The 57,671-nt window shown below is 37.0% G+C and carries 51 protein-coding genes and 1 pseudogene (2 of these 52 cut by a window edge); 16 read left to right on the forward strand and 36 right to left on the reverse strand.

Features of this window, described 5'->3' with window-relative positions; genetic code table 11:
* From NST02_RS19205 to NST02_RS19220, 4 genes and pseudogenes are all read right to left on the reverse strand, one after another.
* Positions 1 to 1,410: pseudogene (locus tag NST02_RS19205) on the reverse strand (beta-glucoside-specific PTS transporter subunit IIABC); its annotated part reaches 198 nt to the left of the window's first position; the annotation flags it as partial.
* A 179-nt stretch (positions 1,411 to 1,589) separates the two neighbouring features.
* Positions 1,590 to 2,504 carry an exonuclease domain-containing protein gene (locus tag NST02_RS19210; protein ID WP_235879512.1) on the reverse strand — a complete coding sequence of 305 codons (915 nt, stop codon included), beginning with the start codon at positions 2,502 to 2,504 and terminating at the stop codon, positions 1,590 to 1,592.
* Between the two features lie 393 nt (positions 2,505 to 2,897).
* The gene (locus tag NST02_RS19215) at positions 2,898 to 3,764 is read right to left on the reverse strand and encodes a DUF3298 domain-containing protein (RefSeq protein ID WP_095309408.1); all 867 of its coding nucleotides are present in this window, start codon (positions 3,762 to 3,764) and stop codon (positions 2,898 to 2,900) included.
* Positions 3,761 to 4,225 (reverse strand): sigma-70 family RNA polymerase sigma factor, encoded by a 465-nt coding sequence (locus NST02_RS19220; protein ID WP_340950030.1) that lies wholly within the window; start codon positions 4,223 to 4,225, stop codon positions 3,761 to 3,763. The genes NST02_RS19215 and NST02_RS19220 overlap by 4 nt, the downstream gene beginning before the upstream one ends.
* Before the next feature lie 452 nt (positions 4,226 to 4,677).
* Here NST02_RS19220 and NST02_RS19225 point away from each other — a divergent pair, with 452 nt between their 5' ends.
* The 3 genes from NST02_RS19225 to NST02_RS19235 all read left to right on the forward strand — a co-directional run bounded on the left by NST02_RS19225 (position 4,678) and on the right by NST02_RS19235 (position 8,007).
* Positions 4,678 to 6,441 (forward strand): methyl-accepting chemotaxis protein, encoded by a 1,764-nt coding sequence (locus NST02_RS19225; protein WP_306428709.1) that lies wholly within the window; start codon positions 4,678 to 4,680, stop codon positions 6,439 to 6,441.
* Between the two features lie 169 nt (positions 6,442 to 6,610).
* A complete protein-coding gene (locus NST02_RS19230; RefSeq protein ID WP_095309404.1) occupies positions 6,611 to 7,240 on the forward strand; it encodes a response regulator transcription factor in 630 nt (209 codons plus the stop codon).
* Between the two features lie 47 nt (positions 7,241 to 7,287).
* On the forward strand, positions 7,288 to 8,007 hold the full coding sequence (locus tag NST02_RS19235) for an EAL domain-containing protein (RefSeq protein WP_212933902.1): 720 nt from the start codon (positions 7,288 to 7,290) through the stop codon (positions 8,005 to 8,007).
* 325 nt (positions 8,008 to 8,332) lie between these two features.
* Here the strand turns inward: NST02_RS19235 and NST02_RS19240 are convergent, their stop codons facing one another.
* Positions 8,333 to 8,983, reverse strand: a complete 651-nt coding sequence (locus NST02_RS19240; RefSeq protein WP_137744159.1) for a YdeI/OmpD-associated family protein — start codon at positions 8,981 to 8,983, stop codon at positions 8,333 to 8,335.
* 319 nt (positions 8,984 to 9,302) lie between these two features.
* Here NST02_RS19240 and NST02_RS19245 point away from each other — a divergent pair, with 319 nt between their 5' ends.
* On the forward strand, positions 9,303 to 9,698 hold the full coding sequence (locus NST02_RS19245; protein ID WP_340949596.1) for a nuclear transport factor 2 family protein: 396 nt from the start codon (positions 9,303 to 9,305) through the stop codon (positions 9,696 to 9,698).
* A gap of 50 nt (positions 9,699 to 9,748) precedes the next feature.
* Here the strand turns inward: NST02_RS19245 and NST02_RS19250 are convergent, their stop codons facing one another.
* From NST02_RS19250 to NST02_RS19285, 8 genes are all read right to left on the reverse strand, one after another.
* Positions 9,749 to 10,603 carry an ABC transporter permease gene (locus NST02_RS19250; protein ID WP_212933900.1) on the reverse strand — a complete coding sequence of 285 codons (855 nt, stop codon included), beginning with the start codon at positions 10,601 to 10,603 and terminating at the stop codon, positions 9,749 to 9,751.
* Positions 10,600 to 11,514 (reverse strand): ABC transporter ATP-binding protein, encoded by a 915-nt coding sequence (locus tag NST02_RS19255; RefSeq protein WP_137744146.1) that lies wholly within the window; start codon positions 11,512 to 11,514, stop codon positions 10,600 to 10,602. The genes NST02_RS19250 and NST02_RS19255 overlap by 4 nt, the downstream gene beginning before the upstream one ends.
* Before the next feature lie 771 nt (positions 11,515 to 12,285).
* Positions 12,286 to 14,358: a cation:proton antiporter gene (locus NST02_RS19260; RefSeq protein WP_340949597.1), complete on the reverse strand. Its 2,073-nt coding sequence runs from the start codon at positions 14,356 to 14,358 to the stop codon at positions 12,286 to 12,288.
* A gap of 420 nt (positions 14,359 to 14,778) precedes the next feature.
* Positions 14,779 to 15,318 carry an RNA polymerase sigma factor gene (locus NST02_RS19265; protein WP_235879511.1) on the reverse strand — a complete coding sequence of 180 codons (540 nt, stop codon included), beginning with the start codon at positions 15,316 to 15,318 and terminating at the stop codon, positions 14,779 to 14,781.
* Positions 15,319 to 15,376: 58 nt separating this feature from the next.
* Positions 15,377 to 17,272, reverse strand: coding sequence for an ABC transporter permease (locus NST02_RS19270; RefSeq protein WP_137744144.1), 1,896 nt, complete (start codon positions 17,270 to 17,272; stop codon positions 15,377 to 15,379).
* Positions 17,247 to 18,011: an ABC transporter ATP-binding protein gene (locus NST02_RS19275; protein ID WP_137744143.1), complete on the reverse strand. Its 765-nt coding sequence runs from the start codon at positions 18,009 to 18,011 to the stop codon at positions 17,247 to 17,249. Before NST02_RS19275 ends, NST02_RS19270 begins: the two co-directional genes overlap by 26 nt.
* An 83-nt stretch (positions 18,012 to 18,094) precedes the next feature.
* Positions 18,095 to 19,096: a sensor histidine kinase gene (locus NST02_RS19280; RefSeq protein WP_137744142.1), complete on the reverse strand. Its 1,002-nt coding sequence runs from the start codon at positions 19,094 to 19,096 to the stop codon at positions 18,095 to 18,097.
* Complete coding sequence (locus NST02_RS19285; protein ID WP_137744141.1) at positions 19,093 to 19,797, reverse strand: response regulator transcription factor; 705 nt, start codon at positions 19,795 to 19,797, stop codon at positions 19,093 to 19,095. Before NST02_RS19285 ends, NST02_RS19280 begins: the two co-directional genes overlap by 4 nt.
* 224 nt (positions 19,798 to 20,021) lie before the next feature.
* On the opposite strand from NST02_RS19285, the gene NST02_RS19290 reads away from it, so the two are divergent.
* The 3 genes from NST02_RS19290 to uvsE (NST02_RS19300) are packed head-to-tail and all read left to right on the forward strand — an operon-like array spanning position 20,022 to position 22,700.
* Positions 20,022 to 20,699 (forward strand): hypothetical protein, encoded by a 678-nt coding sequence (locus NST02_RS19290; protein WP_340949598.1) that lies wholly within the window; start codon positions 20,022 to 20,024, stop codon positions 20,697 to 20,699.
* Between the two features lie 55 nt (positions 20,700 to 20,754).
* Entirely contained in the window at positions 20,755 to 21,705 is a 951-nt protein-coding gene (gene uvsE, locus NST02_RS19295; RefSeq protein ID WP_137744139.1) for a UV DNA damage repair endonuclease UvsE, read from the forward strand.
* A 29-nt stretch (positions 21,706 to 21,734) separates the two neighbouring features.
* Positions 21,735 to 22,700, forward strand: coding sequence for a UV DNA damage repair endonuclease UvsE (gene uvsE / locus NST02_RS19300; protein WP_137744157.1), 966 nt, complete (start codon positions 21,735 to 21,737; stop codon positions 22,698 to 22,700).
* A 76-nt stretch (positions 22,701 to 22,776) separates the two neighbouring features.
* Here uvsE (NST02_RS19300) and NST02_RS19305 read toward each other — a convergent pair whose 3' ends face one another.
* Complete coding sequence (locus NST02_RS19305) at positions 22,777 to 23,136, reverse strand: carboxymuconolactone decarboxylase family protein (protein ID WP_235879510.1); 360 nt, start codon at positions 23,134 to 23,136, stop codon at positions 22,777 to 22,779.
* Positions 23,137 to 23,422: 286 nt separating this feature from the next.
* On the opposite strand from NST02_RS19305, the gene NST02_RS19310 reads away from it, so the two are divergent.
* Together NST02_RS19310 and splB are read left to right on the forward strand one after the other, a co-directional pair.
* Complete coding sequence (locus tag NST02_RS19310) at positions 23,423 to 23,686, forward strand: transcriptional regulator SplA domain-containing protein (RefSeq protein ID WP_095309367.1); 264 nt, start codon at positions 23,423 to 23,425, stop codon at positions 23,684 to 23,686.
* Positions 23,683 to 24,711: a spore photoproduct lyase gene (gene splB, locus NST02_RS19315; protein ID WP_095309365.1), complete on the forward strand. Its 1,029-nt coding sequence runs from the start codon at positions 23,683 to 23,685 to the stop codon at positions 24,709 to 24,711. Before NST02_RS19310 ends, splB begins: the two co-directional genes overlap by 4 nt.
* 84 nt (positions 24,712 to 24,795) lie before the next feature.
* Here the strand turns inward: splB and NST02_RS19320 are convergent, their stop codons facing one another.
* Positions 24,796 to 25,104 (reverse strand): LysR substrate-binding domain-containing protein, encoded by a 309-nt coding sequence (locus NST02_RS19320; protein WP_095309363.1) that lies wholly within the window; start codon positions 25,102 to 25,104, stop codon positions 24,796 to 24,798.
* A 197-nt stretch (positions 25,105 to 25,301) separates the two neighbouring features.
* Here NST02_RS19320 and NST02_RS19325 point away from each other — a divergent pair, with 197 nt between their 5' ends.
* A complete protein-coding gene (locus NST02_RS19325) occupies positions 25,302 to 27,929 on the forward strand; it encodes a cation-translocating P-type ATPase (protein ID WP_137744156.1) in 2,628 nt (875 codons plus the stop codon).
* Positions 27,930 to 28,400: 471 nt separating this feature from the next.
* Here NST02_RS19325 and tnpA read toward each other — a convergent pair whose 3' ends face one another.
* From tnpA to NST02_RS19345, 4 genes are all read right to left on the reverse strand, one after another.
* Entirely contained in the window at positions 28,401 to 28,871 is a 471-nt protein-coding gene (gene tnpA / locus NST02_RS19330) for an IS200/IS605 family transposase (RefSeq protein WP_340948879.1), read from the reverse strand.
* Between the two features lie 392 nt (positions 28,872 to 29,263).
* Entirely contained in the window at positions 29,264 to 30,100 is an 837-nt protein-coding gene (locus NST02_RS19335) for a TPM domain-containing protein (protein ID WP_340949601.1), read from the reverse strand.
* Positions 30,094 to 31,158 (reverse strand): hypothetical protein, encoded by a 1,065-nt coding sequence (locus NST02_RS19340; RefSeq protein ID WP_340949603.1) that lies wholly within the window; start codon positions 31,156 to 31,158, stop codon positions 30,094 to 30,096. Before NST02_RS19340 ends, NST02_RS19335 begins: the two co-directional genes overlap by 7 nt.
* Positions 31,159 to 31,181: 23 nt before the next feature.
* The gene (locus NST02_RS19345; protein ID WP_212933896.1) at positions 31,182 to 32,453 is read right to left on the reverse strand and encodes an SPFH domain-containing protein; all 1,272 of its coding nucleotides are present in this window, start codon (positions 32,451 to 32,453) and stop codon (positions 31,182 to 31,184) included.
* Between the two features lie 383 nt (positions 32,454 to 32,836).
* On the opposite strand from NST02_RS19345, the gene NST02_RS19350 reads away from it, so the two are divergent.
* The 5 genes from NST02_RS19350 to NST02_RS19370 are packed head-to-tail and all read left to right on the forward strand — an operon-like array spanning position 32,837 to position 37,122.
* Positions 32,837 to 33,553, forward strand: a complete 717-nt coding sequence (locus NST02_RS19350) for a lantibiotic protection ABC transporter ATP-binding protein (RefSeq protein ID WP_095309355.1) — start codon at positions 32,837 to 32,839, stop codon at positions 33,551 to 33,553.
* A complete protein-coding gene (locus tag NST02_RS19355; RefSeq protein WP_095309353.1) occupies positions 33,550 to 34,305 on the forward strand; it encodes a lantibiotic immunity ABC transporter MutE/EpiE family permease subunit in 756 nt (251 codons plus the stop codon). The genes NST02_RS19350 and NST02_RS19355 overlap by 4 nt, the downstream gene beginning before the upstream one ends.
* A 1-nt stretch (position 34,306) precedes the next feature.
* Positions 34,307 to 35,077: a lantibiotic immunity ABC transporter MutG family permease subunit gene (locus tag NST02_RS19360; protein WP_095309351.1), complete on the forward strand. Its 771-nt coding sequence runs from the start codon at positions 34,307 to 34,309 to the stop codon at positions 35,075 to 35,077.
* An 18-nt stretch (positions 35,078 to 35,095) separates the two neighbouring features.
* Positions 35,096 to 35,758: a response regulator transcription factor gene (locus NST02_RS19365; protein WP_095309349.1), complete on the forward strand. Its 663-nt coding sequence runs from the start codon at positions 35,096 to 35,098 to the stop codon at positions 35,756 to 35,758.
* Complete coding sequence (locus NST02_RS19370) at positions 35,749 to 37,122, forward strand: HAMP domain-containing histidine kinase (RefSeq protein WP_095309347.1); 1,374 nt, start codon at positions 35,749 to 35,751, stop codon at positions 37,120 to 37,122. The genes NST02_RS19365 and NST02_RS19370 overlap by 10 nt, the downstream gene beginning before the upstream one ends.
* Positions 37,123 to 37,643: 521 nt before the next feature.
* Here NST02_RS19370 and NST02_RS19375 read toward each other — a convergent pair.
* The 17 genes from NST02_RS19375 to NST02_RS19455 form a co-directional block, all read right to left on the reverse strand.
* Positions 37,644 to 38,006 (reverse strand): hypothetical protein, encoded by a 363-nt coding sequence (locus NST02_RS19375; RefSeq protein WP_095309345.1) that lies wholly within the window; start codon positions 38,004 to 38,006, stop codon positions 37,644 to 37,646.
* 520 nt (positions 38,007 to 38,526) lie between these two features.
* Positions 38,527 to 40,689, reverse strand: coding sequence for a YhgE/Pip domain-containing protein (locus tag NST02_RS19380; RefSeq protein WP_340949605.1), 2,163 nt, complete (start codon positions 40,687 to 40,689; stop codon positions 38,527 to 38,529).
* A gap of 343 nt (positions 40,690 to 41,032) precedes the next feature.
* On the reverse strand, positions 41,033 to 41,884 hold the full coding sequence (locus NST02_RS19385) for a polysaccharide deacetylase family protein (RefSeq protein ID WP_340949606.1): 852 nt from the start codon (positions 41,882 to 41,884) through the stop codon (positions 41,033 to 41,035).
* A complete protein-coding gene (locus tag NST02_RS19390; protein ID WP_095309341.1) occupies positions 41,877 to 42,659 on the reverse strand; it encodes an SDR family NAD(P)-dependent oxidoreductase in 783 nt (260 codons plus the stop codon). The genes NST02_RS19385 and NST02_RS19390 overlap by 8 nt, the downstream gene beginning before the upstream one ends.
* Before the next feature lie 67 nt (positions 42,660 to 42,726).
* A complete protein-coding gene (locus tag NST02_RS19395; RefSeq protein ID WP_095309339.1) occupies positions 42,727 to 43,893 on the reverse strand; it encodes a M20 metallopeptidase family protein in 1,167 nt (388 codons plus the stop codon).
* Positions 43,894 to 43,936: 43 nt separating this feature from the next.
* Positions 43,937 to 44,929: an ABC transporter ATP-binding protein gene (locus tag NST02_RS19400; protein WP_095309337.1), complete on the reverse strand. Its 993-nt coding sequence runs from the start codon at positions 44,927 to 44,929 to the stop codon at positions 43,937 to 43,939.
* On the reverse strand, positions 44,901 to 45,917 hold the full coding sequence (locus NST02_RS19405; protein ID WP_095309431.1) for an ABC transporter ATP-binding protein: 1,017 nt from the start codon (positions 45,915 to 45,917) through the stop codon (positions 44,901 to 44,903). The genes NST02_RS19400 and NST02_RS19405 overlap by 29 nt, the downstream gene beginning before the upstream one ends.
* Before the next feature lie 30 nt (positions 45,918 to 45,947).
* Positions 45,948 to 46,844, reverse strand: coding sequence for an ABC transporter permease (locus tag NST02_RS19410; RefSeq protein WP_340949607.1), 897 nt, complete (start codon positions 46,842 to 46,844; stop codon positions 45,948 to 45,950).
* A gap of 18 nt (positions 46,845 to 46,862) precedes the next feature.
* Entirely contained in the window at positions 46,863 to 47,816 is a 954-nt protein-coding gene (locus NST02_RS19415; RefSeq protein ID WP_095309333.1) for an ABC transporter permease, read from the reverse strand.
* Positions 47,817 to 47,904: 88 nt separating this feature from the next.
* The gene (locus NST02_RS19420) at positions 47,905 to 49,479 is read right to left on the reverse strand and encodes an ABC transporter substrate-binding protein (protein ID WP_095309331.1); all 1,575 of its coding nucleotides are present in this window, start codon (positions 49,477 to 49,479) and stop codon (positions 47,905 to 47,907) included.
* Between the two features lie 48 nt (positions 49,480 to 49,527).
* A complete protein-coding gene (locus tag NST02_RS19425) occupies positions 49,528 to 49,911 on the reverse strand; it encodes a RidA family protein (protein ID WP_095309329.1) in 384 nt (127 codons plus the stop codon).
* Positions 49,912 to 50,016: 105 nt separating this feature from the next.
* The gene (locus NST02_RS19430) at positions 50,017 to 50,862 is read right to left on the reverse strand and encodes a MurR/RpiR family transcriptional regulator (RefSeq protein WP_095309327.1); all 846 of its coding nucleotides are present in this window, start codon (positions 50,860 to 50,862) and stop codon (positions 50,017 to 50,019) included.
* A 491-nt stretch (positions 50,863 to 51,353) separates the two neighbouring features.
* Positions 51,354 to 52,001, reverse strand: a complete 648-nt coding sequence (locus tag NST02_RS19435) for an SDR family oxidoreductase (RefSeq protein ID WP_137744135.1) — start codon at positions 51,999 to 52,001, stop codon at positions 51,354 to 51,356.
* Positions 52,002 to 52,362: 361 nt separating this feature from the next.
* Positions 52,363 to 53,208 carry a metal ABC transporter permease gene (locus NST02_RS19440; RefSeq protein WP_095309323.1) on the reverse strand — a complete coding sequence of 282 codons (846 nt, stop codon included), beginning with the start codon at positions 53,206 to 53,208 and terminating at the stop codon, positions 52,363 to 52,365.
* Complete coding sequence (locus NST02_RS19445; RefSeq protein ID WP_373315084.1) at positions 53,154 to 53,864, reverse strand: metal ABC transporter ATP-binding protein; 711 nt, start codon at positions 53,862 to 53,864, stop codon at positions 53,154 to 53,156. Before NST02_RS19445 ends, NST02_RS19440 begins: the two co-directional genes overlap by 55 nt.
* Before the next feature lie 87 nt (positions 53,865 to 53,951).
* Positions 53,952 to 55,607: a metal ABC transporter solute-binding protein, Zn/Mn family gene (locus tag NST02_RS19450; protein ID WP_340949609.1), complete on the reverse strand. Its 1,656-nt coding sequence runs from the start codon at positions 55,605 to 55,607 to the stop codon at positions 53,952 to 53,954.
* Between the two features lie 84 nt (positions 55,608 to 55,691).
* A complete protein-coding gene (locus tag NST02_RS19455) occupies positions 55,692 to 56,681 on the reverse strand; it encodes a metal-binding protein ZinT (RefSeq protein ID WP_137744133.1) in 990 nt (329 codons plus the stop codon).
* 342 nt (positions 56,682 to 57,023) lie between these two features.
* Here NST02_RS19455 and vanR point away from each other — a divergent pair, with 342 nt between their 5' ends.
* Positions 57,024 to 57,671, forward strand: the 5' portion of a protein-coding gene (gene vanR, locus NST02_RS19460) for a VanR-ABDEGLN family response regulator transcription factor (protein WP_137744132.1). 57 nt of this gene lie beyond the right edge of the window; the window shows 648 of its 705 coding nt (coding positions 1-648); the start codon lies at positions 57,024 to 57,026; the stop codon falls past the right edge of the window.

The following is a 57,671-nucleotide window of genomic DNA, read 5'->3' on the forward strand; positions in this document are numbered from 1 at the left end:
CTGTTTAACATGAGAGACAAAATGCTTTCCTTCTAACTGAACCGTATCGATACCAACATGAATTAATATCTCTGCACCACTATCTGAAACGAGGCCGATTGCATGCTTCGTTTTAAAAGCAACAGTTACCGTTCCATTAACTGGAGAAACAACTCTTCCTGATGTTGGCTCAATTGCAACTCCTTTGCCCATTGCCTCTGAAGCAAATGCAGAATCCGGAACATCAGTTAAGTCAACTACCTTACCTTCAAGAGGACTTGCAATCTCCTCATCACTCTTTTCTTTGCTTACATTCGAATCCTCAGACGCCTCAGTTTCTTCAATAGGATCTTCAAAGCCTAAAATATACGTTAAAGTAGCTGACACTAAGAACGCTGCTACGATACCAAGAACAAGCCCTAAAAATCCTTCTCCTCCAGGTCCATAGAATATCGGTAATGTTAAAAGTCCAGGTGCACCAGATGCGAATGCCTGAGTTCCAGCCTGTCCAATAATTGCTCCTCCGACAGCGCCACCAATAATCCCAGCAATAAATGGTTTTTTCAGACGTAACGTTACCCCGTAAATGGCAGGCTCTGTGATTCCAAATAAAGCTGTAACAGTTGCAGAACCTGCTAGTGCTTTCAATTTTTTATTCTTAGTTTTTAGAAAAACACCAAACGTTGCACCTGTCTGGGCAAATACTGAGGCTGCTGATGATGGTTTAATTCCATCTCTACCGTATACGGCAACATTATTAATGAAGACAGGAACGAGTCCCCAGTGAACACCAAAAATAACCAACAACTGCCAACTTGCACCTAAAATAGCACCTGCTAATAATGGGCTGAATGAAAATACAGCTAATAGTCCATCTGCAATTGCATTACCGACATTTACACCAATTGGACCAAATACAATTAACGTTAACGGAACCATTACCACAAGAGAAAGTAGCGGGGTAATAAAGTTCTTGACGCTTTCATGGATAAAACGATTACATAGTTTTTCAAACTTACTCATCACAAAGACTGCGAGGATAATTGGAATAACTGTAGATGAATAACTCATCATTGTTACCGGAATTCCGAAAAATGTAGTCGCCACTTCTTCTGCATTTAGCGCAATTACTGAAGGGTAAAGCAATGCTCCCGCAATTGTAACGGCAGTGAAGATATTTCCTTCAAACTTTCTTGCGGTCGTTACTGCGAGTAAAACAGGCAAGAAATAGAACAGACTATCTGCTGTAGCTGCTAGAATGATATATGTCGTATCTGTTGCTTCTAACCAACCAAAGTTTGAAGCGATTAATAATAATCCTTTTAAAATCCCCGCACCTGCCATTACGCCCAGTAAAGGAGCAAAAATACTTGAGATTATATCCACTGCTCGGCCAAAAATATTCCCCTTGCTCTCACCACTTGAATCTTCTGCATTTAAGTCGATTACTACCGAGGCAAAATAAAAACCTGAACCAATTTGAACACACTTGTAGTGTAAGCAAATTAGATCAGGTTATGCCCATACGGTAACATTCCATAACTATTCATCTTGATATTTTTAGTTTAGCAGTGCTTAATTGTGAAGTCAATTTCTCATCTATTAAGAAATTACAGCATTCTCATAAAATCCTCTTCACTAATAATTTTCAAATTTTTGCCCTCTCGAATCATTGATTCTGCTCTTTTTAACTTTGAAGACTTGTTTCCCTTTATCATAGCTTCTTTAAAGTCGCCAAGTAGGATGTAATTTGTTGTTGAAGTGATATTATTTTGTGGGATCCCACCACGTGCAGCTAGTAGTTCTGCTGCCTTCTTTCTCGATAGGAATTTAAGTTTACCTGTAAACACCATATTTTTCCCGAAGAAAGGATGATTAGGATCAGTGTCTGTTGCTATCTTAATTTTTTTAAAATCCACTCGTTCAGGATATTTATCAACAAAAGAAGAACGATAGTTACTTTGCACGATTTCCCCTGGCCTTATTTTAGTCTTTCCATATAACTCTTCTAAATTAGTAATTTGAAAGTCGGTAGTTAATTTCAACATTACGTAAGCACATGCTTTAGCATCATCTAATGCGTGATGATGATTGGTTAATTCAATTCCTAAGCGATTGCATAATGAGTTTAATTGATATGATGGTAAACCGGGAATTATCCTTCTTGAGAGCTGATATGTACATAGAAACTGATGATAAGCGGACTTTATCTCATATCTAATTAAATTGTCACGCAATGCATATCCGTCAAATGAAAGATTATGAGCAACCATCATTTTATTTTCGATTCTATTTTTAATAGAATTGTAAAAATAGTCAAATGTGGGAGCTTCTTTAACATCTTCTTTATTGATCCCATGGATAGAAATGTTGAAATCATCGAATTCTTCCTCTGGATTGATGAGCTGATACAGCGAATCTTCTATTTTCCCATTTTTCACGAAAACCATACCTACAGAACAGATACTATGTCGATTTCTGTTGGCAGTCTCAAAATCAAAAGCCACAAAATCACGAATGATCATGCACCACCTATTTAAGCAAAAGCTTCATTTTCTAAAAACTACGTTCAAAATTACTCTTGTATCCTGCCTTTTATTTTAATTTCCATTATTCGAACGCATTTCTACCTTTTTAGTATAAAACAAATTGAGAATAGAATTCTAATATTTTATCGTTTGCGGATATTTTATTGCTTTTTTCTTAAAAGCTATCTGTTGCGCATTTTGTGTGAAATCAAGGTTTCACCCGCCTTCTTTGTTATCCTAAAAAGGGACTCTAACTCTACGAAGCGATGCGAAAAAACAAGTTTGCTCTATCGTTCGATTGACAAAAATGCTCACGAACATATACCCCTTCTTAAAAACAATTGGGAAAGTCCTTTGCACATAAATAATTACGGACTTTCCCAATAAATTCTATTTTAAATATTCATTACTTACCAAGACGGATTGAATTTGCTTGGTTGGAACGATAAATTCCACCGGGCCCATATACCCTGGTGCCACTTCATATTCATTAAAGGCAATGACAAGCTGATGGTCTTTATTAATGTAAAAATTTTGCTCTTTGTTTATATTGGTGAACGCACCAGCTTCACTTGAGTCCACCCAATATATTTTCGTTGAATCTTTTTTCATCTGTTCGTGCATTTGCTGTTTAATATATTCACTAATTATGTGTATATAGCTATCATCCTTAAATAGACTCGGCAAGGTAATTAGCAATTGTTTTTCTTTATCAATCGTATCATAGCTTTTCGTTACCATAGAGGAACCTCTTGTTTCCTCAACATAGCGACCTATTGATAAAAGTTGCTTTGTCTCCATTATTATCTCAAATCCACTCTCTATTTGAAGATGACCTTCCCTATCGAATACTTTTTCAGTTTCAAGTTCAGCCATAAAATTTTCATAAAGCTCACGACTTTCTCCGATATACTTATCATTTAACCCTTTTTCCAACTGTTTATTTTCCATTTCCACTTCCGGTATATCAATTGTCACTTGATAATTTCCTTCATCTACTTTATATTCCGTTACAGTTAACACCTTGACAATATTTCCAAGGACAGGGATTTCCTCTAACGATTTTGCAATAGCTGGATTAATGTTTACGGTTGTTGTAAAAATCATTAACACAGCAGCCACTGCCATCGCCAACCGTAAAGAAGTTTTTCTAGCCTGTCTTTTCTTCAGCACACGTTGAATAGATATATCTAACTCTTCCGGAATAGGAATATGATCATATTGCTCTTTCAAACGTTCCAATTTATGACGACTCATTCTACTCTCTCCCCTTGATTTTCTACTTCCAATTGGATCTTTAAAATTTTTAATGCTTTGTATAAGCGAGTTTTGACTGTATTCACGTTAAGTCCTAACACATCAGCCACCTCTTCAATCTTTAAATCTTCAAAATAACGAAGGACAACAACACTTCGATAATCTGGTGACAATTCATTCAACGCATGTTGTAGGTCAATATCCTCATAGTGATCCATATGGCTTCCGAGGTTCTGTTGCATCGTGAATTCATCAACAACAGTCATTTTTTGACGGCGCCTGAGAAAATCTAACGATGTATTGACGACAATTTTATAAAACCAACTTTTTATCGCGGTCTCATCTTTTAAAGTTTTAGCTCGAATCGCTTTTTGAACAGAATCCTGTACAATATCTAGTGCATCATCCTGATTATGGACATAGCTATACGCGAGGCGATAAAATTGTTCCTTATGTTTCATTACGTAGTCAGCAATGACTTTTTCCTGCCTAGGCGTCCTCCTTAACACATAACACATCTCCTTGTTTCTTCTCGTTAGCTAACGGTGTTTTCATTTAATAGACGCATTCCCTATAAGAAAAAGTTTTAGCAAATTGGGGCATTTATAAATCTTCTTTCTTATACCATGACAAAAACCAACATTTTTCTCGCAATTCCCATTCAATTTAATAGTCTAAAAGAACTATTTAAATTATAGTATTATATACCCATTAATCGTCTAATTATTTAAAAACAAGGACAAAACACTTACAAATATCCTCATATTTGGGCATTAATGCTTATTAAAAATTCACATTTAATATAGAGAGAAAGCATTGGAAATTGTCGAAACATGCTATATCATTTTTAACTAGATTGAATATTGTCAATAAACCCTAGGACCATACACTCATAAAAAGGAAAGTGATGTTAATGAAGATGAACTTTGTTACAGATTTCTTCACTAAAACGATTAAAAGGAAGTTAATAACCGTTTCCATTCTTTTATTATCGATCCCCTTGATCGTATTAGGCATTATTAGCTATCAAAAAAGTAGCAGCAGTTTAGATGAAATCGGAAAAACAAATTTAAGAAATAGTGTTGAACAAACACTCGAATTAATCGATGCTCTAAATGACCAAGTGAAAAATGGAAGCCTTCCATTAGAGGATGCCCAAGAACGGGTAAAAATAGCGATTTTAGGTGAAAAGCAAGCTGATGGAACGCGTCCAATTAACGATAGTATCTATTTAGGTGAAAATGGCTATTTATTTATTGCTGACAGCAAAGGCACTGTCGTCGCCCATCCCTCTGTCGAAGGAAACAATTCTTGGGATAGTGAAGATATACATGGCAATAAATATGCCCAAGAATATATTGAAAAAGGGTTAAATGGTGGAGGATTTACTTATTACTTTTACCCGCTCCCACAAAATGAAGATGCAATCGAAGAAAAAGTAACATACTCAGAGGCCTATCCGGAATGGGATTGGATTGTCGTTTCCAGTACATATTTATCTGACTTTAACGAACCTGCAGATGAAATATTAACATTAAATATGATTGTTATTGGAGTGTCTCTCATTATCGGAATCTTAATCATTTGGCTCTTTACGAATCAATTAACAAACCCGATCAGGAAAGTAACAGACCATATGCTCCATATTGGGGATGGCGATTTAACGCTCGAACAATTGCATATTACTGCAAATGACGAAACAGGAAAGCTTGCCAATGGTATAAATGAGTTACAAAGAAAATTAAAAGAGATTATCCAAAATATCTCTATCGCCTCCCAATCGTTGTCAGGTCACAGCGAAGAGCTGACACAGTCTGCCAATGAGGTGCAAGTGGGTACTGACCAAATCGCAAAAGCGATGGAAGAAATTGCCGCTGGAACCGAATCACAAGCACATCATGCAAGCTCACTTTCCAATACGATGGGAACCTATGTGGAAAGTATCGATGAAGCTAATGAAAATGGGTTGAAAATTTACCAATCCTCAAATGAAGTCTTAAAATTAACCGATGATGGCTCCCAATTGATGTCCCAATCTGTTAAGCAGATGAGTAATATCGATCAGCTCGTGCAAGACTCCGTATCAAAGGTACAGCAATTAGCAACTCAATCGAATGAAATTTCAAAACTAGTAACAGTCATCAGCGATGTCGCAGAGCAAACCAATTTATTAGCACTCAACGCGGCAATTGAAGCGGCTCGGGCTGGGGAACAAGGAAAAGGATTTGCAGTCGTGGCCGATGAAGTAAGAAAACTAGCTGAACAAGCAGCAAATTCGGTCAGTGAAATTACAGAAATCGTGGATAACATTCAAACCGACACCTCTGAAGTTGTCCACTCTTTACAAAGTGGGTATATAGAAGTAGAAAAAGGTACGAAACAAATTACGACAACTGGAGAAACATTTGAAAAAATCAATGATGCGGTTAAAACGGTAGTTACAAATGCTCAAACCGTCCGTGACAATTTAACCATGATCAAGTCGACAAGCGTTGAGATGAATACTTCAATAGAAGAGATTGCATCTATTTCTCAAGAGTCAGCAGCAAGTGTAGAACAAACTTCAGCTTCTGCGCAGCAAACAAGCAGTTCAATGGAAGAAGTTGCATCAAGCTCGGATGAACTTTCAAAATTAGCAGAAGAATTGAATGCTTTAATAAGAAGATTTCAAACGTAATTAACTTGAGGGTAGTAAAGAAATATAGTTCTTTACTACCCTTTCCTCGGTAATACGGTAACAGAGTATATGAATCTTAAAATTTATACTACAATAAAATGATGATAAAGGGAGTGTAATTATGAACTATTTTCCTTGATCTCCAATAGCTTATTAGGAGTGTGTGGTCATGACCGTAACAATTGTTAAAAAACCTTCTTTAATTACAGATATACTTATTTACATCATTCAGGATCACTTTCCAAACTTTATTTTAAAAATATATGACCCCCATTTTCTAGAGATGCTAATAAAAAATGAAAATATTACCGATATCATTTTAATTGATGTTGATATAGACAAGGATATAACCTTTCTTATCCAACACTACAAAAATTTGAATCGAAAGGTAATGATATGGACCGGAAGCATCTACAATTATAAATTAATCGATTTTTTTCGTTTAAACCTAGATGCCTATTTATATCACAAAATGGAGGAAGAAGAATTGATTAATGCCATTAAAATGGTATTAAAAGATGAAAAATATGTTCATCCTCAATTAGCATTTATTCTTTTAAATGATTATTATCAATTTGTTAATATTCAATTTAAAAAACCTGCTAAACTATTAACTACTCGGGAATGGGAAATCCTTGAACTATTAACTCAAGGGTATAAAAATGATGAAATTGCACAAAAATTATCCTTATCTGTAAAGACTGTTAAAAACCATGTTAATTCTATTTTAAAAAAACTAGGGGTTAAAGATCGAACAAACGCTGTTATTAAAGCTTTTAGACATAGATGGTTTTATTAGGGTAATTTTTTTTCACGGAATTTATCATAAATGATGAGGTGAAAAAAATGAAAAACAGCAATCAGTTGTCATTACATAATTTGAAAATCAAGCATTACATTCAACCTATTATCGATCTTTCCAATAATCACATAATTGGTTATGAGTTCTTGCTCCGTTCTGAAAACATAAACAACCCAGAATTACTATTTAAAAAAGCTTCTCAAACGAATCAACTATTTGAACTGGATATGAAATCGATCTTCCAAGCCATAGAGACAATAAATTCTCATTTTACATACTTTGAAAACATGCTACTATTTATTAATGTTTTTCCAACGACATTAATGGAAAGCAACTTCCTGCAAGGGTTATTAAACATCATCTCCAAAACGGTTATTAAGGCAAACTCCATCGTTTTGGAGATAAATGAATCCGCAAAAGGGATGAATATCGCGAAATTAAAAGAAACCGTAACCATTTATAAAAAGCACGGTTTTACCATTGCCCTTGATGATGTTGGCAAAGGTGATTCAACTGTGATGGCACTCCTTGAAGTTGAACCAGCAATCGCCAAGATTGATAAATATTTCTCTATTGATTTAGCAACTTCTGTAAAAAAACAAGAGATCATCAAACTTCTGTTACAGTTTCTTAAACGTGATACCACTGTTATTTTAGAAGGAGTTGAAACGATTGAGGATTTGATGATGGCGAAATCTTTGGGAGTTCCCTATGGCCAAGGGTATTATTTAGGCAAACCGCATCCTTTAATAACATCATCCTAAAAAGCGGTCTCATTATACAATACAGCTGCAAATATGAAAGCACAAACATTGTAAATACTAATTGTTTCAATAATTTCCCCTAGGTATTAAACAATCTGGAGCAAAAGGAATGATATTTCCTGTCATTTACCTATTGCTCCTCCTCTTTATAAAAAGAACGCCTTAAAATTTCCGTATAACTATCCCATTCTTTCATTAACATATGAATATCAATCATGTAAAAAGGAGTATACGAAAAATATCCAACTAAAATTATTATCATTTCATTCATGGCATGGAATAAAGAAAAAGATGTATTTTATTACCTTTCTATCAAAACTATAACCTACTTCTTCTTTTGCCGAAATAAATCAAAGGATTTATATCCCTGTGATAATATCTCGACCATTTGCTCCTGGCGTTTTTCCCGCGTCTTCTGTTGTTTGGCAGAGAAAATATAACGAGCCCAATCTCTTTGATAACCAGGTGTTAAACTCCGATAGAAATCCAGTTCAACAGGATGGTCCGTTAATAGCTTCTCAACGTCTTCAATTTTGTCCTCATAAGCGGCAACAGACTGACTCGCAGCCGGAGATTTTTTAGCTTTCTTTTTCTCACGCTTCAATCCAACAACTGTGAATACTTCATCCATACTCACCATCCTTGAAAACTTCATATCACTGTCATTTACATAGCCATCTTCCCCAACTTTCATTGCTGGAAAGATCTCATCTCTGTGGACAAATGTTTCATACTTTTTATTCCCTTTTTTTGGATAGGCAAAAAATAAATATCCTTTTTCTAGCAGCTGCTGCTCATTGATTATTTTCTGCGTATACTCAACCATTTCCTCAAGTGATTCGACAAAAATAAAGATCGCGTCATGCTCTCCAGAAAGCGCCGCCTTATTGTCAGTAAAAATATCATAATCACCTGGTTGATTTAAGACAGCCATATTTTTATATTTACTTAAATTCAATTTATCTTTAATCATCATATCGACTCCTTCTTGTTTTCTCATATATTCATTCACGTAATCATTTTCACAATCTTTAAAAGGTGTCCATCAACATTTTATCAAGTCCTTTTATTAAATCATACGATCCATAATTTCAACAATAGGCAAAATCGAGCATAACCCACTCACCCCTTTAATTCTTCCTTTCGTCAGCCTATCTCTTTCTACATAAATGAAAAGTGCTAGAACACCTGCTTTCAACAGCACGTAACATAAAACTTGCTTTACGAATTGACATTGCTGACCACATACCATAAACTTTCATTAATTTTAGTTATAAAGGAGTGGGAGTGATAAAATGAGTGCAGAACAAAAAAAACTAGAATCCTCTTACAAAGAAATAGCAGTCTCTTTTTTACAATTAGTTGCTGCTGGGAAAGTGCGAACAGCGTACGAGCAGTATATAAGCGCTAATTTCACTCACCACAATCCATATTTTTGCGGTGATGCTCCATCACTTATGCATGCAATGGAAGAAAGTTCAGCATCGGCACCTAACAAAAAATTCGAGATAAAACGGGTGATCGCAGAAGGAGAAATCGTTGCCGTGCATTCTCATGTACAGCAAGATTCAGAGGACATCGGAGGGGCAGTGGTACATATCTTTCGCTTTGACGGCGAGCAAATTGTTGAGTTATGGGATATAGGTCAAGCAATTCCAAAGGATTCACCTAATGAATACGGAATGTTCTAGAAGAACTGGTGGTACTGACTGGATCAAAGGGCAATCAGTACCATCGATAACTATCCTTTTTTCTTAGACATTTTCCATAAAGTTAATACAAAGAACATTAGCCCGATTATCAATAAATATAAAATACTATGCCACCATTGGACGGTAAATCCACCAATTTCAAATACAGAGCCCATCAATAAACGGAATTCCTCCATTGCCGCTGCCGGAGCACCATCAAAGACAAGTTGTTCGGATGGGCCCATCATGGTATCACGAAGCATCATAGCAGCATGGGAAGGTGGAAATATTTTTACAAGCCATTGTACTGCCTCAGGTAAACTACCAATGGGAATATAAATTCCCGTTAAAAAACCGATTAACGTTCCAATAATGGTTGCTGCAGCAGAAAAAGCATTGCTGCTTTTGAAAAAAGAGACAAAATAGTAAAGCATGAAGACAGAGAGGAAATCATATAAAATGATTATAGCCAATACTTTTGCTAAAGCAGACCAAGTAAGGAAATCCCCCCCATTTATGACAATATAAAGCTGTGCAAAAATCAGAGTGATCATTGTCAATAGCAAACTGATCACAAAACAGCTTAAAATATAGCTGCCAGCTAAACTACTTCTTTTAATAGGTGAAGCGAAGAAATCTTTATCAATCTTCAGTTTCCGATCCTCTACCATATTACTCAATGCACTTATTCCAGTCGTAATTGGCGCAATTGCGATGACACCTGCCATCAACCAAGAATCTATTAATGTTCCTGCTCCTTTTACACCACCGAAATTACTTTTCATCACATCTCCCAAAAATAATAAATACAATCCTATTACAATAAGTACACTCAATAGGGAGAAAAACACACCGGCCTTATCGCGAAAAAACATCAACAAATTCCGTTTCACTAAATGTCTCATTCTCTTAATCCTTTTCCTGTAATCGTGATAAACACATCATCCATCGTTCCTTTTACTACTTGAAAACCAATGATGTCTTCTTTGCATTGCTCTAAAATTGGCAAGGCTTCTATCGTCGCATTCAATTTTATCGTTAACGTATCCACTTTTCGTTCATATTCATATCCTTCCTTTTCCATCAAGGTAATTAATTTCTCTATATCAGAGCCATGAATCTCCAAATAGTCCGAACTATATTTTTCCTTCAGTTCTGATGGTGTTCCCTTTGCTACAACCTCACCATTATCAATCACAACAACATAGTCAGCTTGCGCGGCTTCCTCCATATAATGGGTGGTAAGAAAAACCGTCATCCCCGTTTCTCTTTGAATTTGACGAATCGTTTCCCAAACTCTCTGTCTTGTTTGAGGGTCAAGTCCCGTAGTCGGTTCATCTAATATTAGGATTTTCGGTTTGTTAATCAGTGCCCTTGCGATATCTGCCCTTCTTCTTTGTCCGCCAGATAACTTGCCATAGGGCTGATTTAGAAAACCCCGAACCTCTGTATAATCAATGGCATACTCCATTCTTTCTTTCAATTCCTGACCTGACAATCCATATAGACTGCCACGGCATATGAGATTTTCTTTCACTGTTAATAAATCGTCTAAAAGACTTGTTTGAAAGACAATTCCCAATTCAGAACGAATATCGCTATCATTCAAACCAAGCTGATGTTGATTGATGCTGACATGCCCTCCATCCGGCTTTAATAATGTGCTAAGAATATCAATCGTCGTAGATTTCCCAGCTCCATTCGGACCCAAAAAGGCGAATAGCGCCCCTTCTTCCACATAAAAATCAATTCCTTTAACCGCCTCAATCCTTCCATACGATTTCTTTAAGGCAGAAACTTCGATAATTTTCCCCATTGGCAATATGCTCCTCGCTCGTTAAAATAAAGAATTTTGAGGCTTGCTGAGTAAACCCGGATACTTCTTTAATATAGCACAAGATCAGGTCAGCAAATATAAATTTTATATAAATTAAGAATTTTTAGACACAAAGAAAAAAGGTGGGTCAGCCTATAACTACCTGCCTTATCCCGCCTGCTCATATTCAATTATTTGAAACAATTTTGACGCTTGCCACGGATCAACATTTTCTTGTTCTAACTTGCTGTTCACTTGTTCTCCCCATTAATGAAGACCGCTTGCCTTTCCGTTAACCCATGAATAATGCTCCTTGTGATATAACTATTAAATTGCCAACCATTATTCTAATTTCTTTCGTTAAAAAATGAAAACGTTTTATAACCGAATTCAAAATACCTGTAAAAATGGAGACATGCTACAATACCCTTAAATAGATAAAGGAGGAAAGCAAATGACAAAAAAAAATAACCCTGTTACGAATGCATTATTTATTGTGGGGTTATGATAATCCTTTTTAGTGCTGTATCAGGGTTACTACACGGGACAAGTCCCGACAACTATTTCTTTCTAGGAGAGCTGCAAAGTACTGTAGGCTGATCAATATTAGAAAATGGTCAAATCAACTGGATTGAGTTAGGTGGATTTAAACCAATTATTCATTCTGAAAAGAGTGAGCATCTCCTAAGCAGAAAATCATAATAAAAACTAAAAACGCAGGTGATTCATTTCCATGCTCCCTATCCGCTCTTCTTTGTTTGTATCCATTCATTATTCATAATCCTCATAGTCTTTTTTAAATAACATTTCCTTTGGAATTTCAATTCCTCTTGAACCTCTTATATCAACTTCCTTTTCTTCAGCTGGATAATAGACAATAAAACTCTGTTGATTGATTTTTGCCAAGCGTTTCGGCAGCACTTCCAGTTCAGGGTGCCACGCAATTGTTCCTTTTCTGGCACTCATAATGACAATTAGATCGTCCGGTTTAAACATCGAAACATACTCTGTTTGTAAGCTGTGCCAACTATATAATTTTATTAATTCAGTAGGTGGATCTGGCTTCGTCCTCTGTAAATATTTTTCATAGGTTTCGATAGAATCATTGATTACTAGAACGCAAAGGGAAGCACTTAATCGACTGGTCAATAATTTTATCCGAAACAAAGCTTCAATAAATCCAGGCTTATGATCGGCTCCATATGGAATGATTAAGATCATTCGCCTGGTTGTTTGAAGCGGCTGACTTAATTTTGAGACTAATATGGTTTGATTGGTTTGGTCGACAAAACGGTCAATAATACTTCCAAATAATTTATTTGATTTCCTTTCCGCATCCCAGCCAATCACAACCATATTAATTCTTTCTTCTGTAATCGCTCTTATAATCCCATTCGCAACATTATGTTCAACTCTCGTAATAGGACGAACTGGAATTTCAGCACCTGAGGCGTACATGACAGCGTGGTCCAACATCTTTTCTGCATGCGCAACTTCATTCTGTGCTGCCTTTATATCTTTTTGGACAACCGTAAGCGTATATAAAGGTTGGTCTGCTGTATTGGTCTGTTTCAATAAATTTGCCAAATCGATTAAAGACTCCATAGTCTGCGAATTTGCTAATGGAATGAGAATTCGCTCCGGCCCTTCGCTTCTTTCGCTAGGCTGCTGCTCCTCCTTTAATGCCAATTTCCTTCCGTATTTTTCAACTAAGTATGGGCCAACGATACATGTTAAAAGAATCATGATGATGACTGCGTTCACAGTGGCTTGATCAAGCAATCCCACCTCATAGCCAACCAATGTGGATGCAAGTGTTGCAGCAGCTTGCGGTATTGTTAAACCAACCATTACGTTCTGTTCTGTTTTTGAATAATTATAAATTCTCCTGATAATGAAGGGGGCAGATGCTTTCCCTATAATTACTGACACCACAATGGTAATTGTAATGATCCATGACCTCGGATCATGAAAGAGTACGCTTAAATCCATTAGCATCCCAACCGATAACAAAAAGAAGGGAATAAAGAGGGCATTGCCTAAGAAACGAATTCGGTTCATTAATGTTCCATGCTCAAGTACAAAACGATTCAGTGCCAAACCTGCCAAAAACGCTCCGATAATCGGTTGCATCCCAGCAACAATAGCTAAAAAACCTGAAGCAAAAAGTACTACCATTACATACGTAAAATTGGTTACTCCTTCATTATCTGCATTTCGAAAAAACCAGCTTGATAATTTTGGGATTCCCCACAAGATTAATGCCACAAAAACAACGAGAGAGATAATCATTTTTAGCCAAAAAATGAACGATAGCTGGCCTGCGGCTGCACCCGTAACGATTGCTAAAATTAATAAAGCGAACATATCCGTTAGCAGCGTCCCTCCAACCGCCGTTGTGACCGCTTTATTTTTGGCAATCCCGAATCTGCTTGCAATCGGATAAGCTAACAACGTGTGCGAGCCCAGAATAGATCCTAAAAGGATCGACGCTGTTAAACTATAGTCAAAAACAATTCCGACAGCCGTTCCTAAAATAAATGGAATCGTAAAAGAAAGTGTGCCAAAAAGAATACTTCGCCTCCGATATTTTTTAAATCCATCAATATCTAATTCCAGACCTGCAATAAAAATGATAAACAACAGGCCTATCGTCCCTAACAAAACAATTGTTTGATCCCTTTCTAACAAATGGAATCCATGTGGACCAATAATAACACCTGCTAAGATCGGACCAATGATACCTGGTATTTTCATTTTTTTCATCAATATTGGCGTGAAAAAGAAAATAACCATTGCCAAGGCAAATATCACTACAGGCTCATCGATCGGTAAATTAATCACAAAATCCCTCCTAAATTTTTTGGTGAAAGCCTTTAAGGTATTATCATTCATTTAGGTTAAGATTCAGCATATGACATTGTATGTACCTATTTGTTGATTATGATTGGAAATGGTGGGAAACGAAGTTAAGCGTGCAGTTCCATACTCCTCCTGATTTATTAGGCTTCATCGGCTTATGCTAGGTGTATAACCACTTCCAAACAACAGCGAAGTCCATAATTCCCTAAAGCAAAATAAAGGAAGTGGAGAAAACAAACCGTTTTTCTCCACTTCCTTTTGAATTATTCTTTGAGAGTTTGGGGAACTTAAAAATTTTGTTTATATCTGTAAGCTCACAGATCGGTTGAGAAAAACGGGTGAGCGGGAACGAAAAAACACCTTTTTTAATAACCGAAAGTTAGCCCCCTTTTTCAAGCTACGTTAATTAGCTACCATTTCCGTCAATTGTGGCTTTTCTTTTAATTGATTTCTTGCTCTTCTCATCCTTGTTTTCACTGTTGATATCGGTAATTTTTTTGCTGAGCTTATTTCTAATAACGAGTTATTCTTAAAATAATATAAAAGAATGGGCTCCCGATAAATGGTTGGCAACTCGTTTATTGTATCAAGCATTTCCTCCATTGAACATCTAGTTAACACATAATCCTCAGGCTCCGGGATTGAACACTCCATTTCATAATGAAAAACCTTTTCCTCCCAAAACTTTTGCACTGTTTTTTGTTTTCTCCAAAAATCACGGCATTTATTGACCGCAATCCTGTATATCCAGCTCTTGAAATTAGCCCGCGCCTCAAACTGCTCTAAATTTAAATAGGCTGAAATTAATACTTCCTGATATAAATCCTCTGCTAATTCCTTATTTTGTACTTGTTTATATATGAACCGAGATAAGGAGGAACCATTTTCTCTAATCCAGTCTTCAAATTTAAATCGCTTATTTTTTCCATCTACCATTTTCATTTTGGACACCCACTTTATTTCAACGAGCGATTTTATCCTTTCTAAAAATCATTCTCCTTTAAACGATCATTCTTTTTACTTGTCTTACATAAACATAGCGAACAATCAAAAAGTAAATCATTTGAATAAAGGCAAAGCTTCCTAATACGATCGTTGATTCAAGCATTAGATTGTAATTAAACATGCGGGATAATGAAGTAAGGGCAACAGCACCGTGAATTAAAGCGACAACAATCGGTGAGAAAAATAAAAGGGCGACTTGTCTGCTGACAACTTTATTTAACTCGGATTGGGTCAAGCCAATTTTGGATATAGAACTGAATTTACGCTTTTCTTCCTCTAAATCGGTAAATAATCGGAAATAAAGAAAGCTTCCAGCAGAAACGAAGAATACGAGGCCAATAAACAAGCCGATAAATAATATAGGGCCATATGCCTTATTAATTTCATAAAGAGTATAATCGATAGAAAATGCTTTATTCTCTAATTGTTCTACTATTTTTTTTCCTGCTTCAGTTATGTGTTCCATATCTGGTTCCTTAGCTTCCCATACAACAGTTAATGCATTTCTTACTGGAGATCCTAGCTTCTCATAAACCTTGTCGTTCACAACATAATAGCCACTTAGCTCTCGAATTACTTCCGTTTCGACAACACGAATCGGTTTAATTTCTTGTCCGTTATCAAGTTGAATATTTGTTCCCATTAATGTTTTGCTTGCTTTTTGCCCCTCCAGTAGCATAACATCACTTTGTTCAACTACAATGGCCTCATTTTCCTTTGGCTGAAGCTCTTCTTCCCCTAATAAGGCGGCAAAACGATTATAATCAGAAGCCTTGGCAATTAATACTCCATTATTTCGTAAGGAAGTCTCAAAATAGTTTAACTCCAGAGCCTCCATCTTCGCATCAACACGTTCTTCCTCCAAGATAGCGTTGATTTTTTGAATATCACTTTCAATGATTTCTTTACTATCATTATGATTTGGGCTATAAGTGATCGTATATGGATTAGCTTCTTTTACCCCTTTTGTGAGGTACGATTGAAATCCATATAATGTTCCAATTGCGCTAAAAGCAACCGTTGATATGATGGACACCATAAAAAATGTCCTTGCATTATCTTTCATTCGAAAGGATAAGTCAGAAAACAACAACATATTTGTTTTTCGCCAAAAGATCGATCGGTTATTTTTTAACTTCCTAATAACAAATACACTCAATTGGGTAAAAAGGAGATAGGTTCCCAATATGACTACGATAATAACCGGAATCATCGCAAAGACCACTTGAATTCCCTTAACGTATAGAGCAATTCCATATCCAGCAATGAGAAGCAATGCAGCAAATATTGACAGAATAATGGATGCTTTTGGCTCTCCTTTCGACTGTTTATCACCTTTTATTAAATCAATTAATTTCTTTGTACGAAGAACAAATGAAACAAAAATAGATATACAGAAAAAGAGAATAACAAAGCTAACAAAAGTTACAACAATAGCTAGAGTTGGAAAATAAAAATCTAATGATTCATTTACAATTAACACATTTTCAGCAATTAAGAGAATTGCTTTTGCAAATACAAGGCCTGCGAGGATTCCTCCGACCGTTGCTGCGAAGCCAATTAAGATATTTTCCAAAAATACCATCAAGCGAATTTGTCTATTTGATGCTCCTAACATCATTAACAATCCAAATTCCTTCTTCCTTGACTGTAAGAAAGAGCTCATTGAATATAGGACAAAAAAGAAGGAGAAAACATAGATGATTCCACCTGCAACTCCCATTCCAAAAAGTGCGTTTACATTTACGGTTCCACCTGAAAAAGCGGGATGAAAAGCAAAGATTGCAAAGGTGAAGAATACCATCACGGTGAACATACTGCTTAGAAAATAAGCAATATACAATCGCTTATTGCGCAATACATTGTTAAACGCGAACTGACGAAAGGTCATGGCCTTCTCCTCCCATCAACGAAAGCATGTCAATGATTTTTTGAAAAAATGCTTGTCTGCTTTCCCCGCGATTAATTTCAGAATGAAGTTTACCATCACGGATAAAAATAACTCGGTCCGAATAACTTGCTGCTTGCGGATCATGTGTTACCATAAGCAGACTCGTTTCTTCCCTTTCATTGATGGATACAAGCATTTTCATAACATCCTTTGATGCTTTCGAATCAAGATTCCCTGTCGGCTCATCCGCTAACAAAAGCTTCGGCTCATGAATCATTGCTCTGGCAATGGCAACCCTCTGAGCCTGCCCTCCTGAAATTTCGTACGTCCGTTTGTTCATAATGGAAGCAATGCCAAGACTTTCGGCTATTTTATGAGCTTTTTCTTTCATTACGCTCACACTCGTACCTTCTAATGTCAGCGGAAGGACAATATTTTCTTCAACCGTTAACGTATGAAGTAAGTTGAAATCCTGAAAAATAAAGCCTAATTCGTTTCTGCGAAAGCGTGCTAAAGCATTTTTCTTCAGCTTATGTGGATTCGTTCCTTCAATTTCGATTTCTCCCGTTGTGGGTGCATCGTTTGTAGAGATGATATTTAATAGTGTCGTTTTTCCACTTCCGGATGGACCCATAATGGAAACAAATTCACCTTTTTCGATTTCAAGATTAATATCAGTAAGGGCACGGTAAGCAATTTTTCCCTCGTAAATTTTACTTACTTTTGAAACTTTAAGCATTATTTTTTCTCCTCTCATGATCTTCTAGAAAAAGTATAGCCTGAATATCAAATCATAAACTATCGATTATACTTTCATGAACCTTACATTGATGTAATGTTTTGTGTTTGAGAAAAAATAATCCTAATGGTTGTACCTTCCCCAACCTTCGATTCTAATTCAATCCGATGCTCTAGTCTTGCGCTCACCTCTTTTACTAAATAAAGTCCCATCCCGGTTGATTCCCGGTACTTACGGCCATTTTCCCCTGTATAAAACTTGTTAAAAACTCGTTTCTGATCGGAGGCAGGAATACCGATTCCAAAGTCCTTCACTTCTAATACAGCTTCTCCCGCTTTTTCAAAGAGAGAAATAACTAGTTGATTTGTCTTTCCTGTAGAATATTTAACCGCATTATGTACTAATTGTGACAATAAAAAGAAAAGCCATTTTTCATCACTTTCTACTATGATGTTTTTCTTTTTCTCGATTAATTGGGGATACACTTCGTTTCGAATGAAAAATCGCTTATTCTCCTGATTCACCTCATGAACGAGCTTAGATAACAGGATTGGCTTAATCTGAAAATCTTCCGCAATTGTACGTAATCTAGCCATATAAAGAACTGTATTTAGACCGTTTCTCACCCGCTCTGTTTCCTCACGAATGCTGGAGGATTCCGGCTCATCAAGGGTTTGTGCTGTTAATTCAATAACAGATAGTGGCGTCTTCATTTGATGGACCCAGCGATCCATAAATAACAAATGTTCATCCTGCCTCTCTTCTGCCTTTTGGATTTCTTCTAGATACAAACGATACTGAGAGACTAGCAACTGATCAAGCGCTTCAGATATGGGTGCCTGCTCCGTAGTTTCCATTGATCCATCTAATGTTTCCAATGAATTTTGTAACCTATGGTAAAAGCTTCTTCTGCTAACATATTGATAAATGAGATATGCCATTAAGATGACAACTGAAAGAAAAGTTGCATAAAAAAACACCCCTACACCCCGATAACCATCAAGCCAAAATAGAGTGGGAATAAGAATACATTGAAGCAATTGAATCCCAATAAGCAGCAAATGCTCACGAAGAAATAATTTCATCGTTCTTCCCCATTCCATGTAATACGTAGACGATAGCCAGCTCCTCGCACTGTTTCAATTGCATCCTCAATTCCCAACTCAGAAAATTTTTTGCGAACACGAGTAATATTTACATTTAAAGTATTCTCATCAACATATGCTTGATCATCCCATAATTTCTCCAATAGATCCTGCCTGCCGGCTACACGGGGATATCGTTCAAACAGACTTTCGATAATATCTGATTCCCTTTTAGTTAATTGGGCCACTTTCTTTCCAAATCTAAGCTCTAAACGCTCCGGATATAAACTTAGACCATTGTGGATAAGCATCCTTTCCTCAAATTTAGCTGCATATTCCCCGTACGCTCTTCGTAAATGACTTCGTATTTTCGCCATAACGATATCGGGATGGAATGGTTTAGTGATAAAGTCATCGCCTCCATTTTCCAATGCCATTACTTGATCCATATCACCTGTACGAGCTGAAATGAAAATAACTGGGCATATTGATTCTTTGCGTACTTGTCTGCACCAATAATAGCCGTCATAACTAGGAAGATTTATATCTAGTAAAAGAAGGTGCGGCCTTACATTGCGAAATAAATCGATTATGTTTTCAAATTCTTTAGCAACGATAACCTCATATCCATATTTTTCGATATATGCGGATAAATGGTTTGCAATTTTTATATCATCTTCAACAATCATAATTCGGTCCATATGTAAATTCTCCTAATATCATATTTAAAATTAAGTTTAAGCGATCCTTTACAACCTATCAATGAACCAATTGACGATGCTATATATTATTTTTGAAGAAACGATATTGACTAAAGCATTAGACAATTGGTTACTACTTTACTTCATATTCCCCTAAAATTTCGGATATTTTCATTAAATAATGACTAACGAAGAAAAATTCGGTGACAATAGGGGAAAAGGATGTGGCTTTTGTGAATAGCTTTCTATTCTTTTTTCTGGGTTTCGCTTATCTCCTGTTATTAATATGGGGGATTATTTTATCCAAAAAATATGGCTTACTCAATCTTTACAGCTTATTATTTCTCGTTATTATCGGACTGGTCTACGATAACATTATCATCGGATTAGGAAAAGAAATTGGGGAAGGAAACACGCTTGAGAATTTAAGCTATATTCGATTTTGGTTCCACGCTCTTTTCACTCCGACTCTCATCCTTTCTGTCTTAAACATTTGTCATGAGATTGGCTTGATCTGGGCAAGAAAAGCTTTTTGGAGGGTTATTTTTTTCATATTGACGATCGCTTTAATCCTTTATGAACTTCTAACTTCTGTTAAAGGACTGGAACTGAAACCCGTTTGGAGAAATAGTGTACTGACCTATGAACCATTTGGAGACCCAAACAGCCCAATTATGGTTGGAGTCGTAACCTTGGTACTAACAATTATTGGCCTCATTTTTTTGAGAAAATTTCATTTTCCTTGGCTTTTTATCAGCACAATGCTGATCATCTTGGGCGGTATTTTACAGATCTGGGTCAAAAATTTCCCGATTATGAATGTGTTAGAGTTGCTATTAATCGTCTCATTACTTTTGACAAAGCAATTTCAAGTTCATCACCGACTCTCTCCGAACATATAAAGGGGATGCTTTATGTACTAAAGTTCATCAAAATGTGAAATCAAGGGGAAAACAGATGAAAATTCGTTTCGGATATGTAGCAAATGCTTTGGATCTATGGGATGCAAGCCCATCAAAATCTTTAACCTTTACACGTTATTCAACTCTTCCCAAACACGAACGGCTAGAAAAACTAAAATCAATTACTGCCCAAAATCTGAAGCATACAAAAAGAATTTTGTACTACAATATTGCCCATGAAATCGAATTATATCGTTTCTCAAGTTCTCTTGTCCCCCTTGCTACCCACCCTGAAGTGATGTGGGATTACTTAACACCTTTTAAAGACAAGTGGGATGAGCTTGGAACACTCATCCAGCAATTTAATCTTCGGGTCAGCTTTCATCCAAGTCAATATACCCTTTTCACAAGTCCAAGAGAAGAGGTAACAAGAAATGCGATTAACGATATGGAATATCATTTTAATATGCTTCGAGCCATGAATGCACTTAATACTGGAATTATTAATATTCATATCGGTGGTATCTATGGTGATAAAAGTGCAGCCTTGCAGCGTTTTCGTCAAAATTTAAGACAATTGCCAAATGAAATTAAGAAGCATATGACACTCGAAAACGATGATAAAACTTATAATGTCCGGGATACACTTGATATATGTGAAACTGAGAACATTCCTATGGTGCTCGATTATCATCATTATTTGGCAAACAGTGGAGACGAAGAACTTTCAGATTTCTTACCGGGCATTTTCAATACATGGAAAGATACGATCCCAAAGGTCCACTTTTCTTCCCCAAAGTCCGAGCAGGCCTATCGTTCTCATGCCGATTTTGTCTCATTAGATTTTGTGTTACCCTTCTTAAAAATGGCAAAAGATCTGGATCAAGATTTCGATATTATCGTCGAAGCGAAACAGAAGAATCTTGCCATGCACAAATTAATTGAAGATATTGCTTCTATCCGGGGAGTTAAACGCATAACAGCTTCTTCGATTGAATGGCAATAATGAAAAACGATATGGATGAGGTGAATGAAATGACCATTGTCCGCCTTGGTTATGTAGCAATGAGTATGGAGCTAAAAAACGCATCTCCTTCAAAAACGATGACATTTACCCAATTTAAAAAAATTGACGACAGAAGAGCAGCCATTCGCAAACTGGAGCGTATTGCCCTTTTAAATTTACATAATACGTTAAGGGTGTTAAAACATAATGCAGCTTCGGACATTCATTTTTACCGCTTATCCTCGCGGCTGATTCCTTTAGCAAACCATGAAGAACTTCGTGATTGGAATTATCTCCAACCATTAAAAAATTCCCTGCGCGAAGTGGGAGATTTCGTTAAAAAACATGAAATGAGAGTAGATTTTCATCCTGACCACTTCGTCCTCCTGAATTCTAAGCAAAAGGAGATCCTAAAAAACTCAATAAAAACCTTAAAAATGCACTATTTATTGTTGAAAGAGATGGGGATTAGCCCCACACATCGCTGTGTCATGCATATTGGCGGCAACTATAAGGAAACAGAAAAATCGCTTGAGCAATTTGTGGAAAACTGGATGGTCGTGCCAAGACCCATTCAAAATATGATTATGCTTGAAAATGACGATACTTCCTTCACTTTAAAAGATACGCTTTACTTATGTGAAAAATTAAATATTCCTCTTGTTTTTGATTATCATCATCATCTTGCTCATCATCAAAATGATGATTGGGAAAAACAGTGGGAAAGAGTTGTTCAAACGTGGAAGCATTCACCACTTCCGATAAAAATGCATATATCCAGTCCAAAGAGTAATAAAGCTTTCCGTCATCACTCCGATTATGTGGATATTGATATGTTTGTTGAATTTCTTAAATTTATAAAGGGGAGCATCCCTCAGATTGACTGTATGATTGAAGCGAAGAGAAAAGATGAGGCTCTTTTTACATTAATGAAGGAAATAGAAAATAGGGAGGATATTGAAGCGATTGATGGCTCAACTTTTCGACTAATGTAACAATATGCTTGTTCTTGCTTTGTTCAAAAAATGAAAAGGTGAAAGCAATCTGATTTCACCTTTTTTCAATGCAATTTTATTGTTTTAATTGGTTCATTTCATGGATACATTCCTGAACAAGGGTCACACCCTGACTCATTGAAGCTCCTCCACCAAATGCTACAGTAACACCAACCGCTTCAAGGATTTCTTGCTCCGAACAGCCTTGATCAAGACATCCTTTCGTATGATAGATGATGCAATACTCATCTTGTGCATGAATACTAATCCCTAATGCAATTAACTGTTTTTGCTTCTGTGATAATGCCCCTTCTTTAAAGCACTCTTCAGTTAAAGCATTGAACTGTCTTGTAAATCCAGGCATTTTTGTTGCAAACTGGCCAATTCCTTCTTTGTACTTTATCAGTGCTTCTTCAGTCGAACTTCTTGCTTCCAAGTATCACCAGCTCCATTTCGATATTGATGTCAATCAACGTTATTATGGGCAAAATCCTCTTTTTTTAACAGGCTTTGTTTTATGTTGGTTTTGTTTTCAGCTCATTTCGTAGAAACATCGGCTTTACACAAAATAAACCAAAAATCGTATTATCAACAATGGTATTTCACAAAGCTTTTAGCAGAAACAAGGGCTGCCAATGTTTTTCCATAATAATGAATTCATAATTAACCACACGAACAGGCAAAATTTTAATAATGGTTTAATTCTTTGAAAAGGTGATGAAATGGAACAGGCAAATCAAAATCAAGATTATCAAGCTGGAGACATTGTTTATGTTTTTTATCGTAACCCTCATACTCAGGATGTAGCCAATATTCAAGCAGCAGCCGTTGTGAATCATCCAGAGAAAGAGAATGAACTTGCTTTGTTTTTGTATGAAACATATTATCCACTTTCAGATGAAGTGGCGATCTATTCAACAGAGGAAGAAGCTAATCAGGCCTATCATTACTACTATGGGGAAGCTACAGAAGGGGTATTGGAATGAATAAACCATTTACACCAAAATTAGTCTATTTTGAACCAAAAGCCTTAGACTACCCTTTAGGAAAAGAGCTTTTTGACAAATTTGAAAAATCGGATGTGGAAATAAGATATACAACATCACATAACCAAATAAGAAACTTACCTGGAGACAGCGATTTTCAAAAATATAGGGTAGCAAAGTCTACACTTGTAGTAGGAATTAGAAAAACACTAAAATTCGACACCTCCTTGCCTTCGGCAGAGTATGCAATCCCTTTCGCAACAGGCTGCATGGGGCATTGCCATTATTGTTATTTACAAACTACGATGGGAAGCAAGCCCTATATCCGGACATATGTGAATGTTGAGGAGATTTTATCTGCAGCTGATCAATATATGGAGGAAAGGGCTCCTGAGGTAACAAGATTTGAAGCATCATGCACGTCTGATATTGTAGGAATTGATGCTTTAACACATACACTGAAAAGAGCGATTGAACATTTTGGTCAATCAGAGCTGGGAAAATTAAGATTTGTCACGAAATTCCATCATGTTGATCATCTACTGGATGCAAAACATAATGGAAAAACACGGTTTCGGTTTAGTATTAATGCTGATTATGTCATTAAAAACTTTGAGCCAGGAACATCTCCATTAGAGAAACGAATTGAAGCAGCCGGAAAAGTTGCCAGAGCTGGTTATCCACTTGGCTTTATCGTCGCTCCCATTTATTTGCATGAAGGATGGGAAGAAGGTTATTATCACATGTTTGAGCGCTTGGATGCTGAGTTACCATCTGAAGCGAAAAAAGATCTCACTTTTGAATTTATTCAACATCGTTTTACAAAGCCAGCGAAGCGGGTTATTGAAAAAAATTACCCCATGACAAAATTAGAATTGAACGAAGAGAAACGAAGGTATAAATGGGGGAAGTATGGTATTGGAAAGTATATTTATCAAAAGGATGAAGAAGAAGATATTAAATCCCATCTTTATTCCTATATGGAAAAGTTTTTTCCTGATGCGATTTTAGAATATTTCACATAAAGGGATTGAATATCCCTTTTTTTCAACATTAGTCGATGTTGATCTTTGGCTCATTCTCTCTCAGAATACCACGAAACCAGTGTTTCATGGAAAATCAAAAATAATATTTAACAAAGAAAGTCTAATCCTAAACAATCGAAAAAGGTCATCGATTAGAATCAGCTTTTCATTATTAAACTCGGTAAACGTAATGCTATCTTTTCTGGATCTCGGATGCTCTTTATTGACGATTGCCACAATCTGATGTTTCATTAAAGGAGAATAGGAAAAATCATTATCATTTCTTGGATTTGCAGGCTGAGTCATAACAAGTATACCAGCTAATACTTTTGCTTCACATACTTTATCGATGTATTCAAAAATGTTGATCTCGACGCCATTCTTCCTTCCCAAATTGTAAAATCTCTTTGCCCCTTAATATCCCTTTTAAAAACCTACTTTATGTTCACTTTCAATTTTTCACTGCAAATGTTCAAATTGCTTGATGAGCCCCGATCTTTGAATACAGATAGCGTGGTTTACTATTTAAAAAAAGCATTATTTGGAATAGAATACACATATTAAGATAGAGGAAAGGAGTTAATGGAATGATGCAATTCTATCGTGAGAGCAAAAATATTGTTCTCGAGCATCTGCAAACATCAGAAAATGGTTTAACTCTTGAAGAAGTACATGCACGGTTAAATAAAAATGGCTATAACGAAATAAAAGGGAAAGAAAAAGTTCCGACATGGAAGTTATTTTTGGAAACTTTTAAGGACTCGATGGTGATTGTACTTTTAATTGCCGCTGGCGTTCAAATCATTCTCGGAGAAATAGTTGAATCTATCATCATTTTTCTTGTTCTCATTATCAATTCCATTATTAGCGTTGTGCAAACAAAAAAAGCTGAAAGCTCGCTTGAGGCATTACAGAATATGTCTGCACCGAATGCAAAAGTAATCCGGAATGGTGTAAGACAAACAATTGCCGCAAAAGAGCTTGTCATTGGTGATATTGTTTTACTTGAAGCAGGGGATCAAGTTCCTGCAGACGGACGTATTTTAGAAAGCGAATCATTAAGAGTAAATGAAGGCATGCTGACTGGTGAGTCTGAGGCCGTTGAAAAACATGTTGCAGCAATTAGTGAAGAAGTTGCCTTAGGGGATCGCCGCAACATGGTCTTTAGCAGTTCTTTAGTCGTCTATGGTCGCTGTTCTTTCGTCGTAACAAATACAGGTGAACAAACCGAAATCGGTAAAATTGCCAGCCTGATTGCTACAGCAAAAGAGAAACAAACGCCATTACAGCGCAAGCTCGATGTATTCAGTAAGAAGCTAGGTATCGGAATCCTCATCCTTTGTATTCTCATATTCATCGTAGAGGTTGGGCGAATCTGGCTCGGTGACAATACAGATGATATGACAACAGCGATTTTACATTCATTAATGTTTGCAGTTGCCGTTGCAGTTGCCGCGATTCCAGAAGCTCTGTCTTCCATCGTTACAATCGTTTTATCAGTTGGAACAAATAAAATGGCGAAACAGCATGCGATCATCCGAAAACTTCCAGCTGTCGAAACGCTAGGCTCTACTAGTGTAATCTGCACCGATAAAACTGGGACTCTGACTGAGAATAAAATGACGGTAACAAACTATTTTACTACAAGTAAAGGCCAAAAGGCAGAGTTTCCAAAGGTGCGTCAAAATTGGAGCAGCGAAGAGGAAATGCTTTTTAAGATTATGGTGCTTTGCAATGATTCCTATATTAATAATGAAGGGAAAGAGATTGGTGACCCGACAGAAGTAGCGTTAATCAACTACGTCGAGAACTTTGAAGAAATTCGAAATAAAAACAACCGAGAAGCAGAGCTTCCGTTTGACTCTGAGCGTAAATTAATGTCAACCGTTTATACCATTAATGATTCGAGGATGATTTTGACCAAGGGTGGACCTGATGTCATGTTCAGCCGCGCGACTCATGTTCTTATTAATGGAAAAATAGAACCGTTAACAAAAGAAGCATTACAGCGATTTCAAAAGACAAATGAAGAGTATTCGAACGAAGCGCTTCGAGTACTCGCCTATGGATTTAAACAACTGCCGAAGGAGAAAAGCGCAATTGGACCTGAAGATGAAAATGATCTCGTTTTAGTCGGTTTAACAGCCATGATCGATCCGCCCCGTGAAGCAGTATATGGTGCGATTGAGCAAGCTAAGCAGGCAGGGATTCGCACTATTATGATCACAGGAGATCATAAAACAACCGCCCAAGCAATCGGTAGAAACATTGGACTTATGGATAAGAATGATCTCGCTCTCACAGGTCAAGAGTTAGATGCCCTTTCTGATGAAGAATTGGAGCAAAAATTAGAAGCTATTTCTGTCTATGCACGTGTGTCACCAGAAAATAAAATTCGCATCGTCCGGGCCTGGCAAAAGAAAAATAGAATTACAGCGATGACCGGTGACGGGGTGAATGATGCGCCGGCACTAAAGCAAGCAGATATTGGAATTGCCATGGGGAGTGGCACAGATGTTGCCAAAGACGCATCTGCAATGATTTTAACAGACGATAATTTTGTCTCAATTGTTAACGCTGTTAGCGTTGGACGCACCGTCTTTGACAATATAAAAAAAGCGATTGGCTATCTATTTGCTGGAAATTTAGGTGCGATTATTGCAATATTATTTGCCGTTATCGTGGGCTGGTCCAATCCATTCACTGCACTTCAATTGTTGTTTATTAACTTAGTAAATGATTCATTACCAGCAATCGCATTGGGAATGGAAAAATCAGAACCTGGTGTGATGAAGAAGAAACCACGTAATATTGATGAAGGAATTTTTGCCGGCGGGACGATGCGAGCTGTTTTAACGAGGGGTATATTAATTGGGATTGCCGTCATCACTGCACATTACATTGGATTGCAGCATTCAGAAGAATTAGGTGTTGGAATGGCATTCTCTACATTAATTTTGGCACGTACCCTACAAACGTTTGCTGCCCGTTCCACCACACAAACAGCTATAGGCGCCGGGCTTTTTAGTAATAAGTATGTAATTGGTGCTGTAGCGCTGGGTTTTGTTCTATATGGCATCACCCTTTTGCCATTTGCCCGTGAAGTTTTTGCCATTCCTGCTGAATTTGGCTTCAGCGAGTGGTTGATTGTTCTTGGACTTTCCTTTGGCGCGCTTATATTGATGGAGATCTTGAAGATAATAGCGCGACCAAAATAAGTGGGAGCAATCTTTTATCCGAACACTGTTAAGAGATGCAAAAATGTCAGATACTGCCTGTGGATTGGTTCCATTGTATAGTATCTGACATTTATTCCTAAAAAAAATCACTCTTTTGCATGATTCACTGACAGCCATTTTTATTTAATACTGGAGTAACTCTTCACATAAAATACGTTAGGTATCTTTCATAGAAAAAGGCCAAAATCATTTTTCACAAGTAAACGATAAGTGCAACAGAATATGACGCCACTTTTTGTGATTACGTTTTGTCTACTCAATATAACTAGAAAATATCGAATAAATAATACCTTTCTAAGTCGAGTTGAATCCACGAGAATCAAAACCACCAGTGTGAACTGGTGGTTTGCTCTTCGGCTGAAAGCCTCTCTTACCGGCCTTGGCCTTAAAGGCCAACTGAAAGGGTTTCCCTTCTGCACCACATTCACTCACTAATTCTAAAGAATTTCTTTATTTCTTCCGATTTTTCTCTCCTGTGAATGGATCAAATTCTTCGAACAACGTTAATTGATCAGCCACGTAATCCTCTTTTAGCTGATTTCTTATATATTCTTGTATTTGCTTCTTATTTCTTCCCACTGTATCAACATAGAAACCTCGACACCAGAATTTTCGATTTCCATAGCGATATTTCAGATTCGCATGTCGATCAAATATCATCAGGCTACTTTTTCCTTTTAAATACCCCATAAACTGAGATACACTTAATTTCGGTGGAATACTCACCAACATATGAATATGATCTGGACAAGCATTTGCTTCATGTATGATGACGCCTTTCCTTTCACATAAGTCTCTTATGATCTGTCCAATACTCTTTCTGTATTTTCCATAGATCATTTGCCTTCTGTATTTTGGTGCAAATACTATGTGATACTTACAATTCCATGTTGTGTGTGCTAAACTATTCATGTCCTTCATCAGGGCATACCTCCTTCATGAGTGAGATAAAGTGGTCGGGAAACCAACTTTATCCTACCATGAAGTGAGGTTTTTTTGTTACCACGCTTTAAGCTCTCTGGAACCCCCGGCATAGCCAGGGGTTTTCTAAACCATTAACAAAGAAGCTGTCTTAATTTAGACAGCTTTTTTGTTTTTGGTTACCACCCGAAATTTGTCTCATGAACCCGAGAGATCACTCTTTTTTGGGAGCTTCCAAGCTAGCAGGTTATTAAAAGTTGAAAAGTCAAACTTTTCAGCGCCTCTTTAGAAGTTTAAGAGAAACTGCAATACGTTTGGCACAGCCCTTTTAAAGCCCAGTCCAAGAAGCAGACAGATGTCGCAATTCATTTTTTTCAAAAAGGACCGAAAGCTTAAAATTTTCTTCCACCTCCGCCGATTCCGCCCCCGCTACCACCTGTGAATGAACTACCACCACTGTTGTTATTCGCTTTCGGTATTTTTTGCTGGGTGACAATGGTATTGTAGTGCTGATCATGTTTTCTCGTCAGTGTGAAGGAATTGTCTTGCAAATAGGTCCTCGCATTGACAGTTGAACGGCCCCTGTTTCCCATTGCCATCGTACCGATTGTAATTCCACCGATCGCAAAGGAGATTAGTAAATAGATACCTAGTTTTTCATACCAGCTTAAATCACCAGTTTCATGCTGCTCAACCGGATAAACATTTTCAGTATCTCCGTATGAGTAACCCGAGTCATCAGGATGGGAATCAATAGGAACTCCCTCCCCTATCATTCTTTCTAGTTCTTTAAGGAAAATATCGGCACTTTTACCATATTGCTCTTCTCCTAAAGGTGGATACACTTCGTCTAACAATTCTTCTACTCTATTGGCGTCAATATATTTTGCTCCTTTATCTCTTGTAAAAATATAAACTTCACGTTCATCCATATTTAAAAGATAAAGGATACCATCCAATGTCCCTTCATAGCCGAATCCATGTTCTTCATAGAAATCACGGGCATATTCGCTTGAAGACTTCCCTTCGCTATCATCAGTTGTTACTATCACAATGTCCATCTCTGCTTGTTCACTTAGTGTCATTGCCCTGTCATTAAGTTCCGTTCTTTCTGTCTCTATAAACAACTGTGCCTGATCAAAAATTTTTTCATAAGCGGCAAGTGCATTTGTTCCTAAATTGAAAAGAAGGAGCATAAATGGCAGCAAAAAAAATACTTTTTTCACCATATAAATTGCCCTCCTATCATTAATGCTGCAAATGAAGCTGCGGAAACCACTCCAAACCATGCGCTTGCCCTTCCTTTACTAATTGGCAGTTTTCCAGCAATTTTTCCGGTTTGCCCGTTCATCGCAAAAATATAAGTATTCCCCTTAAATTGGTAAGTAAACATCCATACCGGCAGCAGGACATATGTGGCTTCGACGTTTTTTAATTTTACGTCAGTCCTTTTTACGCTCACTGAACTGTAGCCATTTATTGTTTCCCGTAGCAGCGTACTCATATTCTTTCTCATGATTTCTGATACTCTCGGGTAGACATCATTTTGATCCATATCATATTTTTCTGCTAAGTATCCCGATAAATAGGACATGGAAAAATCGGTTAAATCCTTGTAATGATATGGTTCCAAAACACTCATCAGTTCATCGTCCATTTTTCGTGAACCATCTGCAGGCACATCTCGAAAAATCGCTTTTCCTTCTCGGAGAACACGATAATATTTTGTTTCAGTATAACGAGTATCCCCTCTCGTATAGGAACGAACCTTTGTAGCATCACCGCTGATTTCTCCAAACGGGCTGCAATGAAAGAGCCAAAACGGCACATAAATCCCCGACAGCTTCTCAAGTTCTGAAGTTGCCGTAAATTGTTTTGAAAGAAGCGGTTTTTTCTTACACCAGTTAATAAATAATTCAGTTGCCCTTTCACGATTAATTTGAAATGGGATCACTTTTTCTGGACGATATTCCCCCTCAAGTCTTCTTGGGATGATCGTTGGGTTATGACAGTAATAGCAAAAAGTGGCAGCCGTTGTATCATCTGTGACAATTTCAGCCCCACAACTTTCGCAACTGTACCCAACAGCATTTTCCTGAAATTCCTGTTCAAGCTCATGTGCTATTTCTGTATTTTTCTCTGCCTCGGCCTGCTCATTATTAATAAAGGAACGCACTTCCTGCTCATGAAATTCACTTAAGCAATAATCGCATGTCCAGTTTTGCGTATCAGCCTTAAAGGCAAGCGGTCCGCCACAATTAATACATTTATAGACGATAACCCCCATCGTAAATCACCTCATTATACCGCTTAAAATTTGCTTCCACATTCTGGGCAAAATTTCATTGCTGCCCCTTCTGGAGCAGTGAATCCACATTGACTGCAAGTGAGCGCTTCAGGCTTTTTATTTCCACAATTGGAGCAAAACTTGCCGCTGTTTTCACTGCCACATTGACATTTCCAGCTATCTACCTGCGGCTTCGGTGAACCACATTCTGAACAAAACTTTCCTTCATTTTTTTGTCCGCACTCGCATTGCCAAGTAGCTGAATTACCGGGAGTAACAGGCTGTTGTGCTTGCTGCTGCATTTGAAACCTATTCGTTTCAGAAGCACTTTGAGAAAAATTTCCGGCTCCCTGCATCCCCATTCCCATTCCGATGAATCCATTCATGGCCCCGCCTTCATTTGAACCAGCCGCCTCAAGTCCACGAGCAATTGAGCCTTGAACATAACCTTCCCGAACAGATGCGTCTTGAAGCATCGCTCCCTGATTTCTCATATTGATCAATTTTTGTGACTGATCATCATAGGAAATGCTATTGATCCCTACTGACTCTACACGCATTCCACGAAGTCGCGTCCATTCCTCGTCGAGTACACTTGACATGTATCTTGCCAATTCCATTCCTCTTGAAGCAACAAATGAGATGCGAATGCCATCACTCGACATTTGGTTAATCGCCGTTTGCAAGGCATTCATAAACTCAGATAAATATTGCGTATTAATTTCGTTAATATCCACTACATTTTTATTTCTTGGGATCGCTTCTTCATAAAATTTTAACGGATCAACAATTTTAATCGAATACGAGCCGTGAGTACGCAAAAATAATTCCGCATTATAAAAATTATCAAAGTAATTAATCGGATTTCGTGTTCCAAATTTAATTCCTTTGATTTCTTGAAGATTAATAAAGTACGCCTTTTGCGAAGAGGAAGGCATGCCGCCAAATTTAAAACGATTAAACGTCTCTCTGACCGTTTCATCAAGTTCACCATTGAATAAAGATGGCATGGATGAATTAACTACTTCGTAATAGCCTTCTTCCGCCGTATAATCAATAATTCTTCCGCCATCAACCAATAGCATGAATTGATTGGCCTGTACATGGATAACCGACCCGTTGGAAATGGTCGTATCGGTCCCTTTCTTATTCGAATTTCTTTTATCTTTCGTTCTCATCTTAACACCAACAGACATAACCGTTGTATCGCTCATCTCCTGAGGCACAATCACTTCCAACCATTGATCTGCTAAACTGCCTTTTACAGTATCTAACGCTGCTTTAATGATGCCCATCAAATACTCCCCCTAAAATTTATATCTTTCTCATTTTTTTTAGTATAACATGTCATTTTTAGAAAACGAGGGGAATGCCAAAAATTGATGAGATTGTATGTTACCGAGGAAGTCTTTAAAGTGAACCTCCCAATGTTTAAAGTTTTTATTCTCACTTATTAGCAAATATTTCTTCGAACAACCTTTTCATCCAGAATTCTACAACGTCTTAAGTCCAAGTCATTTAAAGACAAAACAAAAATTTTGATAAAAACTTGATAATTATATTTTAGAATAACAGCAATTGGCATTTAGAAGGTTTTTTCAGATGTGGCTTGGTCATTTAATCCCACTATGTTCAGGCGGTCTTTAAAGAGAAATAACGAAATAAAGGAGAGATTGACATGGAAACAGTTTTGTTAAAAACAAAAAATCTTACAAAAAAATTTGGCAAGGAATTAGCAGTATCAGATGTTTCGTTAACCGTGTATAAAAATAGTATTTATGGTTTGCTTGGTCCAAATGGTGCTGGGAAATCAACTACGCTTAAAATTATTACCGGAATTTTGCGAAATACGTCTGGAGAAATTTTCTTTGATGGGCACAAATGGAGAAGATCAGATTTAAAAAATATTGGTTCACTAATCGAGTCTCCACCTCTTTATGATAATTTAACTGCTTTCGAAAATATAAAAGTACATGCCACTTTGCTTGGCCTTCCAGAAGAACGGATTCACACAGTTTTAAAGATTGTCGATATGCAGCATGTTGGTAAAAAAAGAGCAGGACAATTCTCAATGGGGATGAAACAACGACTTGGAATCGCAATTGCCTTGTTAAATCACCCCAAATTATTAATTCTGGATGAACCTACAAATGGACTTGATCCCATTGGTATACAAGAGCTAAGAGAACTTATTCGTTCCTTTCCTCAAGAAGGGATTACTGTGATCTTATCTAGTCATATTCTTTCAGAAGTTGAGCAAATAGCCGACTATATCGGCATTATTAGCGACGGATACCTTGGATATGAAGGAGAGATAAACAAATCGGGGAATTTGGAACAATTGTTTATGGAAGTTGTCAAGAAAAGCCGAGAAAAAGAAGGAATGAAAAGATGAGAAATTATATTAAAGCAGAAAATCTAAAATTCAAAAGAACATTTTCAAGAAAAATGATTGTTTTCGTCCCACTATTAAATATTGGGCTCTCTTTTCTATTAAATACTCAATATTTTGTCCCGGGTACTTTTAATTGGTGGTCGATTATTTTCATACCGGTAATGATTGCTTTATTATGCTCTTTATCCCATCAAAAGGAAAAAAAAGCATCCAATTATAATAGTACGTATTCATTGCCAATCGATCTAGGAAAGCTTTGGTTTGCCAAAATAATGGTTATTATGACTTATTCTTTGCTATCTCAACTTGCGTTTTTAGTATTCATGTATGGCATGGGCTTCGTTATTCCTAATTTTACCTTTATTAGCCTTTCCACCATTTCTGCAAGTTTACTGCTATGGGTGACAAGTCTTTGGCAAATTCCCCTTTGTTTAATGGTGGCTAAGAAATTGGGGGGTACTGCTGCAGTAATGCTAAATCTTTTTGGAACACTTGTTTTAGGGATTATGCCTGCATCCAGTTCCTTTTGGTGGGTTTCTCCTTGGAGCTGGCCAATACGCATGATGTGTCCGACAATCGGCATTCATCCTAATGGAACTTATTTAGAAATTAATGATCCATTACTCAGCTGGTGGGTTATACCGCCTGCCGTTATCATAGCTATCCTATTATTTATGATATTATCGTTCCTGACAAGTCACTTATTCGCCTCCTCTACAAATGACAAAATGAAAAAACAGGAGGTGCTGTAAATTGATCTTACTTTTTAGGAGCATACAAGCCGATTTTCAGAAGATGAAACGGACTTCATTTATGTGGTTGCACTTGTTTATTCCAGTTATTTGTTCAATCATCTTAATCCTGTATCTTAATGGAAGAGAGCAAAATCAATACCAATTATACAGAACATTTACCGAGGTCATTGCCATCTCATTACCATTTCTTATCGGAATTCTTTGTGGGATGACGGCTTCACTGGAAGAACGTGCAGGGAAATTTCAAGTATTGCTTGGGAGCACGTTTCCGAAAATCACTGCATTTATCAGCAAAGTGCTTATGTTAATAATCTTAAATATTTTTTCCATAAGTCTGGCTATGATCATATATTTAATTGGACTAACATTTGTATTAGAAGTTCCTAATTTATCTTATAGTATTTTTATAACAGGGGGGGCATGGCTTGTTGCAAGCTGTATCGTTCTCTATTTACTTTATTTTTTTATCAGCTGCAAGTTTGGAATGGGAGCATCTGTCTTACTAGGCGGTGCCGGTTTGCTCATGACTGCCCTTATGAATACTGGATTAGGAGATGCTATATGGAAGTATAATCCTTGGGCATGGGGAATCAGATTATCTGGATTAAATGGGATCATTCACTTTAAAGAGTTTAGTGAAAAGCTACGGCCTTTATTAATTCATGAAATGACTAATGGTACATATCTTGCCACCATTGGTATTATAATGATATTTATTGCTTGCCTCATATGGTTTCACAAATGGGAGGGCAACAGAACATTCGAGTAGTGAAAGGAGAATTAAGAAATGGCAAAGATTCTTGCAGTCGATGATGACAAAGCTATTCTTGTGCTTATACAAAATATACTACGCCGTGACCAGCATCATATTGACATATTAGAGACTGTTCAGGGACACCCCCCTGATAAATTTCAAGGCTACGATTTAATTTTGCTTGATGTGATGATGCCAGATATAGACGGTTTTGAATTGTGTAAACAGATACGGCCATTTGTCGATTGTCCGATCCTTTTTCTCACGGCGAAAACAGAAGAGGAAGCAATCGTGAAAGGTCTGATTACCGGTGGAGATGATTATATTACAAAACCCTTTGGCGTAAAGGAGCTTAGTGCCAGAGTTAATGCACATTTAAGAAGGGAAGGCAGAGAAAAGCATCAATCGAAAAGAGTCATTTCCGGATTTGTATTTCACTTTGATAGTAAGGAAGTTTTCATCAAAAACCACAGTCTCAATTTAACAAAAAATGAATATACAATTTGTGAATTTTTAGCACTGCATAAAGGGAGAACTTTTTCAAGAGAACAAATTTATGAGGAGGTATATGGTATAAATGGAGACGCCCTTTATTCCACCATTACCGAATTTATCAGGACAATTCGGAAGAAGTGCAAAGAACATGGTGTCGATCCCATTAAAACAGTATGGGGCGTAGGATATAAATGGGAATAATTTTTGCAAGAAAAAAAAACCTCCTCAGGGAATTAATAAAATATATTGTTACATTATCTTTATGTTTGTTTATTATTACAGTTCTCTATTTTATTTTAAATACAATAGCCATAAATGTTGGTTTTTTCCAACCAGCCAATTATCATGAACGGGAAGCAGAAAAGCTAATACCTATGCTTGAAACTGCTCGAAAAATAACACCTGATATGATCCCAGATACGATGTCATATGCCCTCCTTGATAAGGATACGAAACAAAAGATAGCCGGGACTATTAAAGATAAAGACCTGCAGTTGGTAAAAAATAAGATTGAAAAGAAACCATATGTGAATTACAAGCAAAAAGGTTATTTGATTATAGAAAGAAGGGATGAATATTGTGTTTTGCAATATTCATTACGGGCGGAATTTAGCTCACCCTTACTGAGGAAATATCTCCCTAACTATGAATTAACAAGTATTTGTATTTTAATCATTCTGCTCATATTCGCTATTGCCATGATTACCACTTATTTTGCCAATAAATTAAGAAAAAACTTTGAAACACTGAGTTTAATCACCCGAAATATTAAGGAGCAAAATTTACAATTCACACCTACATTTACACATATAAAAGAGTTCGATGATGTCATAAACTCTTTAATTGAAATGAGAGATGCACTTCAATCTTCTCTTGAGGCACAATGGCGTTTAGAAAAAAACAAAAAAGAACAAATTGGCTCCTTAGCACATGACATCAAAATTCCCATTACCATCATTAAAGGAAACGCTGAACTGCTTAGCTTATCTGCACAAGATGAGGAACAGGCTGAATATACAAGATACATTATCAGTGCGGGAATTCAAATTGAACAGTATATTTATCAGTTAATTCATTTATCAAAAATGGAGGATTCTTTAACGGTTCATTTCGAGAAAGAATCAATAGCTACATTAACTGAAACCTTGCAAGAAGACATCATTGCTTACAAAGGAAATAAAACAATCGATATTATGTTTACAATTGAACATCTCCTAGATGAAGCAATGATAGACTGGCAATTACTGCATCGGGCATTCATGAACATCTTAACAAATGCGGTTGATTATACACCGGAAGGCGGAACTGTCTCCGTGCATGCTGAATGCGACTCTGAATTCTTTTCTTTTGTTGTGAAAGACACAGGAATAGGATTTTCAGAAGCCGCATTAAAAAAAGCGACTGAGCTTTTTTACATGGATGACAAAAGCCGTCATTCTAAAGGTCATTATGGAATGGGACTAACCTTTGCAAAAAGTGCGGTCAATCTTCATAACGGAGAGCTAACTCTCGGAAACACGGAAGAAGGTGGAGGAGAGGTTCGAGTAACAATTCCATTAATGTAGAATAGGGCCATAATAAATCTTCATATTATTTGTCGATAAAGTAATCAGGGGGAGAAAAATGCTCACTTCCCTTTTCTTTTTGATTTATAGTCGTTTAGAAAGATTCTGCAGATAAACTTCAAACTCCCACCATAAAAGCGAAAGCCTCCTCCATCCAGCGACTTTATCAAATTTTTAAATAAAAGTCTTTGAGAAATGAAATAAAGTATTACATTTCTCAAAGACTAGAGGAATATTCCATATTTCCAGGAACACCTTGGAGAAGCTTTGTTATTAATGATTTAGGTCGGTTCTTTGAACAAAAGAATCCAAGTATTTGAAGATGGACTCTGCTTTAAACGAAAGAATTAGAAAAGAAATGGGAAAGCGGACATATCCAACAATGGGCTATGGTCATGAATCAACTGCTAGTTCATGCCCACCTGAAGGATCGTGTAAAGAAATATCTGGAATAACTTACACACTTTTCTTGACAAACCCTATCCTCTTTTTTTATAAATCTAACAGATTTTATTCAAAGGCTACTTTAATAAAGAAATGGTCACATCTTCTTCATTTAATTCTAACCAAACAGTTTCTTTTCCATTGCTATAGATTTTCATACTTCCTTCTTGATTAATTTCCTTCCAACCTTTTTTTTCAAGGTCCTCAATATATTCAGCAGAGTTAAAAAAACTTTTTGGACTGGCTGCCCCTGAAATCTTATATTCCACACTTTTAGCCAATTTTTTATTAGTAAAGACATAATCTGATGATTTCACTGCATTACTCGGAATTAAAAAGTCTTTGTGCACTTCAGAAGGAATGGTGTTTACTTTGGAGCCACAACTTGAAAAGTAAATCAAAGAAAAGCCGATCATTAATACTAATAATCCTTTTTTCATTTCATATCACCTTATAAAAAATATTTCACTTATATAAATAATAAAAACACATTAGACAATACTTACTGTTCTTTTTAATTTATTTAAGAATAGACACAACTTTAGATAATTACACAATATCTGGAAATACGTTTTGGAATTCTGTCAAAAGAGTAGATATTTATTCGCTTTGCTGTGGAGTATCTTTTTTACTTCCGCGCTTCGCTTGATGGCCTCAGCATAAAGGAATACTATCAAAAAACCAATGGTTCCTTTATGTAGAGGTAATCTGCCCATGATCAGCATCCTTACGTTACGCCCATTTATACGCAATTGGGACTGACGTATTTTAGTGTGGAATGCATTCGTTTTTGGTAATAAACATGAGTGTAAAAAAAGGAATCGCTGCGATCTGCTTCTCACTTTGTTTTGAAATGTTTATCGATGTAAATATTCTTTTACTCAAAGTAACAGGAAGAAGTGTTGTTATAAAGCTGTCCATAAAAAACATATGAGTATAGAAAACTTTTTTGGGATCGATTTAATGAAACAGCCCTGACTCCTTTGTTTTCTTTTTAAATTTTTCTGTATGCTTATTAATGGATTCTTTCAAGAATATTCCTAGTACAAGTGCTAGTAAGCCAAATATTAAAATGGATAAAACGTCATGCCATACCCTCTCCCTAACAATCCCTCCAACAGCTTCACGAAGAAGATCGATCGCATAGGTGAAAGGTAAGAATGGATGAATGACTTGAAAGAATTCTGGCAGCAATACAACTGGATACGTGCCCCCTGAACCAGCTATTTGAAGCACTAGTAGAATGATGGCAAGCGCCTTCCCTACATTGCCGAAAACAGATACGAACGTGTACACAATCGTCATGAAAACAAAACTACAAAGTATTCCAAAAAGAACAAACCACATTGGTTCTTTTACTTCAACTTGAAGTAATAACATATTCCCTAAGGTAACAATCAATGTTTGGAAAAATCCTATGCTCACAAATGTAAGCAAACGTCCAATATATACTTGCCTCTCTGTGTAATCTTCTTTTTGGTGGCTCTCGGTTGATATTAGAGAAATCAACAACAACCCCCCAACCCATATGGCAAGAACCGTATAAAATGGAGTCATTCCCGTTCCGTAGTTCGGTATAGAAAATAATCGATGCTCTTTAAGCACAATCGGTTCAGCAAAAAAACCTCGTTCTGCTTCTGGATCATTTTGCAAAAGCTCAATAATTTCGTTGATATCTGTTTCACCATGTATGGATCGTAGTTTTTTTGCCAATTCTCTTACTTTTTCATTCACGTATGGAAATTCTCCACTTACATAATAAAGAATCTTTTTCGCCTCTGACAAGTTACTTTCTGTTCGTGATAGCATTTTCTCCACATCAGGTATAGCTGACTGAATATTTAATAATATTTCTTTCGCATCAGCTAACGTCTCTTTTGCACTCGTTACCCCATTTCTCACAGTAGGCTCAATCGATACATTGTAATATTTGATTAATGAACCGATCTCACCAATATTGTTAGCTGTACGACTCTTTATGTCAGCGAAAAAATTATTTAATTCTTCTTGTTTATTTTCCAATAACAAATCGATTGCATTTACTTGGTCCTGCAGTTCACCTAAATTTCCTTCTACTTGCTTCAACCTACTTAATGATTTGGAAATAATTTCTTGATTATTCGACGGTTCTTCATCCTGTTTCTGAAATTGAATAAGTGCATCTTCAATCGTTCCGATTGTTTGAAGCATATCATTTATTTGTCTATTTATCGATTCACTCATGTTTCTTTCTTCTGTAAATTCCACCTTTGCTCGATCAAGTCTGTCTTCAAATTCTTTTACTTGCGATAACATCCTCTGAATTTTCTCTACATCCTCTTTAACCTTTGGTGAAATCTCGTCCAAACGTTTCTCGGCATTTGCTAGAAAATGGGTCGTTTCATCGATTAATTGTAATCCATTTGAAGCTGCCTGGTCCGCTCTAGCGATCATCCTGTGTGCCTTATCGATTAAACCATCTGCCCGATCTGCATCTACGATTGTGTTATTCAATATTGTATGAATTTCCGGCAGCTTCTCTTCCAAACTAAAAATATAGTCTTCAAATTTTTCAATGTCAGGCATATTTTCTTCAATCTCAATTCCTAACTCATTGAATATTTCAAAGATAATCCCATTAACTGTTGATATAAAATTGCTGCTAATTTGCTCAACAATCACACTTGCCCCTTTTTCTGTAATTTTCGGCGCAATCGCATTTATTTTTTCATTTACATAATATTCAACATTTGCCTTTTTAGGTTGAGCGCTAATGACTGTTCCTAATTTTTCCGAAAAGTTTTCTGGAATGATTAGAACTGCAAAATAATCTCCGTATTCTAATTTATTCATCGCCTTTTTACGATTAACAAATTGCCAATCCATTGATCTATTTTCTTTTAATGTGTGAACTATTTCGTCCCCAACATGGATATCTTGATCACGTACTGCCGCACCTTTATCTTCATTAACGATCCCTATCGGAATTTGATCCGTTTTGGCATACGGATCCCACGAGGCTTCAATATTCAGCCACGCATAAAGGGAAGGGAGGATAATTAGTCCAACAATAACAATGATAGCTGCCCAGTTTTTCCCAATACTTTTCATATCCATTAAAAATAGGTTCCAACTTGCTTTCATCCGACTACTCCTTCTCTTAAAATGCCAGTTATCATAACCGCAATTTTCATCCCACTAAATAAATATCATTCCCATTCCTTAAAACCTTATTAGCCTTTCAGTTATACAAAAAAGGTCTTCTGATTCCATGAAGCGATGTGAGAAAACAAGCGTTCTCTATCGCTTCATGAAATCAGAGAGAAAATAAGCCAAAAATCAACACCGACATATAACAAAGCCAAATTTTTTAAAAATAGAAAAAGCGGCCTAAACCTATGTATTCATAGGATTAAGCCGCTTTTCGAAAAGTTCATCAAAAATTTGGCAATATTCGATTGTAAATCATTAAGGTCAGATCTTAAAGTCACTCCGGAGCATAAATTCCAAATTCGGTGCCTTTTAAAAAGGAATCTGCAATGCTATCCATTCTGGAAAAGCCAATCCCTTTTTCCATTAAACCATCTATCCAATTTTCTATACCTAATAATCGGTGCCCACGACCTGATACCTGTGGATGAAAAGTGACAACTAAAACACCGTTTTGAAAATCACGGAGCATATAATCGATATCTCCATTCCAGTTTCCAAACATCTCATCTGGTCTTTTCAACCCCGGAAAAACAGCAGTCGATGTTTTCAAATATTCAAAATAAACATAGTCATCAAGAGACCATGAAACGGGAATCTCAACAACTTTTGATTGTTCTCCAAACTTTGAAGCTTGAGCTTTAAAATGTTGATCTTCACATCTGCTAAAATAGACAGAGTAGTCATTGCCCATTTGACTGCTATCATAAACAACTCCCAAGCTTTCGAGATTTTTTATTGTTCTTGAAGAAACATCCCAAGAAGGGGAACGAAATCCTTTTGGTCTAAATCCAAGAACCTTTTCTGTTACATCAATAGACTTTTGTAAAATCTCCCGCTCTTCTTCAAAAGAAAGAATATTAAAATTTTCATGGGCATACCCATGCAAGGCGATCTCATGCCCCTGCTCTATAATAGCTTTGCAAACTTCAGGGTAGGTTTCTATTGTGTGTCCTGGAACAAACCAGGTGGATTGAATATCTCTCTTTCCCAGCATATGCAGAATTCTTGGGACTGCAACAGCGCCAAACTCTCCTCTAGATATTGACGTCATCGTGGTCATATCTCGTTGAAGCCATAACGAGATTGCATCAAAATCAAAAGTTAAACATACGGTTCCTTTATTCATACATCTCACCTTTCGATGGAGATCTGCCAGCGGATCTTCCCCCATCAATCACAAATTCTGCTCCGGTCGTATAACTTGAATCTTCAGAAGCTAGAAATAGAACTGTTCGAGCTACCTCTTGCGGATAACCGATTCTTCCTAATGGAACCCCTTTTGATTGCTGCTGCTCATTTGATTGGTCTATTTCTCCCCTATATTTCATCATATCCGTGTCAATAAACCCCGGATAAATTGAATTTGCTCTAATATGATAGGATGCATATTCCATGGCAACATGCTTGGTCAGGCTGCGAATAGCCCCTTTACTTGCTCCATAAAGAGAAACCCCTACTGAACCTGCTAAGCCGGCAGTTGAAGAGTTGTTGATAATTGAGCCACCATTTTGTTTCATCATCACTGGTATGACATGCTTCAAGCCAAGAAAAGTACCTGCAACATTAATATTCATAAGGTTTTGCCATTCTTCAAGTGTCGTCTCTATTAATGGTTTTATTAAAAATGTTCCGGCATTATTAAATAAAATATTGATTTCGGCATAGTTATCTAATGTTTTTAAAACAACCTTTTCCCAGTCATTTTCACAACTAATATTATGAGAAATGGAAATGGCTTTACCCCCGCTTTTTTTTATCTCTTCCGAAGTCTGATTCACTGCTTCTTCATTTATATCGGTGACAACAACATTTGCTCCTTCCTTTGCAAATAATAGTGCTGTTTCTTTTCCAATTCCATTGCCAGCACCGGTTATAATCGCCGTTTTATTTTTTAAGCGCATAAAAGGCCTCCTAGTATTTTACATTATTCTCAACATATTGATATCCTTTTAGAAAACAGGGATATAGCTATTCCTCTAATAAAATGGATAAGAAAAACTTCGCACTAATCAAAATGGATCGTTCATCAACATTAAATTTTGGGTGATGCTGTGGATATTCCGCTTCTAATTCGCTATTTCCACCTCCAACAAATACAAAAGCACCAGGCACCTCTTTTAAATAATAAGCAAAGTCCTCCATTCCCATTGAAGGTAATGGATATTTAATGTTTTCCTTCCCTAAAAGATTAATAGCGACATTTTCTGCTTTTTGAATATGCTCTGGATGATTCCATAAAGATGGATACCCTCTTATATAATTCACATTTGCTTTCGCTCCTGAGCTTTCACATGTTGATTTTGCAATTTGATTTATATTTGCTTCAATAGAATCTCGAACCTCATCATCGAATGTTCTAACCGTACCTGTTAAACTGGCCCTGTCAGCAATGACATTAAACGCTTGGCCGGCTTGAAATGTCCCTACTGTTACAACTGCTGGCTTATATGGATCAATTCTTCTGCTTACAATATTTTGTAAATTATTAACTAATTGGGCTCCGACCACTAAAGAATCAATAGTGATTTGCGGTTTGGCACCATGCCCTCCTTTTCCAATAATTTCAATTTCGAATTTATCTCCTGCTGCCATAGCGTCCCCTTCAATAATGCCAATTGTACCAATAGGAAGGGATGACCAAACATGAACACCATAAATAGCATCCACTCCATCAAGGCAGCCATCCTCAATCATCGATTTCGCCCCACCTGGTATTTGCTCTTCTGCAAATTGATGGATAAAAATAACGGTTCCGCTAATTTCTTCTTTTACCTCACTTAAAACTTTTGCCACCCCTAATAAGCTGGCAGTATGTACATCATGTCCACATGCATGCATAACTCCCGGAACTCGTGATTTATATTCCACTTCTTTTTCGTCTTGAATCGGAAGTGCGTCAAAATCGGCACGGAAAGCAATCGTCCTTCCTGGTTTTCCGCCGCGTAACTTCCCTACAACTCCTCTACCTCCGACTTCTGTTCTAACTTCTAAACCGAGATTTTCTAAAAAATCCGCAATTTTTCTAGGTGTATTCACTTCTTGAAATGAAAGTTCAGGATACATATGCAAATCTCTACGTATCGCTACTAATTCTGGATAAATCTCTTCCAATCTAGTAAATAATGACTTAAGCATCTGAATAACACTCCTATTTTTGAAATAACTGCTAAAAAACAGTTTAATCGATTAAATGACATGCAACTGAATGGTTCTTTGCTACCTCTTTAAATACTGGTTCTTCATTTTTGCAGCGCTTAATTGCATATGGACAGCGAGTATGGAATTTACATCCTGCAGGAGGATTGAGAGGTGATGGAATATCTCCCTTCAAGACAATTTTTTCCCGTTTAAATTCAGGATTTGCAACGGGAATAGATGATAAAAGCGCTTTTGTGTAAGGATGAAGAGGATGAGAAAACAGTTCATCCGTTGGCGCTTTCTCAACCAATTCACCGAGATACATGACTCCAATCTGATCAGAAATATGTCTAACTACACTTAAATCATGGGCAATAAAAATATAGGAAAGATCGAATTGTTCCTGTAGTTCTTCCATTAAATTAATAACTTGGGATTGAATCGAAACATCCAATGCTGAAACAGGCTCATCACATATTAAAATTTCAGGATTTAAGGCCAATGCTCTCGCAATTCCAATTCTCTGTCTCTGTCCTCCCGAAAATTCATGAGGATATCGATAATATTGATCTCCTCTAAGCCCAACTTTATTTAATAACTCCATCGCACGTTCTGAACGTTCTTTTGAATCGTATAATTTATGAATTTTCATCGGTTCCTCAATAGCTCGTCCAATCCTTTGCTTCGGATTGATTGAACTATGAGGATCTTGAAAAACCATTTGCAACTTGCTGCGCATTTTCTGAAAGTCTTTTTGCTTTAACTGAAAAAGATCTTTTCCTTTATACAAGGCTTGACCTGATGTTGGTTCAATTAATCTAAGAATGGTACGTCCAGTAGTACTTTTCCCGCATCCTGACTCACCTACTAAACCTAAAGTTTCCCTCTTATTTAGTGTGAATTCTACATTGTTGACAGCTTGAACATATCCTTGAACCTTTCCTAAAGCAGATGTAATTGGGAAATGCTTTTTAAGGCCTTTTACTTCTAAAAGAGGACGTTCGTCATTTGTTTTCTGAAGTAGTGACTGCATGATCTTTTGCCTCCCTCAAAATATGTTCATAATTCCAACATCTAACCTTTTGTCCATTTTCTAACTCCAATAGTTCTGGAGGATTCTCATGACACTGTTCAGTAGCAAAATCGCATCTTGGCGCAAATCGACATCCGCTCGGTACGTCCTGTAAAGAAGGAACAACCCCCTTTATAACATTCAGCTTCTGTGTGCGGTCACCATCCAAATGTGGAATAGATTTAAGTAGACCTTTTGTATATGGGTGAAGAGGACTCTTAAATAATGTCTTTACATCAGCTTCTTCAATAATTTGACCCAGATACATAACGATGACGCGTGTACATACTTCTGCGACAACGCCTAAATCATGAGTAATTAAAATCACTCCCATATCAAGTTCTTCTCTCAATTCCTGTATAAGCTCCAATATTTGTGATTGGATAGTCACATCAAGTGCCGTCGTCGGTTCATCAGCAATTAAAAGCTGTGGTTTACAAGACAGAGCAAGTGCGATCATAACTCTCTGTCTCATCCCACCCGATAGTTCATGCGGATATTCATGAATCCTTTTTTCCGGAGACGGGATACCTGTTAGACGTAGCATTTCAATTGCTCTTAAGTTTGCCTCTTTTTTTCCAACCCTTTGATGAATCATGATTGCCTCTGCAATCTGATTTCCTATCGTATAAACAGGATTGAGTGAACTCATCGGATCCTGAAATATCATAGAGATCTCATTGCCACGTATTCCTCTCATTTGTTCTTCAGAAAGCTCTAATAAATTCTTCCCTTTATATAAAATCTTGCCTTCATAATTTGTTGTCTTTTCATTTAACAATTGCAGAATAGATTCGGATGTAACACTTTTCCCGCAACCTGACTCGCCGACAAGTCCAACCATTTCGCCAGCATGAATTTCAAAGGATACATCATCTACTGCGGTCACCTTTCCTTTTTCAGTAGAAAAGATTGTTTTTAATTGATTTAGCTTTAAAAGAGGCTCCATATAAACCACTCTCCCCCTCTCCTATTTACATTATTTTTTGCTATGAGGATCTAACAGATCTCTTAGTCCATCACCGAATAAATTTAATGCTAAAACAGCTAAAATAATAAACATTCCTGGGAAAACAGTCATCCACCATGCGTTATATATAACAGCTTTTCCCTCATAAATAATGTTCCCCCAACTGGGATCTGGAGCAGGAATACCTACGCCTAAAAAGCTGAGACTTGCCTCGATAATAATAGATATCGCGAATACATAAGTAAGCTGGATGATTAACTGAGATATTGTATTTGGTGCAATATGCACCCAAATAATCCTTATTCCACTTGCACCTTGGGATTTCAGAGCTTCAATATAGGTTTGTTCTTTCACCACTAGCGCAGCCGAGCGAATAACCCTGGCAACCGTTGGAATCATAACAAAACTTAATGCTGCAATAACATTAACAGTTTTTGGTCCAAGTGCCGCCATAATGGCAATGGCTAAAAGAATTGCTGGAAAGGCCATTAGTCCATCGCATATTCTCATTAAGACATGATCCAAGTAACGGTTATAGGCAGAATACAAACCAATCACCATTCCAAAAAAACCTGATATTAGAGCAACGGAAATTCCAACAACCATCGAGGCCTGCGTTCCATAAATCACTCTGCTAAACAGGTCTCTACCAAGATTATCTGTACCGAAATAATGTTCAGATGAAGGAGCTTGTAGTCTGGAGGAAGCATCAATAGCAAGCGGATCTTGGGTTGCGATAACAGGAGCAAGGAACGCAACAATCGTTAACAAAATTAATATAATGCTTCCAAACATCATTAATCTATTTGATAGAATTCTCTTAATAAGCAGAGAACGCTGCTCTTTATTATATTGATGTTGATTCGATACTATCTTTTCATCACTATAAATCGATTTAGCATTCATCTTCATCCCCCCTTGAAATCAATTCTTTGCACTTAGTCGAACTCGTGGATCAAAAAATCCATACAATAAATCGACAATTAAGTTTATTATTACGTAGGAAAATGCGATAAGCAGGATGGTTCCCTGAATTACTTCAAAGTCTCTCCTCATAATGGCATTTATAATTAACTGGCCGATCCCCGGAATGTTGAACACGGTCTCAATCACAACAGCACCTGCAATCAATTGGCCAAAGGTTTGACCTATTACGGTGAGAATAGGGATGAAAGCATTTTTTAGAGCGTGTTTAAAAATAACGACATTCTTTTTAACTCCTTTTGAACGAGCTGTTTTAATGTAATTAGCATTTAAGACATCCAGCATAGAAGAGCGTGTGACTCTAGCTATTAATGCAGCTTGAATCGCTCCAAGCGCAAATGCGGGCAAAATTAAATATTGTATATGCGGTAAAATTCCGCTGCTTAACGGCTGAAATCCTGCTACGGGAAGCAAAGCAAAGTTTATAGCAAATACCAACACTAGCAAAAGTGCCAAGAGAAAGTTTGGAACGGAAATTCCTAACAGTGAAATAATCATAAAAGTCTGATCCGTAAACGTTCCTCTCTTAGTCGCAGCGATGATGCCTGCCGGAATGGATATTAAAATAGCAATAATTTGCGCCATAAGGGCTAATGAGAGAGTAGGAGCTAAATTTTCCAAAAACGCTTGTAATACCGGCTTATCCATATAAATGGACCAACCTAAATCACCTTGAACCACTTTTGTAATCCAAATCAAAAATTGCTCATAAATGGGTAAATTCAAGCCCATTTCTTCTCTTAAATGATTGACTTCTTCGATAGATGCATCCGGCCCAAGTATAACGGCAGCGGGATCTCCAGGAGTCAAATGAATGATAAAAAAAACAACAACTGCTACTACTAACATAACCGGAATCAGAGATAAAAGCCTTTGGATGATATACGCCTTCAAAGGAACTCCTCCTTCAAAATCTAAATTTAGTACCCCTCTTCATCTACATAAGAGGAGTACTAATTTTACAAAAAATTCTATGTTTTTATCATTCTATACTTGTATTCCAAAAAATCGGACCCATAAATTCAGAGTATCCCTTCACTTTATTCGAAAAGCTTGAAATAAAGTTCGTCATACCAATATTAATAACCGGTAATTCAGTCCAAATAGTCTCTTGCAATTGTTCAAATTTTGCAGTAGCTTCCTCTTGGGATGGAGCATTTCTAATCTCACCGATTAATCGATCAATTTCTGGACTGTTCGTCCAACCTGGATATTCAACTTTAGATTCTAAAAATGGATATGCAAGCGGCGTCGCAACTGTCGTAAACTGAGTAAAGAAGATGTCCCAGCTTTCTGGCTCCTGTCTGCGCTCTAGTAATGTTGCCCAATCCGTTACATCAAGTTTTACCTTCATTCCAATTTCTTCGAGCGATTGTTGTGCAATAACAGCAGCATCATAATGATACTTGTAATCACTGCTTGTTAAGATAGTCACTTCTTCACCTTTATAATCTGCCTCTTCTAATAATATTTTTGCCTTATCAATATCGTGTACATTGTAATTTTCTTCCCCGGCCTTTGTGTACCAATTCTTTTGTTCGGGACGCATATAAGCTGGTTCAAGCCCATAAAATTCCTTATCAGTAAATGCCAATGATAATAATTCTTCATTATTTATCGCGTGATTAACCGCTTGTCTCAGTTTAAGATCTTGAAAAATTCCCTTTTTGTTAAACACTAATGTTTCAAAACCATATGGCCAAACATCTATCACTACATTTGGAGAATTTTTCAGTTGTTCATAGCTATCAAAAGGCAATTCAAAGGCGTAGTCATACTCACCACTTATCACTCCGTTTACTCGAGTGGAAATATCTGGAACAAAATTAATCACAATTTCATCTACTAACGCTTCTTTCTTTCCTCCAAGACCACTTGTTGGAGTATCTACTGATTTATAATCATCAAATTTAGTCAATCTAATATATGAATCATGCTTCCATTCTTCCAATTTAAAAGGACCAGTACCGATAAATTCTTTGACACCGGTTGCATCCGCTGCATCTATGACCTCTTTGGGCATAATAGAAGCAGTTTGCGTGACATCAGCAAGTCTGTACAGCACGGATAAAGAAGGGTTTTCTACATGTAGCACAACTGTATATTCGTCTACAGCTTCCCATTTTGAATTCCCCAATTCCGCTTTCGCAGTACCGTTTTGCTGCCATTTTGTCATCGATGCAACAACATCCTCTGCCTTCATTTCTTTCCCATTATGAAATAAAACGCCTTGTCTTAACTTAAAAGTAATTGTCTTTCTATCTTCACTTTCTTCAAATGATTCAGCCAGCATCGGGATGATTTCATAGTTTTCATCAAATGTCAGTAAGTTTTCATATATTTGTCTGGCAATGTCACGCACTACATTTGTGTTTGTTGTATGTGTATCAAGGGTCGGCGGCTGAGAATTCCAAGCTAACTTTAGCGTTCCACCATGTGCGGTCTTGTCACTATCGTTTTCTCCAGATTGTGTTTCTTTACCCGAGCTGCAACCAATTAATAAAATTATGGAAATAAACAGGATGAATCCTAACTTAAAAGACCATTTTTTCTTCATTTTTACGCCCCCTATTAATAAATGTTCTTTAAATATCAAGTTAGCAAACTAGCGAACAGCATAAGTTGCGATTGCTTCAATTTCAATTAATACATCCTTTGGCAGTCGACTTACCTCAATAGTAGATCTTGCCGGGCGGTGTGACCCAAGAATTGCGCCGTACTCCTCATTAACAATTGAAAATTGTTCCATGTCGGTTATAAAAATCGTGGTTTTCACAATATTCTCCAATCCTAATTCGTCACTCTCTAGAATTGAGCGAATATTGTCCATTACTTGTCTCGTTTGTTCTTTTATACCAACTGCTTCCACTTTATTACTCGCGGGATTAATTGGTATTTGCCCAGATAGAAATAAATATTCCCCAACTTTTATCGCTTGGGAATAAGGTCCCAATGCTTGTGGTGCATTTTTTGTTGTAATCGCTTCCATTTGATTTTCTTTGCCCTCTTTCATTTTTTATTATTATAGTTTCTGGAATAGCTATAAATTGCTGTAATTGTACTAACCGTGGAGCCTTTTTAGTTACCTCTAGAACTACTCAAGAAAATAGTCCTTTTCTTTGTAGATGTTTTGTATATTCTCAACTCTTTGCATCACTTCCCTTTCATACTTTTTTTCAATTCCAGTTGTAATGATATTCAACAAACTCAAAACTGAGCTGATCGGGATAAAATTCTCTGAGTTGGCATGTATTTGAGTTGTGAAGCTAATATTTGAGATGCGGGAAATAGGAGAAAGTGGATGATCCGTAATCGTGATGAGTTTTGCCCCTTGTTCCTTCACTGTCTCCGCAATTTCTAAACTTTGTGCCACATATCTTGGAAACGAGATAAAAATAAAGACAATTTTTTTATTTGATTCAATTAATAAATCTTCGGGGTAACAATTTTTCGAAGAAATCATATATACATTTTTTCTTAACATATTCAATTTTAAGTACAACCAATAAGCAGCAGGATATGATGCTCTATATCCAACGAGATGAACTTCATCCGCTGTCATTATTTCATCAATTGCTTGCCAATATTGACTTATATCCAATTTACTCCTTAATGTTGTAAGAATTTCAATTTCTTGCTCTATCAAAGTATCGATAAAATCCAGATGATCTTTCGGTTCTTCTCCAACGGAATTCCCGTGCTGTTCGATTCGCAGCAAATACTCCTTTTGAATTTGTTTTTGCATTTGAGAAAAACTCTCAAAATCCAGGGCATAAGATAATCGAATGACAGTTGTTTCACTGACTTCAGCCTGCTTTGCGATTTGTGAAGCTGTTGACATACTGAACCCGACTATATCTCTTAATAATAAGTCAGCGACTTTTTTTTGTCCCTTTGATAGATTTTGATAATTTTCTCTAAGTAAATCCTCTATCCGCATTTATATTCCCCCTTTATAAGTAGGATGTAATCATTCTTTTATTTAAAAAAGAGAATTAAATTATTCTTTTTATAGAATAATCAATATTTTTTAAATTGTAAATATTTTTGTTAAATTTTCTTACAGACTTTTTAAATTCCTATCCTTTTAGAAGAGCAAATAGAAAGTCTTCTTCTTTCAATTTAGGAAAATTATAGGCACTACCCCCCGAACTTTACTCATCATAGATTGTAAAGATTGAAGGACTGGTTCTTACTGTGACTCTTGCATTATGGTTCTATAACCTCTACGTAACACTTAATAAATACCAGAGATCAAAATAACTGTAGGCAAACTTTGATTTCATCGAGAGTTTGCCTACAGTCTAAAACAATAAAGCAAGGTAAATTTTAAAGATACTCAAATTCACCTTGCACACTTTTTGAAACAAATAAAATTTCTGCCTCATCCATTAAAAATAAAACATATACACCCATTAAAAAAATCATTCATTAAAGGAGCTTTAAAGCCTCATGGACATCCATATCTCCAGACAATAGATCAAATGAGCGGCGATATGTATTTTTCTCAATTAAAGTAGCCACAACTGTCTTTGCCACATCCTCTCGTGGAATAGCGCCACCAGATAAAGTCGCACTCGCCTGCACCCTCCCATTACCAGGATCGTTCGTTAGGAGGCCAGGTTTTACAATCGTGTAATTCAGACCGCTGGCTATTAACATGCGATCAGCATAATGCTTCGCCACCATATAAGGCTTAATCGGACTATTCTTCCAGCTTTCTCTGTTCTGCGCTTGGAGGGCGCTGACCATAATGTAACGTTTTGCTCCTACTTTCTCCGCAGCTTCCATTGATTTGACTGCACCGTCCAAATCAACAAGCAGTGTTTTGTCAAACCCTGTCTTGCTTCCAGATCCTGCTGTGAAGATGACAGCATCTGAGCCACTCATCGCCGCTGCAAGCTCATCAACACTGCCTTCCAAACTTGCCACAACTGTGTCAACACCTGATTGCTTAAGTTGAATCGCCTGTTCCTCATTTCGAACCATAGCTCTGACCGTATGATCGCTGCTATCTGATAACAATTGGACAATATGCTTACCAACTTGACCATTTGCTCCAATTAAAAATACGTTCATGTACCTTCACTCCTTCCTATCATCTTAGTGATATTGTGTCAAAGAAGAACAGTTCCATTCAAGCAATCTGCAATATCTCAAGCAAAAGATATTTCTCTAAAGACTTATTCAGTAGAAAGTCCTTTTCCACTGACAGTTTCCTTCTTTCATAAAAAAAACACCTATCTCTTATAATTGTGAAGCACATAGTTAATGCAGACTTCTTCCTAAAAACACAACAAATCCCCTCCATTTACAGTTGGACGACTGAATGAAAGGGACTGTTATATAAATAAATTAAGCTGTTAATATCGATTGATGTTAATTATGCAACCAAATCTATGTTTTATCTACAAAATGAATTGAGGATGCATCTCTGCTATCATGACATATCAGTTTTCTTATATAGCCGCTCTAATTGAATATGACGCAAGCTGTATTTTAAAAGGGTGATGACAGCAAAAATGATCATTAAAATTAATGTGATTGTCGCTCCTGGAGGAGTTCCTATTTCATAAGAAACGGCTAAACCACTCAACATCCCAACTAGTGCAATCACAATACCAATCAAAATAACTCCATTGAAGCTTTTGCTTAATCGCAGCGAGATAGCAGCAGGCAAAATAATAATCGCTGATACAAGCAAAGCGCCAACTATTGGCATGATTACCGCAATTGTTACTCCTGTTAAGACATTAAATAAAATCGACATCGTTTTAATTGGTAAACCTACCGTAAAAGCTGTCTCTTCATCAAATGTAAGAACATACATCGGTTTTCGAAAAATCAAATATAGTAAGCCAACAATAGCAGTTAATACCAACAATAACCAAATCTGTTGTTCATTAATGGTGACAATGGACCCGAATAAAAACTGCGTCATACTCAATGTCACTCCACCGTCATTTATACCCATCAATACAAGTGCTAATGCCATTCCAGCAGACATTAAAATTGCAATTGAAATCTCTGAATACGTGCGATATATTTGCCGTAAATATTCAAGCAATGTTGCAATCACGATTACCACTAAAAGATTGGTCCATGTCGGATTAACACCAATGAGCAAACCCAGTGCTACACCCGCTAAGGAAATATGGGATAATGTATCGGCCATTAAAGATTGCCTGCGTAAAATCAGAAACAGGCCCAGTATTGGTGCTATTAAAGAAATCAGGAATGAGGCTTGGAAAGCTCTTTGCATGAATCCATAGAAAAACATCTCCAAGGGGAGTCCTCCTTCCGTACCAGCTCAATATGTTTACTAGCGTAATGGCGTATTTCTTCATGATCATGTGTAACCATCAAGATTCCCTTACCATGCTCCATACAATTGTGCCTTAATAAATTATAAAATTCCTCTCGGGCTTGCACATCCATGCCTGTTGTAGGTTCATCGAGAATAAATAAATCAGGATCTGCTGCAAATACGCGGGCAATCGCAATGCGTTGCTTTTGCCCACCTGACAGCTCTCCGATCTTTCTATTACGCATCTCCCACATCCCCACTGATTCTAGCGAACGACGTACATGCTCTTTATCATCTTTATCCAATCTTTTAAACCATTTGCCTCTTTGATAACGACCAGATTGCACCAGTTCCAGAACAGTGCTTGGGAAACCGGTATTAAAGGAAGCAATTTGCTGTGAAACATAGCCAACCACCAGTTTCTCACCAGAGCGATTCACCGGTGAGAGCCTGACGCTTCCTCTCGATGGTTTCAGTAGACCCAAAATGTTTCTTAACAGAGTTGTTTTTGCTGCACCGTTTTCTCCTGTCAGCATGACAAAATCCTCCGGGTCAACCTCAAACGAAATATTCTCTAATACTGGCTCATCTTGATAATGAAAGGCAAGTTTCTCTACTTCGATATAATGCACCATTATGCGACCTTTCTTCTATTATTAATCAATCCTTACTTACTCATTAAGGAAATATTGCTTATTTTATTCTTTCAAAGCGACCCCTAATTATTGAACACTTAACTGTAAAGACTTCAGATTTTCACGCATTGCTTCCACGTAGCCTAAGTCTTTTTCTTGCAACTCTTTCGACAGCACCTCTAAATCATAGAGAATAGCTGTTTTTGTACCTGTTTCGTTCGCGACAGTTTCCGCAATTGCTGAATTGGCTCCTTGTTGATAATAGATGACTGGTACACCATATTCTTTTACCAGCTCTCCAATTTCTGCAATTCTGGATGGACTTGGTTCCACTTCTGTAGATAAGCCGCCAACAGCAATCTGCTCTAAATCATATCGTTTAGCAAGGTAACCAAATGCTTGGTGTTGCACGACAAAGACACGCTCTTTAGCATCTTTAAGTGCAGCCTCATATTCTTCATGCAATGCTTGCAGTTCATTAATAAATGCTTCTGCATTTTTTTCATAAACTTCTTTTCCGTCAGGATCAGCTTCAATGAAAGCATCACGAATCACTTTAACTTGCTCTTGTGCCAATACTGGGTCCAACCAAATATGTGGATCGTGATTTTCATGGTCATCAATGACAATTGCAATCGGTTCGGATTCTGCAAATGTATGATGATCATCATCATAAAGAACTGCCATTATTTCGAAGCTCTCGCCAGTCGTTTTATATTCAAAATGATCGCTTTCCTGGCCAGACACTACTTCCCATTCTTCATTTTCGCTTGTACGTGTATACCAATGCCAATGTTCATAGTCTACTTCTTCCTTAAGCTCAGCAACAAGTGTAACAACATCTCCTGTATGATAGTGATCAGCGCGGCCTACAATTTCGATCGTGCCAGCTGCAGCATCGTTTCCATGCTCATGATGCTCATCTTCAGCACCGTGACCATGATCATGGCCATCTTCTTCGCCATGTTCGTGATCATGACTTTCGTCGTGTTCGGCTTCATTACCATGTTCGTGATCAGCCTTATCGTCATGATCATGACCATGATCATTGATGACAATTTCTACTGGCGCTGACTTTGCATATTCATTGTGGGCATCATCAAATAAAACCGCTTGAACCTCGAAACTTTCACCTGTTGCTTCATATTCAAACTGAGGTCCTCCCTGATTCGGTACCGTTACCCATTCCTCATCAGCGTTAGCGCGTGTATACCAATGCCAATGCTCGTAATCAACATTTCCCTCTAATTCCGCTGTTAATTTAACGATATCACCAGTATGATAATGGTCAGCTACACCATGAATCTCCACATTTTCTCCGCCTTCTAATTGGGCATCATGTTCATGATCGCCATGATCGTGTTCATGCTCTCCATGATTATGACCGGAATCTACTCCGTCTGCTGTACGAGCAACTACAAGTTTATCATTCTCAGTCGTTTTTAATAAACTGTCTACCCAATGCTCCATTTCTTCACTGCTATAAACAAATACATCTGCTTCATTAACACGCGCCACATCTTTAGCACTTGGTTCATAATGATGGGCATCTTCTCCAGCAGAGACCATTAAAGTTACGTCCGCCCGCTCTCCTCCTACTTGCTGTGCAAATTCATACATTGGGTAAAACGATGTTACCACGGAAATCTTTTTATCTGAGGAGTTCTCTTCCTTTTGGCAACCAAAAAGAAAAGTACTCACTATTAAAATTAAGGAAATGGCTAGTAACCTATTTTTTTTCATTTCTAGTCCCCTCTTTATCAACACCACTTAAAGCGTAATGTTTACGATTTAACTTACATAATGCACTTATCAAAATATCAGATATTAATGGGCTAACATATCGCGCACAAGACCTTCTGCATCTAAATTGGAAGGGTAATAGGTTGGCCAATTGGTTACTTCCTCTAGCAATCTTTCACGGTCATCGCCCCAATATAAGTGGAAATGATGCGATTTAACTGGGAAAATATTGTGATCACTAAACTGAATATATTGTGGCATTTTCTCAGATCCATCTACTAATTTAAAAATAAAGCGTACTCCTCTGTTTCCTTTTTCATACGTAAGAATTTCATAGCCGTCTTCTGCGTACTCTCCTGAATATTCCTGATTATTTTGGAAAAAGGTTACCATATTATCCTCAATTGTGATCCGATCAACATCTGTTTCATATCCAACTGTATAATATTCCTTATATTCTTCTGCTGTCATATCACCATGTTCTGCTTTATGTTCAAATACTTCATCTAAATCCCCTGATAATAGATATGGGTAAACGGACTGCCAATCACCCTCCCAATCAGACAATTCACGATCTTTTACTTGACTGTCTTCAAAATAGCCTTGATATATTTTTTTACTTTCTTCATCATGTCCATGGTGATCATCAATAACGATTTTAATAGGTGCAGATTGAACAATAGGCTTGTGATCGTCGTCGAATAAAACAACTTTTATTTCTAATCCATCTATCGTTGCTTCACCTGTAAATGTTTCTGTTTCCTGTCCTGAAACAGCTTCCCATTGAGCATCAGCACTTTCTCTACTATACCAATGCCAATGATCAGAATCAGATTCTTCATCTAAAACGGCCGTTAATTCAATCTTATCGCCAGTATGATAGTGATCCGCAACACCTTCAATTTTTATCCCCTCTGGAGCATCATGATCATTCGAATGTTCATCATGATCATGTTCCTCCTCAACATGGTCCTCCGATTCTTTCTCCACTTTTTCCGTTTCTGTCCCTTGACAAGCGGTAAGAAGGAAGCTAAATAGCAACAAGGCAAATAAGCTAAAAAGTAGTTTTTTCATTTTTTTCCCCTTTCTCAACATTTATGTAAATCGTAATTATTACGTTTTATACCGTAGCACTTATTTCTCCCCCCTGTCAAGATTTTTTTATTCCTTGCCAACTCTTAAACTATATTCAAAGGAATTCAACTTTGACCATCCCCCATCTTAACATTTGTTCAATCAAGCGATTCTGCTTCATTTCGTATGAATACAAGGTTTCTCACGAAATGAAGCTATGCTGAATCCAAGGAAAAAAATGAGCCAAAAATCTTATTTAAGATGAGCTCTTCTCATTCAACTAAAGATGATTTAATCTATAATCATAATAAGTAGTATGTTGTAATCATATGAGGTGACAAAATGAACCCTATTTTAGTAGTAGATGACGAAAAAGAGATTGCCGATTTAGTTCAGTTTTATTTAACAAATGAAGGATACGATGTTCAAGTTTTTTATGAGGGCAAGTCTGCTTTAGAATTTATTGAAAAGAATGAATTAGAACTTGCAATATTAGATGTGATGCTGCCAGGAGTAGATGGGTTTTCACTTTGCCAAAAAATCCGCGAAACCTATCATTATCCAGTAATCATGTTAACTGCAAAAATTGAAGATATTGATAAAATTACCGGCCTTACCCTTGGGGCTGATGATTATATTACAAAACCGTTTAATCCGCTAGAAATGGTTGCTAGAGTAAAGGCACAACTGCGCCGTTACACACGCTATAACCCGAGCAACGCTGCAACGAGCCAGCCTAGTGAAAGTACAAATGAATTCGATTTCTCAGGATTAATTATCAATCAAGATACTCATAAATGCACCCTCTATGGAGAATCGCTGTCATTGACTCCTCTTGAATTCTCTATTCTTTGGTATTTATGTGCAAACAGAGGGAAGGTCGTATCCTCTGAAGAACTATTCGAAGCCGTTTGGGGTGAAAAATACATTGATAATAATAATACCGTGATGGCCCATATCGCTCGGCTGAGAGAGAAAATGAAAGAACCA

It is taken from the genome of Robertmurraya sp. FSL W8-0741 (genome assembly GCF_038004005.1).
Classification (GTDB): Bacteria; Bacillota; Bacilli; order Bacillales; family Cytobacillaceae; genus Robertmurraya; species Robertmurraya siralis.

Excerpts from the sequence above, each read along its gene's own strand:
- NST02_RS19385 (WP_340949606.1), bottom strand. The coding sequence starts at position 41,884 with ATGAATAAAGGAACCGTATGTTTAACTTTTGATTTTGATGCAATCTCG.
- NST02_RS19410 (WP_340949607.1), bottom strand. The coding sequence starts at position 46,844 with ATGAATGCTAAATCGATTTATAGTGATGAAAAGATAGTATCGAATCAA.
- NST02_RS19390 (WP_095309341.1), bottom strand. The coding sequence starts at position 42,659 with ATGCGCTTAAAAAATAAAACGGCGATTATAACCGGTGCTGGCAATGGA.
- NST02_RS19325 (WP_137744156.1), top strand. The coding sequence starts at position 25,302 with ATGCAATTCTATCGTGAGAGCAAAAATATTGTTCTCGAGCATCTGCAA.
- NST02_RS19220 (WP_340950030.1), bottom strand. The coding sequence starts at position 4,225 with ATGAAACATAAGGAACAATTTTATCGCCTCGCGTATAGCTATGTCCAT.
- NST02_RS19355 (WP_095309353.1), top strand. The coding sequence starts at position 33,550 with ATGAGAAATTATATTAAAGCAGAAAATCTAAAATTCAAAAGAACATTT.
- NST02_RS19265 (WP_235879511.1), bottom strand. The coding sequence starts at position 15,318 with ATGAAAATGGTAGATGGAAAAAATAAGCGATTTAAATTTGAAGACTGG.
- NST02_RS19395 (WP_095309339.1), bottom strand. The coding sequence starts at position 43,893 with ATGCTTAAGTCATTATTTACTAGATTGGAAGAGATTTATCCAGAATTA.
- NST02_RS19240 (WP_137744159.1), bottom strand. The coding sequence starts at position 8,983 with ATGATGATTAAAGATAAATTGAATTTAAGTAAATATAAAAATATGGCT.
- NST02_RS19380 (WP_340949605.1), bottom strand. The coding sequence starts at position 40,689 with ATGAAAGCAAGTTGGAACCTATTTTTAATGGATATGAAAAGTATTGGG.
- NST02_RS19350 (WP_095309355.1), top strand. The coding sequence starts at position 32,837 with ATGGAAACAGTTTTGTTAAAAACAAAAAATCTTACAAAAAAATTTGGC.
- NST02_RS19245 (WP_340949596.1), top strand. The coding sequence starts at position 9,303 with ATGAGTGCAGAACAAAAAAAACTAGAATCCTCTTACAAAGAAATAGCA.
- NST02_RS19435 (WP_137744135.1), bottom strand. The coding sequence starts at position 52,001 with ATGAACGTATTTTTAATTGGAGCAAATGGTCAAGTTGGTAAGCATATT.
- NST02_RS19420 (WP_095309331.1), bottom strand. The coding sequence starts at position 49,479 with ATGAAGAAAAAATGGTCTTTTAAGTTAGGATTCATCCTGTTTATTTCC.
- NST02_RS19370 (WP_095309347.1), top strand. The coding sequence starts at position 35,749 with ATGGGAATAATTTTTGCAAGAAAAAAAAACCTCCTCAGGGAATTAATA.
- NST02_RS19285 (WP_137744141.1), bottom strand. The coding sequence starts at position 19,797 with ATGGACCGAATTATGATTGTTGAAGATGATATAAAAATTGCAAACCAT.
- NST02_RS19340 (WP_340949603.1), bottom strand. The coding sequence starts at position 31,158 with ATGGGGGTTATCGTCTATAAATGTATTAATTGTGGCGGACCGCTTGCC.
- NST02_RS19250 (WP_212933900.1), bottom strand. The coding sequence starts at position 10,603 with ATGAGACATTTAGTGAAACGGAATTTGTTGATGTTTTTTCGCGATAAG.
- NST02_RS19455 (WP_137744133.1), bottom strand. The coding sequence starts at position 56,681 with ATGAAAAAACTACTTTTTAGCTTATTTGCCTTGTTGCTATTTAGCTTC.
- NST02_RS19275 (WP_137744143.1), bottom strand. The coding sequence starts at position 18,011 with ATGCTTAAAGTTTCAAAAGTAAGTAAAATTTACGAGGGAAAAATTGCT.
- NST02_RS19270 (WP_137744144.1), bottom strand. The coding sequence starts at position 17,272 with ATGACCTTTCGTCAGTTCGCGTTTAACAATGTATTGCGCAATAAGCGA.
- splB (WP_095309365.1), top strand. The coding sequence starts at position 23,683 with ATGAATAAACCATTTACACCAAAATTAGTCTATTTTGAACCAAAAGCC.
- NST02_RS19365 (WP_095309349.1), top strand. The coding sequence starts at position 35,096 with ATGGCAAAGATTCTTGCAGTCGATGATGACAAAGCTATTCTTGTGCTT.
- tnpA (WP_340948879.1), bottom strand. The coding sequence starts at position 28,871 with ATGAAGGACATGAATAGTTTAGCACACACAACATGGAATTGTAAGTAT.
- NST02_RS19335 (WP_340949601.1), bottom strand. The coding sequence starts at position 30,100 with ATGGTGAAAAAAGTATTTTTTTTGCTGCCATTTATGCTCCTTCTTTTC.
- NST02_RS19255 (WP_137744146.1), bottom strand. The coding sequence starts at position 11,514 with ATGGGGAAAATTATCGAAGTTTCTGCCTTAAAGAAATCGTATGGAAGG.
- NST02_RS19230 (WP_095309404.1), top strand. The coding sequence starts at position 6,611 with ATGACCGTAACAATTGTTAAAAAACCTTCTTTAATTACAGATATACTT.
- NST02_RS19430 (WP_095309327.1), bottom strand. The coding sequence starts at position 50,862 with ATGCGGATAGAGGATTTACTTAGAGAAAATTATCAAAATCTATCAAAG.
- NST02_RS19345 (WP_212933896.1), bottom strand. The coding sequence starts at position 32,453 with ATGGGCATCATTAAAGCAGCGTTAGATACTGTAAAAGGCAGTTTAGCA.
- NST02_RS19450 (WP_340949609.1), bottom strand. The coding sequence starts at position 55,607 with ATGAAAAAAAATAGGTTACTAGCCATTTCCTTAATTTTAATAGTGAGT.
- NST02_RS19375 (WP_095309345.1), bottom strand. The coding sequence starts at position 38,006 with ATGAAAAAAGGATTATTAGTATTAATGATCGGCTTTTCTTTGATTTAC.
- NST02_RS19215 (WP_095309408.1), bottom strand. The coding sequence starts at position 3,764 with ATGAGTCGTCATAAATTGGAACGTTTGAAAGAGCAATATGATCATATT.
- NST02_RS19400 (WP_095309337.1), bottom strand. The coding sequence starts at position 44,929 with ATGCAGTCACTACTTCAGAAAACAAATGACGAACGTCCTCTTTTAGAA.
- NST02_RS19425 (WP_095309329.1), bottom strand. The coding sequence starts at position 49,911 with ATGGAAGCGATTACAACAAAAAATGCACCACAAGCATTGGGACCTTAT.
- NST02_RS19210 (WP_235879512.1), bottom strand. The coding sequence starts at position 2,504 with ATGATCATTCGTGATTTTGTGGCTTTTGATTTTGAGACTGCCAACAGA.
- NST02_RS19235 (WP_212933902.1), top strand. The coding sequence starts at position 7,288 with ATGAAAAACAGCAATCAGTTGTCATTACATAATTTGAAAATCAAGCAT.
- NST02_RS19445 (WP_373315084.1), bottom strand. The coding sequence starts at position 53,864 with ATGGTGCATTATATCGAAGTAGAGAAACTTGCCTTTCATTATCAAGAT.
- NST02_RS19225 (WP_306428709.1), top strand. The coding sequence starts at position 4,678 with ATGAAGATGAACTTTGTTACAGATTTCTTCACTAAAACGATTAAAAGG.
- NST02_RS19280 (WP_137744142.1), bottom strand. The coding sequence starts at position 19,096 with ATGAAATTATTTCTTCGTGAGCATTTGCTGCTTATTGGGATTCAATTG.
- uvsE (WP_137744157.1), top strand. The coding sequence starts at position 21,735 with ATGACCATTGTCCGCCTTGGTTATGTAGCAATGAGTATGGAGCTAAAA.
- uvsE (WP_137744139.1), top strand. The coding sequence starts at position 20,755 with ATGAAAATTCGTTTCGGATATGTAGCAAATGCTTTGGATCTATGGGAT.
- NST02_RS19310 (WP_095309367.1), top strand. The coding sequence starts at position 23,423 with ATGGAACAGGCAAATCAAAATCAAGATTATCAAGCTGGAGACATTGTT.
- NST02_RS19405 (WP_095309431.1), bottom strand. The coding sequence starts at position 45,917 with ATGGAGCCTCTTTTAAAGCTAAATCAATTAAAAACAATCTTTTCTACT.